We start from the raw sequence: 45,427 nt of genomic DNA, 5'->3' as shown, positions 1-45,427 counted from the left end.
AGTGCAGCAGCGACTGGTGTTGTGCCGCCGTGCGCGCTGGAGCCGTCCGCGCCGCCATCGGCTCAACGCTTTTGCGTTCCCCGGGCAGCATCAGACCCATGCAATAGTCGCGCAGCGGTCTCGTCCGCTCCACGTGACCGATCACGCTTCCAAGTCCGGCTACATACTCCGCAAACCGCGCTTCGCTATCTCCACCCTGATCGAGATTCATCTGGCCCTCCGCGCGCCAAATATTGAATCTCCACAATTACTTGATTCTCAGCCTCAATGACTGCGACCGTCTGACTCAGTACGACTAAAGTTACCTTTTGATGTCCCATCACGGCATGGTTGGCAGACTTTAGCGCTTGTCTCCTGACTATTGATTACGGCCGCGCTATTGACGCTTCTCGCTCTTTGGCATGCTGCGCAGTAGCTGCCTTATCCGGTCGTCTCGATCCCATTTGAGAAACTCGCGCTCGCGATGCTCGAATGCCGCGATTTCAATCTTGGCCGCTTTAGAAAGCGGGTCCCGTGGTGTCTCCGCCAATTGACTATTTCTTGTTATCTACGCACCCGTCTAGGCCCCGAGCCACCATAGACAATCAATGGAACCGGGGAAAATGCCGGCAGGTTTGATGGCAGCGACCGGTCTGCACTGGCGCCGAAACACGAATGCTTTCGGGCCAAGCGCAACGCCAATTGACGCCGATCAACTCTGTCATGGCGTTTCCGGTTTTGCGGTAGATGCCAGCCTGATTGCCGCTGATGCCAACAAGCAGCCTTCTGCAGATGGGTCTGATGAGGTTGACTGGAAGACCATTGCCAGGATGGATCGATCCATCCGGGAGTTTTCGGCACTCTGGATAAGGCTGGGGCGCGGCGAGCGAAACGGCACCGAAATTCATCTTGAAGTCGGATCTGGCCGCGCATTAGATCGGCGCTCACAAAGGACATGCCTTCTTTGCCTATGCCAGCAACTACCTCTCGATTTGAAAGCCGCGATCATGGTCGATGTCGAGGCGATGCGAGCTATCCGGCAGGCCGAGGTCGGTGCGGCGCGCACAATGGTTGAGCGCACTGAAGAACGCCTTGAACTCTGTCCCGAGCGCCTAGCCGTGGACAGTGCCTACGGGGCAGCCGAGATGTTGGGCTGGTTGGGCAACGAGCGCGCGACCGAGCCGCACATTCCCGTGTTCGACAAGTCGGGCCGGCCGATGGGACGTTCTCGCGGGAAGACTTCGCCTACGATCAACAAAACGACCTTTACATCAGCCCGGCTGGCAAGGCGCTGACCTCCACGAGTATCCTGGTGAATGATGAGGCAACACTGCTCTATTGTGCCGTCAAACCTAATTGCGACGCCTGCGAGCTTAAGCATCGTTGCTGCCGAAGATGCCCGCCCGCAAGGTCCCACGTTCAATCCACGAAAACGTCGGACCTTGCGCGCTAAATCGCCAAGACTGATGCCTATGTCACGTCCCGGCGCGAACGGAAGAAGATGGAGATGCTCTTTGCGCACCTCCAGCGCCTCGAGTATCTTTTAGGTTAACAGGCCCGTTGAGCGCTAGAGACGAATACATCTTTGCTGGCACCGCCCAGAACCTCCGGAAGCTCGCAAAGTTGGCCCCCATCCCCGCGCTCCAACCCGCTTAGGCGCAATTAAGCAGCCAGTGCGCCGGTCGCGTTGTCCGATCCAAATCGCCAGTTCGCGGAATTCTTCAACACAATCCGACGCAAGCGTTCACAAGCGATGCAGCATGAGATCGGTGTAACAGGGCTTCTGCAATGTGAGCGTCGCTCCTTGTTCCCGAGAAGACGCCACTTTCGCCCGCAACACAGCGGGATCGCATTCCTTTGGACGTTGCCCCGTGCTGCTTTAAGGAACATTGAAGGTTGGAATTCGTTCAGACGCGCCATAAGGATTATGCGTTTTGGTCCTTAGGACTCCAGAGCGACTTTCAAGCGAGCTTTCTCTAGACGATGCCTAAGTGCAGTGAGCCTATTAGCGAACTCACTCAGTTCGTGAAGACCGAAATCACCAAAAACAAATTCATCGAGGAGTTCCTGTTGTGCAGCGACGCTAGCGAGATGCTTGTAAGTCTTGTCCGTCAGTGACATTTGGACGACCCGGGCATCGCTCGAGGAGGTCCTACGCCGCAGGAAGCCCTTCTTCTCCAGCAGCTTTGATTGGGTCGTGACGAATGAAGGGTCGACGTGCATAAATTTCGATACCACGTTGACCGGAACACCGTTTTCTCTGTCCAACTCCGTCAAAGCCATCAAGATCATCCACTGTGGCCCAGTAATGCCAAGTACATCGGCCCGGAATTGGCGAAGTTCCTCCAGACATAAATTGATCGATCTTATTTCCCACATGAATCGCCGGACCACCTCCTGACTCTCAGCAGAGCCACTGTCGACCGCTCTTGCTAGACTGGGCATATCCTGAGTCATCATATGTCAGCAGTTCATCCTTTGGTTCGTTTCCCTAGCGCAGATTAAGAATACGGACAATGCTGTCCGCGCGAACCCACAGCGCGCTCAGATCGTTCGGGCACTCGGCGAACTTCCGGATCACCTTGGCGTCACTGCACTCGAAAACCGGGGGGCTGGGTTGCCGCGAGCAAAAGTGGACAATTCGGTGTGGTGAAATTGGTCGCAAAAAGCGCGGAACCGCAGAATTTATTCGCCGACGCCGGACGCGTTGCATTAATCAATATCGCTATCCCGTTACTATGCAGGGCCAAGCGTAACCCTGTTTCACGAGCCAGACTGTTTTGGGTGTCGGCAAATACAATCGCTCGGTCAAACCCATCTCAATCGGCGAAACGGCATAGGAGTGGGGCATGGCCAGGTGTTTCTACCGCGGCACGCCTCAGATGCGATCGCAGGGCGCATTTCCAGCCCCAGCGTCATGTCGGCGGATGGAAGCCCTGAACTGGGCGCGCTTTTCAATCGAGCGTATCGACAACCTATGCCGCTGGAGAGGGCACGAGAGGAATTCCCCGACGCATACCGAACGCTGACGACTTCGCCACGTTTCATATTTTTCTCGGGCCGGAAGATCTACGATTCGAGTGTGGCCACTTCGAGTGCTTTGGCGCCAGCGGAGAGCTGGCTGCGCGCCCAAACGCGGAGGAGCACGCTGCGCGGCCACCGAAGCGGCTCAGCACGAAGTACTTTGCCTGACCGGATTGCGGTTCAACCGACGGCGAACGATCAATTCGCTTGGCCGCCCCTTGCTGGCTGTCTTACGCTTTACGTGTAAGAACGCCGCGCTTTTGCTGAATGCATAAAAAGCCCGCGCGAACTTTACACACGGCCAAGTCAGGGAGGAAACGCCCCCATGGGCCAGAGCTCCAGGAACGCATGATCGCATAACGAATTTCTTGCGTCGCTTGGCGGAGAATCTCGCTCATGTTTCGCGTTTTTCGCGCAAAAATGACCAGCTGATCGCAGCTATCCCTCGCAAGCATCGTACGACATGGCAGTTTGCGTTACATCGGTCGCAAATTGATGTCCCGTTAATCGGAATCTAAACAACCAGATTGCGTTCGGGTAATCGCGCGTGCTCCTAGCCTGCGAGTTCAGAATTTCGAAATCAGTCTAAATTGATTTGCCGGTCGTTTATCGACCGAACGAAGCAGGTCAACTCCCGTTTAGCTCAATGGATAACTCCCCGTCGGACGCGCTAAGCACTGCGCCGGGGGCATAAACATTGGTGTGGCGTGAAGGGGTCGAATTTTTGAGTAAGCCCGTTTCGAGTTTTAGTTGAAGTCGACCTCACGTTGAAGCGACGCACAGCAGCAATCGCAAGATCAACTTAATTCTGTCACAACACGCCCACGTTGAACGCGTATCTGCGACCTGCTGCATCGCTGCGCGCGAGTGGAATGCTCTGCTGCGTTGAATACGCTGAACACGCAGACCGGTGCCTCTGCGCAAGCAACCGAGCCACCAGGCAGCAAGAGAAACTACGAGGAAAGAAATAGGAGCTGTACGATGGCGGGCGTATTTCCTGTTCAAGGGTTTGGGTTCCTCTCCAACTACAATGGTGCATTCGTCACCAGTTCCGCGCTCGCCGCCATGCAGGCGATCGCCAGCACCAATGCGAACTCAATCGAGCTTGCGCCGCGGCTCTTTATGCAGACCAGGACATCGAATGATGTCTTCGCGGATCCCAATAAGACCGAGAGCGACGCCAATATTCTTCAGGCCATGGCAAATGCCCAGGCGCTCGGTCTTTCGGTCACGCTGAAGCCCATGGTCTCCGCCCTAGATGGCGGTCTTGCGTACGTACTTAATCCGAGCGATCCCGCCTCCTTTTTCCTTTCCTATAAAACGCAAATGGTTCACATGGCGGAGCTCGCCGAACAAGCAGACGTCAGCATGCTTGTGATCGGCAATGAACTCGGCAAGATCTCCGGCCCCGAATATCGGAGCTACTGGGTCGACCTCATCGATTCCATACGCGCCGTGTTCCACGGAGAGATCACCTATGCCGCCGCGACAGACGAAGCCATCAATGTCAGCTTTTGGGACAAGGTTGACGTCATCGGCATCAACGCCTATCCGCCGCTGACGACGAGCACCGAGCCGACCGTCGAGGAGATGGTCAATGCGTGGAACAGCATGTCGACGGACGACTACTGGGCGAAGGTGATGAATCACATGTCGCCGGTCGATTTCTTCCACTCGCTTGCCCTGCAATACGACAAGCAGGTGTTCTTCACTGAAACCGGCTATCGCAGTGTCGATGGAACCAATATCAGCCCGGGCGGCTGGGCCGACAGCACGACGCAGGACGTCCAGGAGCAGTATGACGCCTTCAATGCCTTCTTTCAGGTGTGGGGATCAGAAGGCGGAAGCTGGTTCAGGGGCGCGTCGATCTGGAACTGGGACACGAACAACAAATACTCGCCGCTCGGCTATTCGCCCGAGGGCAAACCTGCCCAGCAATTGATTACCGAATGGTACGGAGGTCAGCACCAGCCGCCCGCCCAGACGCTGACGGGTTCTCCGTCTGCCGATCTGATGGATGTCGGCGGCGGCAATGACGTGCTGTCAGGCGGGGTTGGCAACGACACGATCAAGGCAGACGGCGGCGACGACACCATTGCCGGCGGGCCCGACACCATTCCGAAACTCACGGAGACTACCGTCACAGTGACGGGCTACAGCTCCGTCGTCGATGGCGTCGGCGCCAAAATGCAGCTCCTGCTCAACGGGCAGCAGGTCGGCGACACCGTCGAGTTCCACGGCGCGGCCGACGCATCGGGCTTCCAGACCTTTACATTCACCTTCGCCAACCCGGCGACCGTCTCCAGTCTCGATCTCGCTTTCATCAACGATATCGCCAACGCCAATGGCGACCGCAACCTCTATATCAAGGACATCACCGTCAACGGCGAGCATCTTTCCGTCTCCGACGCCGTCAATCCCAGTTCGCCTGGAACCTGGAATCTCTACCAGAACAAGTCCATCCACTATGACATGACCGCTCACCACGACCTGTTCTTCGGCTCGTCAACCGATGATGACAGCCTCGACGGCGGCGCGGGCAAGGATCTGATCAACGGCGGCGCCGGGACGGACATGATCCAGGGTGGCGCGGGCAACGATACCATCAACGGCGGTCCCGGCGCGGATGTGATCCACGGCGGCGCCGACGACGACTCGATCAACAGTGGCGCCAGCATCACAACAGCGACGGACCAGCTCTACGGCGACGACGGCAACGATATCGTCAAGGCCAGCACTGGCGACACTGGCGCCCTGCTCGATGGCGGAGGCGGCAAGGATCAGCTCTATGGCAGCGGCGTTGCGAACGTCATGAATGGCGGTGACGGTAACGACTATCTCTCCGGCGGCGGCCTGGACACTATGCACGGCAATGCCGGCGACGACCAGCTGAAGGGCGGCACCGCGGCAACCCAAATGTTCGGAGACGACGGCAACGACAGTCTGCAAGGCGGCACCGGCAGTGAGTTCCTGTATGGCGGCAGCGGCAACGATCGCCTGACCGGCGGCGGCGGAAACGACTATCTGGGCGGCGGCACCGGCAACGACACGTTCGTGTTCGCCCCTGGCCTCGGCAAGGATACCATTACCGACTTCCAGAATGCCGATGGCGTGCAGGACATCATTCAGCTCGACAAGACGCTGTTTGCCGACTTCAGCGCGCTTCAATCGCACATGGCCGAGGTTGGCACCAGTGTCGTGATCACCTTAGACGCTAACAACACAATTGAGATCAAGAATACGACCGTGGATCAGCTCCACGCGAGCGATTTCTGGTTCATCTGATAACTGACCCCGAAAAGATGGAAGAGACCCTTCTTAATCATGCAACGACCTTGTCTTCCTTGCCTACGCCGCGCATGACGATCTTCAGAGCGTCGTCGGGCAGGGGCCGCTGGAGCGCCCTGGCTTCATCCCACGTGGCGTGCATCCAATGTCGCGCTCTTCGTCAGTCGTCAAGATGACCGGCATTGCCTTTGGGATGGATAGAGGACGTGCTCATCAGCAAGGTATAGAAGGTGCTGATCCAGTAATGACGGTCGTCCACATCGAGCTTATTCATCTCGGCGCGAAGCGCTGCGATAACCCTGCCGTACCGAGGGGACGCCTGTTGAGGACTGCCTTCCAGAAGCGATAGAGTAACTGCAAGACGCGTACGCGCCTGCAAATGATCGATCGTGGTGAACGCCGTCTCGATTTCTGAAATGGTTGTTCGGATGAGCGCCCGAATCTTTTCGGGCGCCGCGTCTCGCGCCAATAGATGCGCAACTTCCGCGACCATCGTCTCCCCCAGCCGAAGCTCAGTTTAGCCTCGCCAGCCCTAGACAAGCAAAGGTTTTATGAAACGTACGACACATCTCCCCAAGGAACCCAATGAATCCTAGAGATCAGGCCTGGCGAGATGCAGACGGCAATACCTGCAGCTGGACTGGAATCTGTCAATTGGGCGAATGATCAGATCCACGGATCTGATGCCATGTGCGACGCCGAAGCCGTCGCATGATGAGGGGGCGGCTTACCTTTCGCCCTGCCGGCCCCTCGGCCTGAGACCGGTGAGCTTCCGCCTTCCAGTGTCTTGGAGCAGAGGAAGACCCCCAGCGGAGGGGGTCGCGATGGCGCAATGGACGCGCTCGTTAGCGCCTCGAGCGCCGCCATCGGCGCGGCCAAGCCGCCGTTGTCACCGGCGGAAGAAGCTACCTTTCAGACCTTCAAGGAGGAGCGCCGAATCCGGCACCAGGCTGATCCGGAAAAGGCGAGGCGAAGCTAGGCGGGCGAACCAACCTGGTGGATGGGCGGTTGCGACAAGACCGCGGTCCGCCGCCGCCAGACCATCGAAGGATCGAAAATTTTGATCTCCTGCGGTGTCGCCAACAATCGCCGCCGAAGCAAGGAGCGGACGATCTGCCCCTTCCAGCATCGCGGGGTCCACTCCGTTCCGCCTCCGGCCACGATCAGCATCAGCGGTGCACTCACGCGTCGACTTATCCGCAGGAGCGTCGCGGAATCCAGGTCGCTCATTTCGGCGACGCCGTCTGGATGCGAGTGCCAATCGCCGAGGTAGTCGAGATCGCCGCCGCTGGCCTCGAAGGCACGTCTGATTTCCGCCACCTGCCACTCATGATCCGGAACAAAGCAATGCCGCCCGTGAAGGGCAAGGGGGCCGGGGCCGCGTAGTTCGGCGATGATGCGATTCTCACCAGAACGCCAGCCGAGAAGGATTCCTCCGTTCTCAAGGGGGGCCAGGTCTCGCGCGTGCTCGCGCATTGACTGCATTACGCGCGAGGAAAGCCATACTATCACCGTTTGGCTCCGCAGCATTTGGGGTGAGCTGGGCAGGGATGTCCTTCCCACCGAGGAAGCGTCCTGAACCCGTCTTCGTTTTTGAGCGTCAGCACGGCCACCGTCCAGCCACCGGGATCATAGCTTCCCGACGAAAGCAGTCCGACCGCCGTGCGCACGATCTCAAGCGAGACTTCCTGCAGGTCAAAGCCTCCGCCGGTGAACGTCGGCGCATTGCAGCCGACGGGGATAACTAGGCCGGCATTGTCGACGCGTGGCTCGGGTATGCGTTCGTCTTTCCAGTGCTCTTGGAGGCAAACGAAGCAGCCTTCCCCGTCCGGCAAGAATCGCGCGACCACGCCGCCAGCGACTCCGTGGGTCGCGTAGCCGATGACGTACGGCACGCCGAGGCGCTTGGAATGATGCGCCAGTGCGAGCTGCACCTCTTCCGATGCCGAAGCGTCGACCACGACATCGGTGTCGCGCAGCAGGTCGAACACAGGCGCAAGCACGTTCGCGGACCCGTCCGGAAGTGAAGCAACGTCGGTGAATGCCGCCCCGAGACGCCCTTGAGCGAAGCTCGCCCTGGTCCACGGGTAGTTCTCGGCGATGAAGTTCGCGAGAGCCGCGGCTTTGCTTCTTCCCCAGGCGGAGCGGCCGAGCGGCCAACGCAGGCTATTGCCTGGTTGGACCGTGTCGAAATCGAGAAACGTGACTTCTCCGACACCGGCGCGGGCTAGTTCTAGGCCGGCGAAGCTTCCGATCGCGCCGGCCCCGACGACCACGGCCTTCTTAGGCAGTAGCGATTTCGCGACAGGCAGTCGCGAAAAGATATCGTCCTTGCCGGCGCGCTCCCCCAAGACCAGCTGGGGCGCGCCGCCGGTCGTTCCGTCCAGGAGCGCAGGCCGTTCCACCAGAAACACCCATCCCGCGCCGTCCTTCTCGGGGCCATACTTGACCTCCTCCGGAAACACGATGCCGGTGATGCACAAGGCGCCACGCGCCGCGTCATTGACCTTCCGCACGCTGCCCGGCTGCATCACTGCCTGACGCGCGAGTTCCTCTTCGGCAAGCCGGAGCAACTCGCGTGCATCGGTGGTCGCAGGGGGAGTGAACTTGACCCACCGACCGGTGAGAACCTGAGCGTCTTGTGACTCCGTCGGAAATCCGAATCGCTTCCCGACCGCTGCCCCGCTGCTCGTCTTCAGTTGCCGCAGGACGCCCTCGAACGCAGCACCGGTCCGACTGGAACGAGAGGAGCAGACCACTTCCATCAACCCATACGGTCCCGGCGGCAAGCCTGATTGACCGTCGAAAAGGATGACGGAATCCTCTTCCGAGGTCCCCAAGAAGTAGGGCATCAGCGGATCTGCGGCCTGTTCCTCGAGCCCGGCTGCGTCGCCCCACCGGCCATCCTTCCTGGCCTTGAGGGCACGCAGGAGATGCTCCAGTCGCTCCTGGATGAAGTCGGCGACCAGCTGGTTCGAGTCCCATTGCCCAGCTTCCTGCGTCAGCAGGCATAACTCGCGACTAAGTGGGTTTTGATGGCGCTCGAAAGTGGCGTTTGGCGCTGCCACGGCCGGCCGGAAGAAGGGGTGTAGCGGAGAATATCCGATGCGCAAAAGCATCGGTTCAGTCTGGCCTTGCACGGGCCAGTCCGCTTCCAAGATAAGCACGCCGTTCTTCTTGTGGACGATCCGCGGGGCGATCTCAAGACGCGGAAAGGCGGCGAGCTCTTTGCGGAAGAGCCCCGGCCAAAGCGCCCACCAATCCTGATCGGCGCCGGGTGCTGTGCCCTTTGCCAACTATTGACCTACGGGACGATGACCGGGCGGCGTGCTGGGGCGCGGCGGACCGTTGCCAGGCGTCTCGCTGGGCGGGCCCGGCGGCACGTCAGGATGCTCCGGGTGTTCCGGATGGGTCGGATGGGGCGGTTTAGCCATTCGTGGATTCCTTTTCAGCTTACTGTTGCCCTCGGCGCGCCCGCGTGGCGCGCCGAGTAGAGGGCCTATGCCCCCACTAGGGACATTTTATTAGGGGACACGGTTTTCCCGTGGCCGCACTCACGCCAGTCGGCAAAATCGAGACGACCCGTTTGTGGATCCGCGATTGTCACAACTCAAGCAAATGCCTCCGCAATCCACGGGAAAAATTGCGTGCCCGCGGGAAGCGCAGCCAAGGAGGTTTCGATTCTCGCTTATTGCCGGAGCCCGGAATATCACCAAGCAAAGCGAGCGCAGGGCCTATCTGTAGGCCGAGTTCAAACCCTCAATTTCTTTCGGTTCTAGTTTGCTGCCCTGGAGCAATCGACTGATGATCTCCGCCCTAACCCCCGCCGAGCCACCAAATGGCGGCTCTGAAAAGAAAACGCTCGGCGATCGTCGGGCCTTTCTTATACCGGATTGATGCGTCAGGAACCCTTTTCGTTCACCTCGGCATAGCCGCCCTTGTCGTCCCATTTATAAACGACATAGTCGATCTGCTTGATGTCGCCCTTGGCATCATATTCCAGCTTGCCGATCGCAGACTCCCAGGAGCCCGCTTTGATCGTATCCATCACCTTCTTCGGATCCGTGGTGCCGGCCTTGGCCACAGCCTGCGCCCACACCTGTACCGCAGCGTAGGTGTAGAGCGTGTAGCCTTCGGGGTCGATGTTCTTGGCCCTGAACTTTTCGACGATTGCAGCCGCCGTCGGCTTCTTGCGTGGGTCGGGTCCGAAGGTGAAGAGCGTGCCTGCGCCGGCGGCGCCGGTGATCGAGGCATATTCCTTGTCGGCCAACGCGTCACCCGACATCAGCACGGTCTTGAGGCCCTGGTCGCGCATCTGGCGCAGGATCAGGCCGGCTTCCTGATGGTAGCCGCCGACAAAGACGAGGTCGATGTTGTTGCGCTTCAGCCGCGACACGATCGAGTTAAAGTCCTTGTCGCCCTTGTTGTAGGACTCGAACATCTTCTCGGTGAAGCCGGCCTTGTTGAGCGCCTTCTTGGTCTCATCGGCAAGGCCTTTGCCATACGTCGTCTTGTCGTTAAGGATGGCGATGTTCTTGCCCTTGTAGTTCTTGACGATGTAGTCGGCGGCAACCAGGCCCTGCTGGTCGTCGCGGCCGCAGACGCGCGCCACGTTCCACAGCTTGCGCTCGGTGAACAGCGGGTTGGTCGAGGCCGGCGTAATCTGCAGCACGTTGCCGTCGGCGTAGGCTTCCGACGCCGGGATTGACGACGACGAGCAGAAGTGACCGGCAACGAATGGAATCTTGGCGCTGGCAAATTTTTCCGCCACCGAGCGCGCCTGCTTGGGATCGCAGGCATCGTCGCCGACCTGCAGCGCCAGCTTCTTGCCGAGCACGCCGCCGGCGGCGTTGATGTCGGCCACCGCCTGTTCGGCGCCGTTCTTCATCTGCCGGCCGAATGCGGATTCGCCGCCGGTTATCGGTCCCGCGACAGCGATGGTGATGTCCTCCGCGAATGCCGCTGTGGAGAACGTGAGGGATGCACCAAGTGCCAAGGCGAAGAGCCTGAGTGATTTCATGGAGTGGTCCTCACAAAGTGAAGGAAAGGCGAGCAGGCTCGAGAAGAGCAGCACGAGCCCTGTCGCGTCAGTGTTACGAAGCCGTTGGAAACAAGGTCATGATCGCGCATGAAACACCGTCGATTGCGTCCAGAAGAGAGGAGCAGTCCCGCCTTGGCTCGATGAGAAAACAATCCGCTTCTGCCGAACCACGAGCTTTTAGTCCGGGAGGTGTCTGCAGAAAGCTCGTCGCCCGAAAGCAGAATGTTAAGTATCTGCCGGCGTCGGGCCAGCAGGGCAAGCAATCGGGGCGGCATACGCAAAGGGAAATTCGTCCGAGCAAGCGATCGTAACTTACAATGCGTTCGCCCCGTCTCACCCTCGTAGAGCACTATCGATCTCATACCGCCGCGCAATGTCAACGCATGAAGTTGCCAACCTGAACATTAGCCGAATTAGGTGGGTATGAAAGCAATAGGTCTGTCCGTAACGTACAGAACGCGCCTTTAATTGTGATACTTCACTCTTGTCCGAAGCGTACCAGCTGTTTTATCTGCTTGCTCCGGCGAGCATCGGTCCGCTCCGTACAAAGTTTCCAAGCCGATAACAACGAAATCTCGAATGAGATTCGGCTAGCTTTAACAAATTGCCGGTAAAGTCCTGAGTCTCAACTGTTGGAAGGGTGCGCACCGTGAAAGCGTTAGTTCGCTTTTTACGCGATGAGTCTCGAGCTATCGCCGTAGAATATGGGCTGATAGCGACGGGTATCTCACTTGCTATCATGGCAGCGGTGAATAGGCTCGGAACTAAACTCAGCGCGACGTTCGCTTCGATCAACAGCTCTCTGACCGGTGGCGCCCGCCGGCTCGCTCGCGCCGAATCAACCTATGCGTTGTAAACTGAACCGTAAGGGGGGTCGGCCAGATTACGCGAGCGACATTCCTCGCCAGCCGGGGATGGGACGGAACGCAGCAGGGGATAGCATGAATAACAGTGCCAAGAAATTGCGGCTGCCGCCGCGTGGCGCCGCACTTTGCAACGAAGCCATTGAGGGATTTGCCGATCGAGCGGCGAAAGCCGCGATGATCGCGGAAGCGTCGCAGAAATTAGAGGAGCTATTCGACGTTCTGCGCATCGATCATGTCAACGATCATAACACCCGCGATACGCCGCGGTGGGTAGCCAAGATGTTCGTTGAGGAAGTGCTGCGCGGCCGTTACGACGCCGCGCCGAAAATCACCGAATTCGAAAACGTCGAACGCTGTGATCGTCTGATTGTCACCGGACCGATCGACGTGCGCTCGACTTGTGCGCATCACCTCATGCCGATCCACGGACAAGCCTACATCGGCGTGCTTCCATCGCCCGAGGGCAAGATCATCGGCCTGTCGAAATACGACCGCATCGTCGAGTACTTCTGCGCGCGACTGCAGATCCAGGAGGAGCTCGTCTCCCAGATCGGCAACTACATCGTCGACGAGACTGCGCCGAAGGGACTCGCCATTCGGATTAGCGCAGTTCACATGTGCAGGACCCACCGCGGGGTCCGCGCGAGCGAGCAGAGCCGGATGATCAACAGCGCCTTCTTCGGTGAGATGCTGCACAACAAGGATCTTAAGAACGAATTCCTCCACGAGGCTCTGGCGCTGGAACGGCGCGTCGGCGCATGAACGTTCGTCAAGAAAAATAAATCTCGCATGGCAACCGGCCTGCTGTCTCAACCTTCCTCGCCGCCGATTGCGCCCGCTGCGGCCGGTCCGATCTACCGTTCGACCAAGACGTACGGTCACAGCGAAGGCTTGTCATGCTGCTTTCGGCAGTGGCGCGCGACGCACTCGCATTGCAACCTGTTGCATGGTTACGCTCTGTCCTTCGCCTTTGTCTTCGGCACACGCGAGCTCGACGAATGCAACTGGTGCTTCGATTTCGGAGACCTGAAGGAGGTCAAGGCGTGGCTGCATCACATGTTCGATCACACGACGCTGGTCGCGGCGGACGATCCGCACCTGCCCGTCTTTGAATCATTGCAGCGGACGGGGCTGGCAGAGCTTCGCGTGTTGCCGGCAGTGGGGTGCGAAGCGGTTGCAAGGCACGCCTTCGATCACGTATCGGATTATGTGGCGAAGAAAACCGCGGCCAGGGTGTGGCTTGAAAGCGTGGAAGTCCGTGAACACAGCGGCAACTCCGCGATCTACTGCAATCCGGCCGAACCCTGATGTCCACCGATGCAACGTTCGGGACAGTCACGACATCCTCGCGTGACTGCGTGGACGGCGCTTCGCGCCGACTGAAGTCCCGAGAGGGCGCACGGCTACCGTCACGGGCGGACGCAGACAGCGATAAAAACGAGCGACTAACGCCGCCGCTAAAGGCAATCTTGACTGCGACGACTTCGATATAATCGTCTTTGACCATGCCGAACTGGCCTCCCGCAATTCGAATGTCGATCTGCCCTTTGGCCAACCGAACTCCAGCCGCCCGGTCCATCACAGGCGACTACTGCCCCCCTTTGGAACGGCGATCGCTGGAACATCAGAAAGCTTTGCAGGCCAAAACGTAACACGCTCGCCGGGCGCAAATAGAGCGCCGGAATTGTCGAGTTCGATGACGGGCTCTACCGAAGCTTCGTATTTTTTCAATGTCGGGCCCACAGACCGGGGTCGCTGCAAAACTCTGCCGTGGCGAATCTTCTAAATAGAAATTGATACTCCTGCCGACGCGCATAAGGCTAGGCTTGCCTCGGGAATGGCCGTGCCGAAACACAGCTTCGAGGCGTCGAATAGTTCGAGCGACGCCCTTCAGAGATTCGCGAACGGCCGTATCAAGCGTCAGCACATCAGTGCCCGCGCGACAGGCCGCGGCAACACCCGTCTTTTCTCCGTTTACACGGCAGGTACCGGGGCGTTTGTGAAGTGCATGCCTTCAAGAATAACTTCAGCGGGCGAGGCTCGAAGTGACCGTGCAACGCGGCGGGGCAAAGCGCCGCGCTGATAACTTCCCCCTAGGCCGCCGTCTCCCGGTTCGCACCGGGCGCCAGTAAATCGGCGATCTGTTTGCCCGACATGGGCCGAAAGAAGTAAAAACCCTGCGCATCGGTGCAGCCGGCGACCTGCAGGCTGTCCTTCTGTTGCACTGTTTCCACTCCCTCGCCAGTTGTCTTCATGCGGAGCGTGTGCGCGAGATCGATCACCGACTGGATGATCGACATGCAATCGGCATCGGTGGTCATCTCGCGGACGAACGTTTGGTCGATCTTGATCTTGTCGAACGGAAAGCGCCGAAGATAGCTGAGCGAGGAGTATCCTGTTCCGAAGTCATCGAGCGCGATCCCGACCCCAAGTTCGCGCATCCGATGCAACGTTGCCATGGTGGTGTCGTTGTCCTGCAGCAGTAGCGATTCGGTGATCTCGAGCTCTAGCCGTTCGGCTGGGAGGCCTGAAGCCGCCAGCGCCAGCACCACGTTGTGCGGAAGGTTGGGATTCTTGAACTGCGCCGGCGACATGTTGACCGCGATCTTGACATCGGATCGCCAGCCTGCTGCTTCATGGCAGGCCCGACGCAGCGCCCAATCACCGATCGCAGGAATGAGTCCCGCCTCTTCGGCGATGGGGATGAATTCGGACGGCGGCACAGGCCCCCGCACCGGGTGATTCCACCGAAGCAGCGCCTCGCACCCGGTTATCCGGCCCGAGGTCAGATTGACCTGCGGCTGGTACAGGAGGTGAAATTCACCTTCCGCCAGCGCAACTCGCAAGTCCAATTCGATCTGCCGCCGCGCCTGCAATTCCAGATTCATTTCCGCTTTGAAAAAGCAGAAGGTCGCCCGGCCCGCCGCTTTTGCCTGATATAGGGCGAGGTCTGCGTTCTTGAGCAGCTCATCAGGAGCATGGCCGTCCGCCAGCGCGAGCGCGACGCCTATGCTCGTTCCGATATCGATGTGGTGTCCACCGATCTCGAATGGTTCGGCGATGGCTCGCAGTATTCGGTCGGCAAACTGGGAGATGTCGTGATTGGATGCATCCATCGCCAGCACGGCGAATTCGTCTCCGCCGAGCCTTGCAACCAGATCGCCGGGCCGCAGGGTCGCGCTCAGGCGTTCTGCCACAGATTTCAGCAGCGCATCCCCGACCGGATGGCCGAGCGTATCGTTCACGGTCTTGAAGCGGTCGAGGTCAAGCAGCATGACTGCAAATCCTCCGCCATCTTCTGCACGCTCGAGCGCTGCGATCATGCGCTCATGAAACAACGTGCGGTTTGGTAGACCGGTCAACGCATCATGGTGCGCCATGTGCGCGATCCGCGCCTCGGCACGCCTCCGTTCCGTCAGATCCTCATATGTTGCCACCCAACCTCCCTCGCTGAGCGGCTGATGTGATACGCCCACGGTGCGCCCGTCGTTCAATTCCTCGAAGTAGGTCCGGGCCCGGTTCTCACGGACCAGGATCTGTTGATTGGCATAAACCTGGTACAGGCTGGCGCCCTCGTCACTGCTCGCGGAAAGGAATTCCGCAAGGTGACGCATCGGCGTGCCGGCCTTCAGCAGGTTCTTGTCGAAACCGAACATCGCCTGATAGCGCTGGTTGCAGATGACAAGTCGCTGCTGTGCGTCCACCAGGCAAAGCGCCTGCGACATATTGCCGAGAGCGGCCTCGAACCTTTCGTTTTGCGTGCGCAGGTCACGATCGCGCCGGACAAGCGTCTCGTTCTGCCGCTCCAGCTCGGCGTTGGCGAACTGCACCTCCTGATGAGCTTCCGCCAGGTTTTCGGATGTGACCCGCAGGTCATTGGTGAGCACCTTCATCTCGTTGTGGGCTCTCTGCAGCAGCCGATTGTGCCAGGCAAGCAAGACGATCAGTGCGATGCCGCATACGATCAGCCCCGCCGCCATTACCGAGAAGGTCCAGTGTAGGCGGATCAGCTGGCGCTGATCGTCTGCGACGCGGTCGCCGCCGACGCGATTGGCGGCGGCGGCGAGCTGGGCGAGACGGGCATCCACCGGCAGCAGGATCTGCAGCAATCTCGGAACATGCGCCGGCTTCAGATCCTCGAGGTACGGTTGGACGGCGTCAAGGGCTCGCGCGAGCGCGTCAATGGTCGCGGCGTATTCCGCATCTGCTTTCACGAACTCCTCGACCTCACCGGTACGCAGGAGCGAAAGTCGGTTGACAATGATGTCAAAGCGCAGGCGCACCTCGTCCGCGCTGATCTTGCTGTCCGGGAGACCGAACGCGCTTACCCGTTGCTCGAGACGCGTGTACTCTGATGTCGCCTGACCAACCAACCAGGCGACGTTGTAGCGCGAGACCCGCTCGAGCGCGCTTTGGCGCTCCATCACCAATGCGGAGATGTAAGCGGTGGCGGCAACGAACACGCCGGTGACCAGCGCGAGCAAAATTTTGATTGGGCGAAGGTTCAACATGGCGGCCATCGTCGAGCGACAACGCTGGTTTGCCCGTTACTTCACGATCAGGCGGTTCACCTGCCACGCCGAGCGACTGTAGAACTTCTGGCTTCGCAGCTCCGGGTCCGTATCGTAGGGATAGACGATGAACAGCGGCCCCTTGTCGCGGATCGGCATATATTCGCCATCGCGTTTGATTGCGAGGATGGCGTTGTATTTCGCGAAGTCCTCGACGGGAATCTCGGTGCTGTAGTCGTTCAGCGCCATGGCGACCACACGCTGACCAGTGGCGCCGACGTTCTTCATCAACTTGTCGAGCGGAACGCCTTCGAACTTGACGGGATGCTTGTACCAGGGTGTGCTGGTTTCGAAGCTCACCATTCCCATCGCTTCTAGGTCGGAACGGCGGAAGGTGAGGCCGGCTTCGGCGTCGGAGGCATTGATCCTGCCGCTGATGGTCAGGATCGGGTGTTCCTGCGCTATGCCGGTCTCAGGCAAGCAGGTGAAGGCGAACGCCAGGCAGGCCGTAACAACGAACGTTATGATTGCGACGCGGCGCGTCTGCATAGACATGCGGAATCTCCCGGAGTGGCTGATTGAATGAAGCGATGAACTAACACTGCGCCTCTGTTCGAAGTGCTAACGCTGCCGCTCGAGGGCCCGGCTGTTGCACTTGACGGTAACCATTTTGCTAACGCGAAATCGGCAAAGCCGCGTAACTGCCGCTTCGGACTAACCAGCAGGGGCTGCTGCGCAGAGCCTAAAATTCAAAGCGAGTGACAGGGGGGGGTTGTACGAACCGATCCGATCTGTCGGGACAATGCGCTAGGGTGGAAGAGCGAGATCATTCGTTCGTTTCGTACGGTACTTGCCGGCGCAAGGCCCCCAGTTTGCCATTAGTGTCTGCGTGAGAGCGCCTCGAATTCGTCATCCGCGCTCACCTGGTCGGACAAACGTTCAACATGAATCATGCCGATGGGAATCCGCGATGAAGTATTGGTATGACAGACGAACATCGAGAGCTGGAGCGGTGCAAGCAAGAAATTGCGTATCTCAAACAGCTAGTTGTGCAGCTTTCTGAAGCTGTCCTACGCAACATCGTAGAAGGCGCCGATGGCCGGAAAAATCGGAACGTACGTGAGCCTCTCGGCGGCCTGCCGAAGCGCAAGTCGGCGGAAAACTCTCCTTAATCTTCAAAGCGATATTTTGTGAGACCGCAGTCCTTCGAACGGAGCGATCGGGAGCCGCTGACCGCGCGAGCCCATGTCCTGCTTTAGGATGCCATAGAGAGCGTCGTCCATCGTGGGGAAAGTACGCACAACTGGATGAATCAGAAGCGTTGGCATATGCGTAATTCTAAGCATTAGAGCCCGTCCGAATCGGAGCGAGCGCGCATTGTGCCACGATCTCGTCGCGGCGGGTGACCTCATAGCAGCCGAAGGCCAGCCCTCGAATCGGCGGACAATCAGGTCCTTGCTTGAAGTCGGACCAACTAATGCGGGGTGCGAGTTTTCGAGGACGTGATTTTTGAGTGCTCCCGAATTTCCGACGACAATCAACGGCGCTGATTCCGGGCGCGAGAAACTCGGTTAGCCTTTGGTCAAAAATGGCGATCACCAAGACCAAGTGCCCGTGAGAGTGGATTGTCATGCATATTCAGCAAGCCGAGCCCGTCCAGACCCAGATCCGACGCAAATGACTCCAAACTCGCGCCGAACGAGCTTTGACCAGAGCTAAGAATTGCAACAGAGCACAAGTTTCTAAGGAATCTGAAGCCGAGACGACACACTCAGGTGAGAAACGAGATTCTTCGTCCGTTACGTACTGTGTTTGTCGGAGCAAAGGTGTGCCCAATTTGCCATTGCGTTCTGCGATGGCACACCCACTTGGCAGGATTTGAGCTGGCAAAGCCAGCCAACCTGCCCGGCGTGAACCTGGAGGAAAAACTCATCATCTTAGCAACGCAGATGCCCGGCGGGCTAAACGAGTCAAGCGATTGGAGAGGTTGTGAATGGTCAGCGGCCGGGTTGATAGCTGCAGGCGGGGGCACAAGCCGATCTTGAAAGCCAAAGCAGTTGAGGGTGTGAACCTATCGGTCCGACGATAGTGCATCGAGAGCCTCAGCTGGTGTTCGCAGTATTATTTGGAAAACCCATGCAGACACTTCGTACTAACGCGGACCCGCGGGTAGTTTCGCGGGAGTGTGAGATGAGCAATTTCAACCAGGAACGCGTGCTGAGCGTCCATCACTGGACCGACAATCTCGTCAGCTTCACCACCACGCGGGATCCGTCGTTCCGCTTCCGCAGCGGCGAATTTACCATGATCGGGCTCACGTTCGACGAGAGGCCGCTGCTGCGGGCCTACAGCCTCGCCAGCGCCCATTACGAGAACCGGCTGGAATTCTTCGCGATCAAAGTGCCGGATGGTCCCTTGACCTCGCGTCTGCAGCAACTGAAGGAGGGTGACGAGATCATCGTCAGCCGCAAGGCTACGGGGACGCTGGTCATCGATAATCTCGAGTACGGGCGCAATCTCTATCTGATCGGCACCGGCACCGGGCTTGCGCCGTTCCTGAGCGTGATCAAGGATCCTGCAACCTATCTGCGATTCAAGAATGTCGCGCTGCTGCATGGCTGCCGCCGTATCGAGGATCTCGCCTATGGCGAGATGATCACGGGAAAACTGCCGAGCGATGAGCTGGTCGGCGACTTTGCGCGCTACCAGTTGATCTATCATCCAACCGTGACGCGCGATCGCTTCTGGAACTGCGGCCGGATCACCGACCTGATCGCGTCAGGCAAGCTGTTTTCAGACATCGAGCTGCCGGAACTGGACCCGCAGCATGACCGCGTCATGATATGTGGCAGCCCCGCCCTGGTGCGCGATGCCCGCGAGCTATTGGTGGCGAAGGGGTTTATCGAAGGCAATCACGGCGAGCCGGCGCAATTCGTGTTCGAAAAGGAGTTCGCCGAACGAAATAATTTGAGCTCTGCTAGGCCAAGGGGTCTACATGAATCACGACGGCAAGTAGGAATCGCCATGAAGCATCTGAAATGACAGACGAACAGCGCGAGCTGGAGCGCTGCAAGCAAGGGATTCTTCGTCTCACACAGCTGGTTGCGTTTCTCAAACGGCAGGTTGTGCAGCTTTCTGAAATTATCTTCGACCGTCGTAAAGAGCGCCAGGAGTGGAAAATCGGAACGCTTGTGAGTCTCTGAGCGATGCCGAAGTGCGCGCTGTTTCCCAGCAGCATGGCTTCCAGGCTTTAGGAGGCAGGCGACCAGCCCCTCGAGTTCCGTGGGGAGGCTCTTATTTTTAGTCGGAAGCGCGGTGCTGTATATGAGGGCTAATGCTCAATCGTGACGGTGAATTCTGGTCTCAACTTGCGGCCTATCTCTACGCTGTGGTTGTCGCGTTGTCTGTGTTGTGCGGCATTGGTCAGCTTCTAACAGGGCCAATCTTGAACTATTTCTCAAACTCAGATGAGCGAGCATCGGGCATCATTTTTGGATGGACCGCACGCAGCCCAAGCGAATGACTGGCGGGAGCGGTCGAACGGAATCCGCTAGCAGTCCAACCGGGAAAATGGCATTGCAATGAAGTCATCTCCTCTTCTACGTTTTTGGCGGGACAAGGCTGGGGCGAGCTCAATTGAGTACGCCCTGATCGCGGCTGGGATTTCTGCTACGCTTGTCCTTGCGCTGAATGTTCTTGGCTCCAACCGCAATGTTGATTGCAGTTCCTCACCTTCATCAAACGTTTCGACGCGCCAGTTCGACAAGTTGAGTCGCGAACCCAGCAATGATAGGCAAGGCAAATGACCGTCAGCAAATACCAGATCAGGCGCGAGCTGTGGCAGCTGATCGAGACGCATGTCAGCTCCTCGAGCACGTTCGAAGACTACGTGCTAATCACATGGGAGAAGAGGCGAAGAACCGGCTGGAGCTGGACGCGAGAACTTCCCGGATGAGGAGGTCGACGCCTCTCAATTGTAGCGCCGGCCCGAGCGCTTCGCGCTGATGGTCAATCCTCGGGCGGAGGCTCAATTGGAATACCAAAGCCCGCCTTTAAGCGTGTCCGATCGATTTTTTTTGACTTTGAATCGGGGGCGGCGCAGAAAAGGCCGCCCTGCCTTGAGCTACTGTTGCAGAGTGGTGTTGGCATCATCGCGGTGAAGAGTTCCTGTAAGCCGCTGCTGTTTGCGCCCACGTCCATAGCGGCCTCTTGCTGACGGATCACACGCCACAAAACGCTCGCCCCGTTCGCCGGCCCTTACCCGCAATGTCTCGTTCGCGCCCTGCCGCCAAGCGGCGGCATTCCTCGCGAGGCAACAAGATCGCTCAGCCTGCCATCCTCCGCTGACGCTGCGGGCCAGAGGCTGCGGGTCGGTCGTTGCGGCGCCATCGAGGCCGCGCCGGTCGCGGTCTTGGAAACAGCAACAGGAGATCACCACCGCTCAGATTGGCACCTTCACCCGCGCCGAAGATGGCTCGTACGCCAGCATCATTAAGACGCTCTCGCTCAACTCAAAGCAGCTCCGAACCTGCGCGTCATGGCCGGCAACGTCGAGGGGGCACCGCATGGCAGCGGACCTTCGAGGAAATACCGTCTATCACTCAGTCAGGCTTGGTGAGGGCCCGTAGCCTGCCACGATCCAACCGAAGACAGCGCGCAGCGCAACCAGTGCCAGACCCAAGAAGTTTACGACTAGCAAGGCTAGAGCTGCGTAAGCAGGCCGAATACTCGGCCGCTTGCCCCAGCCGAAATTCTGTTTCCATCCACTCGCACCTTGTCGCGCCGTTGCGGGCCTGAGAAGTTCGCTGGACGATGCCCAGAACTCTCGCTAGAGCAGCCCACCTTGCCGAGATCAATAAGGCCAGCTTGGTTGATGGCCAGTTTCAGCGTCTCCTCCGATAAAGGCGCGCCGCACTCCAGCGTCGTCATCATCTTCCAGCTACTATTTTGGGCTTCTGCAAATGCAGCCCATTGCTCATAGCAAGCGTAGAGAACCGCTAGAACCGCGACGGCAACCGATAGTCGGCCGCTATCCCGCTGGTTGGGTACCGGAAATCCCCCGGCGGCGGACAGTCCTTTTTAATGGTTAGGAGTTGCTGGCTGTGGCGGAGGGATCGAACTTCCGAATAGCGCAACTGCCTCAGACTCCACTTCCGCAGTTGCAAACGCCTTCTGGCGGGCGCTGACATCAAAGGTCGAACTGTTAGATCGATGCAAGCTTTCGGGCTTGAAAGGTTGCAGCTTTTCCCGGTCTTTCGCCTGGCTCTAGCCACGGGATGGGTGCTCTCGTCATTTTGATGTCGGCTTCCGAAGCTTAGAGCGAGGTGTTTCAGTCAAGCTTGTAAGAGGCCTGGAAGAACGTGCCCCATCGTTCCATGCTGTACTTCGCAAGAGCAGGGACCTGACTTAGGGTTTTCGGGCCTTCGCAGCCGCTGCAGTTGTAGACGACATCACTGTCCTTTTTGGTCCACATTGCCCAATACCGGCCACCGACGCCAATGGTAAAATTTTTAGTGATGAAGTAGGATAGGATTGCTTCCACCTGAACGCCGCCGCCACCATCCCCGCGCTGTTCGTAGAAAGTTGTGTTGTGGCGAAGGAGATGGTTGTCGCGACCATTGAACTCGGTCCAGGGCAGGTAAGCAACGTCAGCGCTTACCCGCCAGCGCTCAAGCAACATAGTCTCGGCGCTAAGGCCGATTCGCGGGGCATTCCAGTCGGTGTCTTGGCTACCCATTATTCTTTTATCGCCCGGCGCCAGACATGAATAGTAGGGCGAGGCGGTCTGAACGCAGCCTATTGAGTCGGACTTTTGGCTGTAGTAGCTCCAGCCGATAAACCCACCGACCTTGTAGGTGCCGCCGCGCAGGAAGTCGTAGCCGGCATCGGCCGTATAGTACATGAATCTTCCGTTGGCCTGACCTGATAACGTGTTGCTATAGGCCACGCCGTGCTGGATGGGGAGGCTCGAATCTTCGTCGTTCATCTTTCCTTTGTTGAAGCGTCCGACGCCAATATTGCTCTTCAGGAATATTCCCCAGGGGCTGTCTAGACGTCCGAACAACTCGCCGGAAACTCCGTCCAGCCCCTGATAGCTGAGCCTTGAATTAGGAATGCCGGTCTCTCCAGGTATCGCAGGCGCAATGTTGTAGTCCCATTGGAAGCTTCCCCGGCTGAGCCAGAGCCGTGAGCCACCTTCGAATGACCAATCGCCCGTATATGCAACAGGCGCCTCTTTGGCCGTCGCTCTTTCCGGGTACAGCGGTGCATCGGACCTTTCCGGCGCTCTCGGATCGACGCCAAAATGGTAATTCAGGCCGATCTTTCCGACGTGATAATTGCTGGATAAGGTGCTTGTGTTGGCTGGGATGATTGCAAGTGGCGGAAGCTGCATGGTTGGAGGGGTCGCCACACGCGGCCCGCCAAAACCCATATAGTCGTATTCAAATTTGACGGTCCAAGCAGGCGTGAGCGCTTGCTCAACGCCGGCGCCGATGGTCGCACCGAAACGACCGTAATCGAACTGCGTTGTTTCCCGCGGAAAGCCGACAAAGTTCCCATGCCGAAATTCGTTGTTATTGGCGATATCACCGCGATTGTTTTGCCAGGCCACGCCTGCCTTGACGTAGGCCAGCGTGTGACCCTGCGGGCCAAAAGCGTAACCCACACGAGCGGTCCCTGTGACAAAGACATTTGGACCTGCCGTGCAGGTGTCGATCACAACAATGCCTGAGAAGGCAAGACAGGTGTTTGTGCCATTGGAGACAGCATGGCTCGCGTCTAGTTCGACGCCGAAAACCCACCCATTCGTTTGCCAATTGTAGCCGAGCTGGCCTCCGGCCAGGAACACAGGGGTACTAACGACGTCGCCATAGATTGAGGGGCCGTAAGGATCACTGAATGATGTCCGGCCGTAGCCCCCGCCGACGTGCCCACCGATATATCCTCCGGTCCAGCTCCAGAGTGCCGGTGGGACCCTTACTACCGGCCTAAGATCGGCCGAATTAACGGCACCGCTTGCAACGAGCGCAGCTGTTGCGACACCCCAAAAAAGAAGTTCCGATTGCATGTCACCTCACGAACACGTAGCGCGCGCGCCATCTTGCAAGAAGGCCAAATGGCCGACGCTGCTGGCGCCCCTTCCACGCTGCTTGTGGTGTGCAGGATCTAGGCCAGCGGACGCGATGCGCATTACGTGCGGTTTTTCGATCGCGATGTTGTCTTCGCAACAAGACCGGTGGATTTTGAAACAAGTCGCTCGTCTGAGGTCGGACACGAGAGGCATGCTGCACGCGTGGCATTTCTGGCGTATTGAATAGGTGAACGCTCCTGTGAAGAGTTCGTCTCTTGCTCCAGCTCCTCCCAAATGTGCAATTGACAACTGTGTGAGTTGTTTACTGTAGCACCTGTGGCTTCAGGTGAGAGTGATTCAATGCGCCGAAATCTGGTGCTTGCTGATAGGCTGATGCGCCCCAAATGATGATCCCGCTTCTTTTACGGCCGGCCCGCAATGTCGCGCACGACGGAAGGCAAGAAGCTTGGAAGCCCGCGGCCTTCATTCGGCTAAAAAAGCAGCGGATGTGCTGTGTTTAATCGGTGTGTGTGTAGCGAGTGGGCCCGGAGAGCTGTAAGGCGCCCCGGCGGGCAAGCGCTGCCCTTTGTTCACTCGAACTGAACGCGGAGAATTGACGCGGTAAAAACAGATGCGTTCATCGGCATCCGCTAAGCAAAAGCACGAAGTCTCCCCCTCGCTTGAACAACATTATGATGTGAAGGCGAATCCCCTTCGCCAACATGCAGACTGCCTAAAGCGCGCGCCCGGCGGGGCCGAAAAATAGATCATCGTCAGATGGATCTGCCGATCGGCAGGCTAATTCGGGTTGAGCACCTAATTCTTGAACGCGATTTTCCCCAGCAGATCGATCAGCTTTATTCGGATGACATAGCGTTCGGCTGAAGCACCAATCGCAATAGCGACGGCATTCTGAATAACCTGTGTCATGGCCCCAGCATAGTATTCTGACGGTAAAATAGGCATACGCGCAGAAACATTTAGAATCAAGACTCTGCGGGTGCGGTTGGGCCCGCTAGCGGAGCTGCGCAGCCTCATTCGGCGGGTTATTCAACAGACACACGCGCTCATTCTCGAGGAGATAGCGTGAGGCTCGCCCGTTGCTTCAGCCAGATCGTGCTCTCGGGCGACCTTATGGGGTTGCTCCCTATAAAGACCTGAAGGGCCTGCCGAAGCGCGTCAGAAGAGATGTGTCGAAATCCGATCCGCCGGTAATCGACACCTCCATTCTTATGCCTGCTCATCCACAACGGCACTCGATGCGCGGCAACTTGCTGGCGCTCCAAGAAAAGGGGTGTCGATGCCTTATATCGATTCAGGTGGAATAAGGCTGTATTTCGAGGAATATGGGCGGGGCTATCCAATCATTTTCGTTCATGAATTCGAATCCGACCTGCACAGCTGGGAAGCGCAGATCCGGTATTTTTCGCGTGGCTATAGGTGCATCGCCTACAACGCGCGTGGATATCCACCGAGCGACGTTCCTGATGATCCCGCCATATACGGCTGGCAGGTCGCCGTAGAGGACATCGGCATCGTCATGAGCGACCTCTCGATCGGGCGCGCCCACATGGTTGGATCTAGCATGGGCGCCTATGCTGCTCTGCTGTTTGGGTTGCGGTACCGCGAAAGGAGCAGCGCGATCGTCGCAGCCGGAGCAGGGGCGGGATCTCCAGCCTCGGATCGTGAAAGGTGGTTGAAGAACACGTCTGTTCTCGCGCGCGCATTGGCGGCGCGAGGTATGGATGCCATGGCAGAGAAAATGGCACGCCACTTCACGCGAATTCAACTGAAACACAAGGATCCGAAGGGCTGGCAGGAGTTTGTAAACCGGCTCAAGCAGCATTCGGCGCATGGTATGGCCAATACCTTGCTCCAGTGCCAAGCCGTGCGACCCTCCTTGCACAACTTCCGCGATGAATTTTCACGGCTGACGGTGCCGGTGCTGCTCACCGTGGGTGACGAAGACAAGCCATGTTTAGAAACCGGCCTGATGCTCAAATCCACAATTCCCGCCGCTGGCATTTGGGTGTGCCCCAATACGGGCCATGCCATCAATCTTGAAGAACCTGCAGCCTTCAACGCGCAGATTGAAGCGTTCTTCAGCGCCGTTGAGCGAGGAAGCTGGGGCCATATCGAGCGGCGGAAGCAGCCCGTCTCGGGATATGAGAATTCAACGGCCGCTCGATTGAATTCCGACGGAGCGCTTCCATGAAGTCATGGATTGCTATCTACCTTTCCGAGCCCGTCGCCGCGCGGCTCGCAGTCGCAGCGCAACGTCCCGGCGCCACCAAATCGGAGATCATTGAGGCTGCCCTCGCTGATTTCTTCGGGCCACCAGATCATGACGTCGATGACCCCTCGGTTGATCGCCGGCTGAACGCCATCAACCAGAACCTCGAACAGCTTCATCAAGAGTTGCGGATTGTGAGTGAGACTGTTGCGCTTCAGGCTCGATTTCTTCTCGCCGTCACGCCTCCGCTTGCAGCCGCCGACCAACCTGCCGCCTGTACCCTGGGACTCGCGCGCTTCGACGAATTTGCTGCACAGGTGACAAGGCGGGTTCATCTAGGAACGTCGCTCATCAAGGAAACAATTGAGCGGGTGAATTCGGCTGATCCGGCGCATCTTGCAACACAACCGGTGAGGCAAGAAGGGTCGGTCCGCTCCACACACCAGGAACCAAACAGCGTTGCGGCGCCTGTCGCCGGCAACAAACCACAATCTCCGGCTGTTGCTCGAGGCGCAGCCTTCGATCGCGAACCCGATACAAGAGCAGAACAAACAATGGCTGGCGCGATATGGCGGCCGTTTTTGGCGCCATGGCGTGCTACGGGGCCGCAGCGGTCACGAGCCTTCTCCACAGATTGGCTTTTAGTTTTGCGCGTCTTCTTACCCTTCGTCGCAGCTTACTATCTTTCTTTTCTCTTTCGCACCATAAACGCGACCATAGCTGCACCATTGACCTATGAGTTTGGACTGGGTGCCGACGACCTCGGTCTCCTGACGTCCATCTACTTCCTGACCTTCGCGGCCGCCCAGATTCCTATTGGGGTGTTAGTGGACCGATACGGTCCACGAAAAATCCAGAGTGTCGTGCTACTGGCCGCAGCCGCCGGGGCAGCGCTATTTGCCGTCTCCGACAACTTTTGGCTTCTTCTTCTCGGCCGAGCGTTAATCGGCTTTGGCGCTTCTGCAGCATTGACGGCCGGATTGAAAGCCGTCGTTCTCTGGTTCCCCGCCGAGCAGGTGCCACTGCTCAATGGCTTGATGATCATGCTAGGGTCCTTTGGCGCCGTGACGGCAACATTGCCGGCCGAATACCTGCTCGTGTCGATCGGCTGGCGGGGATTGTTTGAGCTCTTAGCCATTGCATCGGTTGGATGCGCCCTCGCAATTTTCCTTCTCGTGCCAAAAGGCACGTGCTCATTCGCCGTGAAGGGGACTACCATTGGACTACGAATGATTTATTCAGATCCTCGCTTCTGGCGTTTGGCGCCGCTCTCCGCAACCTGCATTGGTACGGCCTGGGCGTTACAGGGGCTGTGGGCTGGCCAGTGGTTCGCCGATGTCGAGGGCCTGGACCGATCGGAATTGCTTCGCAATCTCTTTGTCATGGCAATCGCATCGAGTGCGGGCGCCCTGGTTCTAGGCGTTGCGGCTCAAAAGCTTCGTCGACACGGGATAGGTCCTCGACCGCTGCTGGGCTTGGTCGCACTTCTGTTCTTCGTAGCCCAATTGGCAGTGATCCTGCGAGTACCTTTGCCATCATCTGTTCCGTGGATGATTGTCGCTGCCTGCGGGGCGGCGACCGTCCTTAGCTACGCGATTTTGGGCGATTTTTTCCCAAAAGAGCTTGCTGGACGTGCCACCGCGGCGCTCAACGTCTTTCACATCGGTTGCGCCTTTCTGGTCCAGTATTTGGTGGGTTTCTTGATTCAGTACTGGACACCTCAGCAGGGCCACTACCCGGAAATTGGTTACCAAACAGCCTTTGCGGTCAACCTTGCAGTTCAGCTCGGAGCATGGTTCTGGTTTATTATCCCCGTGCCTCTACGAGGCACTCGTGCCGGGAGCAAGCGGCCGCTCTAGAAGCTCTGCAAGATGTGGAAAGCGGCGCCACCGAGATCCGCGGTCTGTGTGGGGCGGTCTTCAACCTGACGTTCCCGGTTGCTTGCGAAGTTGCTATTGCGAGGGGGGCGACAGGCAGGGCCACTCAACCTCGGCCGACGCCTTCAAGTGGAGCTAGTCTTCTTGCGCCAGCCATGTGATAAACTGCTCAAAACACTTTTGGCTTTGCGCGCTGAGGGGTTGAATAGGCCGTAGAACCCAGAGCCAATGATGCGTGATTGAGGAAAAAGAATTCCAAGGCGCCGTTCTGCAGCTTGCGGAGCCGGAGCTGGCAAAGTCCTCCGAAGCAACGGCCAACAGATCGAGGCTCTTGCGTACTTCATGAGCGTAGGAACGTGCTGCAGGCGTCAATTCAATGCGGTTGCCAGTCTTCCGCACCAATTTGCAAGAGAAATATCCTTCCAGCAGCCGCAACTGTTGGCTCACAGCGCTGTGGCTGACATTCAGTTCAGCGGCAGCTTGCGTGAGGCTATCCATGTCGTGACAACGCCTCAAATGCACGAAGAGCGGTGAAAGGTGGAATTTTGCGCATGCTTAGCTGTTAGATTCTCTAACATTGATCCCAATAAATGATACTTTTCAGATCACGAAAACGCGGTTAACCCGCGCGACTGAAAGTTTTTCGACGAAAATGACAACAAGATTGATTGTAAGAGATTCTCCAGCTGTTGTAAGGCTGCGTTGCAGGTTCTCAGTTAGAAATAACGATTAGATGGCAATTTTAGTCTGTTGGCGGGGCTCACCATTCGCACGGCTTTTTCAACTTCGCCGAGATCCCGTCCGAACAGGCTGCATAGAATGATGCCGGTACATCCGCGGGCAGGGCCTTTACGTTCGCCTCCACCTCGGCCACCCGGTCTCGAGCCCGTGGGTGTTCTGGCGGGAGCTCGAGGGACCTGGTAAGCCGAGAAGCTTCTTCGCCAAAGGCGGGGTGGGGTCATTAGGAAGCACGTTTGACTATGTTAAAATGGTAGAGCCGGAATGAGCCCGGTCGAATGCATCTTCCAGGAATTTATTGATGCCATCCAAACCGCTACCAGCGAGGATGAATTCGAGCGTGTCGCAACGCGGCTAACACAGAGGCTTGGCTTCCAGCGATTTGCCTACCTGCGCTTGACCGGCGAGACGCCGATGTTGATCTCGTCATATCCCAAAACCTGGACCAGCCGGTACTTCCAACTTGGATATCAGCAGCTCGATCCGGTGGTGCGCCGCGCGCGTGCCGAGCGCGCGCTATTCAGCTGGGGAGGCGAGGCGTCAGCCTTGGCCGGAAATCGCGAGCAGCGCCGGTTCTTCGATGAAGCGATGACTTTCGGAATTAGATCAGGCATCACTGTGCCAATCAGGGGTGGATTTGGGCGGATGGCTGCATTTACACTGGCGACGGGCGACCGCGATCTTCACCCCGAGCGGCTCGTGGCGGACGGGAAGGATCTCATACAACTCGTCGGGTTGCACTTTCATTGTTATGTCGCCGCCAGACTTGACGTACTCTCTGCCAGTAAACTCATCGCAAGTGAGCTCAGTCAGCGCGAGCGCCAATGCCTTGCATGGACCGCGCGCGGAAAAACTATCGCCGATATCGCGGTGCTGGTCCAGATTGCACCGCGAACTGTCGTGTTTCATCTTGATAACGCGCGCCGCAAACTAGGTGCAGCATCTATTGCTCAATGCGTCGCCGAGGCGCTGCGGCGCGGTTTGTTGTCCTAATCATCCACACCCTTCCATTTCGCGAGATGCACAATAGCCTGGCGCTCGTCGCGCCGGGCATGTTGTATTGCGTTCTGTCCAAAAAGGTCTAACGTAATCAAACTGAACAAGAGGTACCTGTAAAATTTGACAGGCGATTAGCAACTCTCTTTCTGGTTTTGAGGCCTCCCGATAATTCAGGAGGTCGCTATGCATGCCATCGCAATTCACACCTCTCAGTTTGGCCGTCATCTAGAGTTGCTCGCGGCGATGTATCGGCTGCGGCGCCGTGTCTTCAAGGACAGGCTCGACTGGTCAGTGTCGGTCTCGGGTGAATTTGAGCTCGATGTGTATGACACTCTCGGGCCGACTTATCTCGTTCTGATGGCAGACGCGGGGGAGCCGGTTGGTTCGGTTCGTCTGCTTCCGACGACCGGACCAACCATGTTGGCCGATACCTTTCCCGTTCTGCTCGGCGGGACGCCAGCGCCGGCTGACGAAAGAATTCTCGAAAGCTCACGCTTTTGCGTCGACACCAGTCTTGTCGCGGAGCAGACAGCCAATCGTCTCAATCGCGCTACGTTCATCCTCTTCGCCGCCATGATGGAGGCAGCACGCGCCGCGCGCGCAGACAGCATCGTGACAGTGACTGATACGCGTATGGAGCGCATTCTCCGCCGTGCGCGCTGGCCTTTGAGACGGATCGCTGATCCGCGGCAGGTCGGATCGACCATGGCGGTTGCCGGCTTTCTCGACATGTCCGAACAAACGCTTCACAAGATGTACGAACAAGCCGACGTCAACGGCCCCGTGCTTGTGCCACCGGATCTTGTTAACGCGGCTGCCTAATGCCCTCCGAGCAGCATCCAGCAAAAGTAATTTGATACGTAAATGCTCGCAGACCCACGACATAGTCGGGTAGTTTTGATCAATATGACGCGAGGTAAGACGCCGGCTTCGGCCGGTCTTGCCCCGCAGCATGTCAGTTTCTCATTGCTGCAGACAGCCTTGGAGATGTTTGGCGTCGCGTTGACCCTCATCGGCGAATGCCAGGCGTTCGACATTATGGGTCAGAAACTCATGCACTCGACGACGCAGCTGGACGTTGATGCTCTTTCCATTTGGCACGATCCGCGATTTACGGACAATCTGGCTTCACGCGACACCGGTATCATCTTCTTTGGGGGAGGTTGGCTCGAAGAAGATATCTTCATTGCCGCACTGCACGCGGTCGAGCGTGGATATGACGTACGCCTCCTCTCGGACCTCATCGCAACGCGTGTCGACGCGGATCGATCACTCGCTTTCGATCGGATGGCGCTTCATGGCATCTTGGCAACCACGGTGCGCCAGATGCTGCTGGAATGGGCGGTATGTCTGCATGATCCGCTTTTGACGCAAAAAGTTCAGCAGCTTCTATTATGATCTGGGTGGCCATCCCCCCAAGCGGGGCACCTGTTCTTGTGGTACTGGTCTTGGGGACGCAGATGCGCAGCATGGAGAGGCGCTGGGCGTCCAAGAGCGAGACCAACTCTAGCGCTGCATTCAACATCTGCCGTTTGCCGAGATTCAGGTGAGAGAGCGCAGGTAAGACGAGCTTCATCGCACGTGCGAGGGGAACCGAGAGGGCTCGCGCTGGCAGCAATGTAGAGCAAGGACACCGCGTAGTCCGATAAGGAGGAATTTTCTTTGGATGAGCTCGACAGGATTGCGAGTCCTTTTGCGATGCATGCCGGAGATGCGATCATAATATCCGGGCCTCCGCTCAACACAAGGACGAATGTTCGCCAGTGAACAGTCGCGAACCTTGAAGCCGAACAGATCATCCTTTCGTATTTTTCGCGAACGCTTCCCGAATCATCGTTCATCACTGAAGAACCATGCGGCTCGAAGCTTATCGCAAGCGAGCGCCGCGTCGTGCTCGTCAGATCCTCTCGACGGAACCATGGAATTCGTTTAGAAGACAAGGCTGCGGCTTGCGCATCACCTCTGACCGGGCAGTCCGTGTGAACCGCACGGGACATCCCAAGCCTCGAACGGCCATCTGGATCTTGCTGCTCAGGCCATCGCTAGAACGGCCGATAGGTTGATCTTCAGACCCCGTTTTTAGCCTCGGCATCTGTTTATGGGCTCGGACGATGGTAGAATCAATGATCAGGTGTTATATTAAACTAGCAGCGCGGGCGGTAGGGACAGCGCCTCCATTTGGCCCTAAATACGCGGCGCCGAGTCGCCCGAGCTGCGTCTACTTAGTTGCACAATGTGTGGAGTCTAGACGGCGCGTGCCTCGGCCGCGATCCCCGGACTTTGATGTGGCGAGAGCCGTTCCAGCCAGCCTCATCAGCCCAAGCTTGGATGAGCCCCGTGCCTGCCGATCAGCGACGAGATTGTCGAGGCGCAACAGGCCGACCACCGTCTTTGCGCCAATCGTTTAACCAGCTCGCGCGTGTCGTCCACGACATAGACGCCGATCATAACCGTTCTCGTGCTGGGCCATCCGGCCTTGCTCCAGGTGGTCGTACAGCCTTTCTGCGAAGGCTCTTGCGATGCTGTGGTGGGACGCCAGCGGGGCAGTGGTAGTGATAGGCGACCGGCCTTCCGGAGCGTGGCGATCAATGAGCAGCAGCGACCAATGCTGCCGTCGCCATGCCCGTGAGCATCACTCACTGGCTCAACATTCGCAGAGCGCGTACGTTCGAGGCGCCGCTGCTTTCATATTCAGCAACGAAACCCCGTTCATAGGCTGCCACGTCGAATACATGTCAGTTCCCATGCGTCCTGCGCCGAAGGCCGATCCTTTGTCCCGCCACCGTAGGAGGGCGGTTGTTAGCGGAGTTTCAGTCATGGTCCTATGCGTTTCGAAAAAAGCCGTGCCTTTGCAAAATTGGCAGCAGCTCATGATGGTCATGAATGATGTAATCCGGCTGTGCAGCCTGCAAACGCGACTCGGAAACAAATCCGCCGGTAATGGATATGCTGATAAGCCCAAGGTCGCGTGCAATGTCCGTTTCAACCGGCATGTCGCCGATGATAAAGGTTGACTCGGGCTTTAGATTATTTGCTTGCATATACAGGCGAAGCCGTTCGCCTTTGCTCATGCTTTTGAATTGAGTGGCGCGGCTTTCGAAGGCTAGAACCTCGTTGACGCAATCGTCGAGTCCAAGCCTGCGGATTTGGGAACGAAGAGGGTCGACTATATAGCTGCTGAGAACGATCGTTGAGACCGCCTGTTGACGTGCCGCTTCTAGAATGCAGCGCGCGCCTTTGCGCAGATCGGCCTTGCTCGCCAGCGGTTCGTAGGTGTCGTGAAAAATGGCGCTGCCATCGCTATCCACGATTGCGGCTTCACCTTCCGACATTCCGACACTGCGGTAAAGGACAGAAAGCGGGAGCTCGCACTGTTCCCGAAAAGTTGGCATATCGATATCAGGGCGACCGAAGCGCCCTAGAATGGCATTGATCGTTTTCAGCAACGCATCGGCGTCGTCGAGCAGCGTGCCGTTCCAATCAAATACTAGAGTGGGTTTCATGATAACCTCAGGCAACGGCCGGCTCCGGGAAGGGAAGATCGGCGATTAACTTGTTCAAATTCTTATTCGCGCGCTTTTGCCCCGCTGGGGTTGGCATCTCAAACGTAAACGGCGACAAATCTATTCCATCATGCCCCTGGGGAAGCAAGGATACGAGAACTTGGAAGGGTAGATAAGTGATAGCCGCAGCATTGATGGATACGGCAATTGTGCTTTCGATGACCTTGAGCATTTGCGGTTCGATGTTATGAAAACGCAGGCTTTGCTTGCGCTGTTGGGGTGGGAGGGTCTTCCACGTTTGCCAGAACGCCAACTCATCCATGGTGTCGATACCCATGCCGTAGTAATTTGGGGCCACTATAGGCGGTGAACCGATTGCCCAATGCACAGCCTTGGCCCCGGCGGCAAGGAGCATATTCGTGACAGCCCGACTTGTATCGCCGCGAATGAGGGCTTCATCAGCCATGATTATGGTGCTGTCGGTAACGTCTTTCTCTGCGACACGATATTTTTGGGCAATAAGAGATTTGCGCTCGCCAAAGATACCTATAAGCGTCCGCTGAGAAAATTGTGTTGCGATGAGTTCGTGACGTTGGACGATGGCGCCGCCTTCGGCCAGTGATGCAAACAGACCATCAGCATACGGCCCTCCGGTTCGCGGCATAGAAGAAACTATAACAGGGGCGGACCCCACTTCTGCTGCCAGTCTTGGCGCAATAATTTTACCAAGAGCAACTCCGATATTGTAACGGGTTTCGAGATGAGATTGGCGTTTCGACGTGTTGGGGCTTCCCAGGTAAAGCGTTTCATAGGCGCACAGCCTGGTGTTATGTCCAGCATCGCACAGAGAGCGATCAAGGCATACTCCCGTTTTTCCGTTCACGTACTTGATGTGGCCTGGTAAAATTTCTTCTGCCTTGCCTTGGAGTCCGACAAAAGCACAGTTTTCCGACGCAAAAAGCAAAAAGCCGTCATCTGTTTGCATGAATTCTAGGGGGCGCAGACCATATCGGTTGCGAAAAGCAATGAGATTCCCTTCACCATCCAACAAGAGTGCGCTGACGGCGCCATCGATACGGTTATCGATCTCCCGAAACAGTCTTTCGTGATTCACCGGCAGACCATGTCGCCAATAATCACTTTCACAAGTGCGCTCAATCAGTTTGAGCAAGAGCTCGGCATCCGTTTCGCTGTCAAAGCGATGCCCTTGGGCGAGCAACTCTTCTCTAAGTTCATCAGCGTTGACCAAGGCCCCGTCTAGCGAAATAGCCAAATGGCGGAAACCGACTTTATCGTTGTTAACAGGCTGCACGTCGCTCTCGTGCTGTTCCCTCTTAGACGGACTACTAATGTGTGCAATCGCTGCGTGAGGCCTGAAATTCGCATACTGTTCATTATAGTCAAAGTTTACTAATTCGCTTGGCGACTGAGACGACCTTATATATTGAACGCGCTTTCCATGCATGTAGGCGGCAAGACCGAAACCCGCCTGCCCACGAAGTCCAAGTTTCGGAACCACATGCTTGAGCCGATCATAAAGCGTGTGCTGGGAGTGACTTGAAGGCAACAGAAAGGCGCCAGCCACACCGGACATGCTATTTATCCCTCAAAGACGACAGTTCATTCGACACTGCGTGTGTCGTGTTCAACCAAGACTCCGCGTCCCGAGTCCGACCCCTAAGGCAGATGTATTCCGCCGGCGCGGCGCGAAGCACGTCGTCCCGCTCGCGTTTTAGCAAGGCTCGTGCCAGTGTCTTAGGCGGCGTGCTCGTGCGGGCATATTCGCTGCGAGTTTTGGAATGCGAGCGTTTTGATCATTCGGCCGCGGTCCGAACTGTTGGATCTACGACACGTTAGCTGAGGCGCGACACGCTTTGCCAAATAGGTGTCACGAATTGAACGTCCGGCAGCGGCAGCAAGGCGAAAATCGTCCACGATCGCCCAGCGATGTCGCGGTGATTGGTTACAAGATCATCGGCCCGGTGCACCGTATGCGGTCCGCGTGAGTGCGGATCACGCGATCAGAAGGACATGCACCTGACCATGAAAGCTCCGCGGCTTATCCCACGATGGGTTGCTGGGTCGACCTAACGCTTTCCGGCGGGCGCAACATCCGCTCCGGTTTCGAAGCAATGGGATCGTAGGGAGGAGCAGGCGAGCTGCAGATAAATGGTGCCGTTGAGGTGCTCGGCATCGACCGCGATGTCACAACCGCCACACTGAGGAGTCGGTATTAACCGAGTGTCTTGGTACAAAACCCGCGTCTCTACCCGAAGAACAATAGTCTTTTGTAGAAGAATGCATGGATCACTCCACTAAGAAGACCGTGATACAGCTCTCATAGAATATGCGGTCGGGGCGGAGCGGGCTTACCGTCCTTGAACATCGGTTGCGACAGCCAGACGGCCCTTACCGCCGGTACCGGTGCAGGGCGCGCCGCTCAAGAATCTGAGCGGTAGCGTTCGGGAATGCTGGGAATTCGGAGGGGTGTCCACAAAGGCAAACTTCCTGGCCGCACGATGGCCCATCAGGGATCATCAGCACGCAACTGCGGGCCGTCCGGGGGCATTCTGAACTGGTCGGTCAGCTGGCCGAGCGAAGTGGGATGTCCTCCGCGGTCATTCGGCGGCTTTGAGGTGTACAACGACATTCCGCGGTGGTTCGGCGAGTTGATGGAAGTTCTCCGGAGCACGATTTCGAAATACGAGAGTCCAATTGTTGCTTCCGCCGGCGTGCTTGGATGATCTAGTGTCTTCTAGGTCCCCCGATAGGTCGGCGACCGCTTCTCAAAAAAGGCGTTCATTCCCTCTTGCTGATCAGACGTCGTGAATGCGTGCCTGACGGCTTGTCGTTCAAATTCTAGACCGGCGTCAAGTGCGGTTTGGTAGGCGGCGAGTACAGCCGCTTTAGCCAGTTCCGCGGAACGCGGCGGCTTGTGCGTGATAATTTCGGCAAGCTCGAGGGCGCGGCTCTGTGCCTTGCCCTCTGCCGTGACCTCAGCAACAAGCCCAGCCTGATGGGCTGCGCGCGCACAGATGGGTTCTCCGGTCAGGATCATGAGCATCGCGAGCGATTTGCCGGCCACTCGGGTCAATCGCTGGGTTGCTCCGTCTCCCGGCAATATCCCGATGTTGATCTCCGGCTGCCCGAAGCTGGCGCCTTCACCGGCGACCACGATGTCAGCCAGAAGCGCGAGCTCGTGACCACCGCCAAAGCAAATGCCCTCAACCGCGGCAATAAATGGCTTGGGGAAATTGGCGATATCCCGCCAAGCAGAACGTCGCGCGGAATTGTCGATGGCTTCGAACCCTCGTTGCCGCATTTCCTTGATATCGGCGCCGGCAGAAAAGAACGCATCGCTGCCACGAAGTACGACGCAGCGCACCTCATCATCCAGCGCAGCCTTGCGAAGAGCGGCCGCGAGTTCCGCGATCAGATCATTGTTCAGCGCGTTTCGTTTGGATGCCCTATTCAGCGTCAAGAGCACCACGTGCTGCAGGGGAGACGTCCAAAGAATGAGGTCGGATTTGGCGTTCAACGTAGCACCTTTGCAGGTTACGGATCAGCGCCATTTACACCGAAATCGTTTTCGCGAACAGCCGTCCTGCAGCCTAGCCAGCTTGCCAGCCTTCATCGGGGGCGCTTCGGAAGGCGGTCGGCTTTCGGTGGTGACGTGGTGGACGACCGCACTACCAGCCGGTAGGGCAACAAGACGCTCTTGGGGACGGGTCTTCCTGCGATCGCACTGATGAGATAGTCGGCTGCGCCCCGGCCGATTTCAGCAGCGGGAATACTGATCGTCGTTAGCGGCGGATCCACCTGTGCCGCCAGCTCCACATCGTCAAAACCGGTAATCGAAACCGCCCGCGGCACGCTCAAGCCCATCTTACGGGCTTCCGTCATGGCGCCGATGGCCAGCGTGTCGGTGGTGCAGATCACGGCGGTCGTGGCGGGATGGTCAGTGAGCAGTTGGCGAAGTGCCTTTCGTCCTTGCGCCAGCGAGTGGTCGGCCCTGATGACCTGAGTCGGCTGGAGTCGGATACCGGCTTCAGAGAGGGCGCGCTGGATCCCATCAAGTCGGGCGCGGGAACGGTCATTCGATGGTAGAATGTTGGCAATTGCACCGAAACGAACGTGTCCCAGGCCGAGAAGAAATTCGGTCATTTCGCGAGTGGCGCGTTCGTTGTCGATGCCAATGGCAGGAATGCCGCCGCCCGCCTTGGAGACGTAAGTCGTAATGACGGGGACGCCAGTTTGCTCGACCAGAGTTCTCAGCTCCCGACCGTGCGAGCCCCCCACCAGCACAATGCCGTCGATGCCACGCTCGATGAGGCTCTGCATCTCCTGCAACTCGCGTCGTTGATCATATTGTGAATTGGCGATGAATAACGTGTAGCCGCTTTCGCTCAGCCGGTTCTGCAGGGCCTCCACGCTTTCGGCAAAGATGCCAAGGCCCAGCGTCGGAACGATCGCGCCGATCGTCCGCATGCGTCCCGATTTCAGTGCCCGGGCCGCGCTATCGGGCGTATAGGAGAGATCGGTGATGAAGCGCATCACTTTATCGCGCAGTTCGGGCCTGACAATTCCTGGATGATTTAGAACGCGCGACACCGTCGCCGGCGAGACGTTCGCCTCTCTTGCGACGTCCTCGATCTTCACCCTGGGCCGGGACCGGCCTTTGGGATCGGCGATCGATTTCTTGTCCATCTGATCTGCTCGGATTGTCCCAAAACGGGCTGTTAACACCATTCGAGTTAAACCACCGGGAGGGCCGCTATCTCAAGCGCACTGTGGACGAGATCGTTGGTTCCGTTGAACAGTATGCGCGCGCCTAAGCCACATCAAGCAGAGCGCGCCGGCGGCCATACTCCGATAGTGCGGCGCTTAACGCGCTTGACTCCGCTGGTCAGTGGGACCGATAATCCTGAAAACGATTTCAGAGGCTCGGGATGTCGCCGACGTTTCGTGAGATAGTTAGAGAGAACCAAGAAAGAACGTATGGTCGATCTTCTCAAGGGCATTCGCGTCCTCAGCTTCAACCACTTCCTGATGGGCCCGATGGGTGTGCAATTTCTCGCCGATCTCGGCGCAGACGTGATCGCTGTGGAGCCGCCGGACGGCGCCTTCCAGCGGAAATGGGGCGGGGCGGACAAGCAGGTAGATGGTCAATCCATGCTGCTTCTGACCGGCAATCGCAATAAGCGTAGTCTAACGCTCGATCTCAAGAAGCCGGACGGGGTTGCTGTTGCGAAAAAACTGATCGCAACGTCGGATGTCCTCACCGAGAATTTCCGGCCTGGCGTGCTCAACAAGCTGGGGCTTGGCTATGAGGACGCCAGGAGCATCAAGCCAGATATCATCTATGCCGCAGCATCCGGATATGGCACAGACGGGCCGTACGTCAATCGACCCGGCCAGGACCTCTTGATTCAAGCGTTGGCGGGGCTTGCAACGATCACCGGAAGCCGCGAGCACGGCCCGCGCGCCGTAGGTGTTTCGGCAGTTGATCATCACGGGGCCGTTCTTTTTGCGGCTGGCATCCTGGCCGCACTGGTGAGGAAAGCGCGTACGGGGCAGGGGTGTCGGGTCGATGTCAGTCTGCTGTCAGCAGCCCTCGACCTGCAGATGGAGTCCTTCACCTGCTATCTCAACGGGCAGAGACCGGACGATGTGCGCCAGCCGGGTCCGATCGCAGGATGGTATTACGGCGCTCCTTACGGCATCTATGCCACCCGTGACGGACACATCGCGATCTCGCTCGGATCGCTCGACGTGCTGGCGGATGTGTTTTCGCTTCCCGCCGATCAGCGCGTTCCCGACACGGAAGCTTATCGGCGGCGCGACCAGGCATCGGCAGCAATTGCGGCCAACATCGCCAAACGCACGACATCCGAGTGCCTTGCGCTGCTTGAGGCTCGCGGAATCTGGCACGCCCGTATCAATGACTATTCAGATGTCGTCGTCGACCCGCAGGTCATTCACAACAAGAGCTTCCAGGTCGTGAAAGGGGCGACCGGGGCGCCGATTACCCTCGTCAGCCATCCCATTTGTTACGACGGCGAGGTGCCAGAGATACGTTTGCCGCCGCAGAAGCTCGGGGCGCAGACGGAAGAAATCCTGAAGGAGCTCGGCTACGATGCTCGGCAATTGAAGGATCTCTACGACAGGGGTGCCGTCGGCTCTATGACATCTCTTGATCCAAAAGTGCTTTAGCTACAGCAACATTTGAAGGCGCGCAGGCGCTTGTCTCCTCTATGTCCCCATCGCGCTAGCTTACCCGCTGGATGCAGCAGGTGACCGCGGGCGCCGACTGGTAGCTGTCGCACGTGCCGCTCGCATAGTGGCGTTCGGGATTTCGAGGACCCGCGATTCTCTGCACTAAACGGCGGTACAGCAGCTTTGCACGATGGTGTCGCGGCAATAGACCGGAGCACGAAGATGGCGTCATATCGGTACGACACTCAGCGGGCTCGGTGCATTGCTGCCATGTGTCCGATCACGAGGGTCCGCTGGTGCCGGCATTCCTTTGCCAACACGGCTGCGGTGGTCTCCTCGATCGAGCGGCGTGTCACGTCGAGCTGCGCCCAACTGAATTGCGCGCTCAGCTTGCGGGCATAGGCGACTTCATCGGCTACTGACCGACGATCGATGTAATCGTCATAGGGCGTATCGGCGCCCATGCTCAGCAGGCGGTTTTGCCGAACCTGGATCATCGGCTCGGGAGTCGCATGCAGGCTGACGGCCAGCGGCTCCTTCAAGGTCTCCAACTGTACAGAACAGTCGACCGAAAGTGTTCGTGAATGATCCGCATTTTGAAACGCGTGGTCTGACATATTCCTGGTTGAGATGGAGGCCACAGCAATCGCCAACGATGCCGGCGAATGCATATAAATCATGTTGGTAGCTTTAGCCATAATGCTGGATTTTGATCTTTCGAGCTGCCGGTCCTTTCCTCGATAATCCGCGAACCCGGAAGCAAGCTTCGGCTGCCCCGCTACGTGTGGGCTTATTTCTTCCAAACCAGTAGAAGCGATGCCTGCCTGCATTAGCACAGTATGCGAATACTTGTATTTTTCGGCATTCGTGCGCAGCGGCTCGCAGAAACGCGCCCACTTGTCAGCACAGAAGTGATTGTGCGTCGCAGCGAATGGATCACCGCGCCATCCGATTGCACGTAAGAAAGTACAAGAAATTCGGAAATGCGTCCTAACACTCTCCCGCTCCGTTCGCCAATACTTCCGCTTGGTCAGCGTCGAAAGCGACAAGGCGCTGATTAGCGTCGTCAGCCACCCCGTGTGTTACGACGGCCAGGTGCCGGAAGTAGTTTGCCGCCGCAGAAGATCGGGGCGCAGACGAACAAGAGCATAAGCTTCTGTAGAAGCGCGCTTTGCCGAACAGGAGGAATGCCATGGGACTAGAGAATAAGCTTGCGCGCGCGCTTCTTGTCGGCGGCGGCTTTTGTGCGGTTTGCTCTTCGACATCGGCGCAAGCAGAAACAGCGCTGAGCGTCTGTTACATCAATCATCCGGTGCAAGTCGCAAACGTCGCGATCTTGGAGAAATGGGCGGTCAAGCAAGGCGTTAAGCTGAATAAAACGGTGACGTCCTACACCGTCTATTTGCCGAAGATCACCCAGATGTTGACCTCAGGGGCCAACGACCAATGCGACATCATCTGGAACAATGACGACTGGGGACAGGATCTCGCCCAGTATCTTGAACCGCTTGAGGACGTTCCCAACGTGCGCAAGGTCGAGGTGGGGCAGCTTGAGCCGTTCCACGCTGCCGACGGAAAGACGACGGCGGTATCGATGACGACCACGGCCGGCATTCTGTTCTATCGCACCGATCTCATTTCCGAGGCGGAGTTGCCTAAGACATGGGACGATCTCGTCAAGATCAGTCAGCCCCTGCAGTCCGAAAAGAAGGTGAAGTGGGGTTATGTCGGCGGCATGAGTTACACCAACACTTTCTTCAGCTTCTGGTGGACGCTCTGGAACAACAGTTGCGACGTCTATGCACCCGCCTATGAGAGAGACAACAAGAAGCTTGCGGCAAACGGTTGGAAGCCAATGATCTACTCTCCTTGTCAGGTGCAGACCGCGGAGTTTTGGTGGGATGCTCTCAATAGCAAGAAGATAAGCCCGCCCGGCATGACGACCTATTCGCGCGATGAGGCAAATGCGATCTTCCAGGCCGGTGACGCCGCCTTTACTGTGGCCGATACTACTTTCCTCGACACCTTCAATAACTCCGAGAGGTCATCGGTCGCAGGAAAGGTCGGCATTGCGCCATTTCCGGTCGGCCCCATGAGCAACGGCGTCCGCACCTGGATAGACGTATGGGGCTGGTCAATCCCAAAGACTCTTCCGAATGATCGCAAGACGGCGGCCAAAAAGCTGCTTGGCGCCATGCTCGGCGATCCCGACGCTCAGATCGAGCAGTGGAACCAGACCGGAGGCCCACCGCCGAACACCGACGTTTGGCGCACACTCGAAAAGAACGACGCGACCTGGCGCAGGCTCCACACAATCCTGTTCAAGCCTGATCATGTCCATGCTGCCTACTATTTCCGCAACTGGGCGACTGTGCACAAGGTCTATTCGGACACACTGATCCGCGCGATGAAGGGCAAGCGCGAGGACATTGCTGCTACCCTTAAGGCCGGATCCGATGCCATCCATGCCGGCGCTACGGCCAACGATTGATGACCGCTCGTTCCACGAAATTTGGAGTCGATGAGAAAGAGCGCTTCATGCTTTTTCTCATCGCGCCGGCTGGGATCGTTCTCGTTTGTTTCGAGATTATTCCGATCTTGATCGGAATGAATGCAAGCTTCCGCGAATGGTCGCTTGTTAACCCGCAAAGAACCTGGGTCGGACCGAAGCAGTACATCGCCGTCTTCACCGACCCTGTATTCTTGAAGATGGTTCTACCCAATACGTTCGTCCTGATGATCCTCTCGGTCGGCGTATCCCTTGCACTCGGCTTAGCACTGGCATCATTGCTCAACCGTCCGTTCTTTGGCCGGGCAATTATGCGGACCATCATCCTACTGCCGCTGACGATTGCGCCTGTTATCACCGCGACCATGATGAGGTGGTCTTTCAACGATCAGTTTGGTGTAATTACTATTTTCCTCTCATACCTGGGCCTTCCCGATGTCGCCTGGCTCTCCGATCGCTGGCCGAGCTTTGCGCTGGTCATCATGACAGACATATGGATCTGGACGCCGTGGTTCACCATCATCCTGCTGGCCGCCATGCAGGGACTGCCGCCCGAACCCTTCGAGGCCGCGCGAATCGATGCCGCAACGCCGTGGTGCATCTTCAGGCGTGTTACGCTCCCAATGCTGCGTCCAGTGATCATCGTCTGTGTCCTGATCCGCGCAATTGACGCGTTCCGCACCTTCGACCAGGTCTGGATCCTGACTGGCGGCGGGCCCGCCCGATCAACGGAAGTGTTCAGCGTCTACGCCTATGTCCTGGCTTTCGTGGATTTGGACATCGGTCGCGCCGCGGCCGCTGCCGGGATCGGCGCGCTCATCATGCTGTTTGTTGGGGTTGGCCTCTACAGGCTCGTCAACCGGAGCATGGAGGTGTCGCGATGATTGCGCTCGCCCTTCATGCGCTGCGGCGTGCTATCTTCGCGATCAGCATCGCCGCGATATTCGTTGTGTTCGTCGGGCCGATTGCGATACTCGGCGTGACGTCGATCCGTCCAGCGTCTGGCGTATTCTACATCTGGCGCGGCACAAATTTCACGTTCAACAACTTCGTCGAGGTGCTGCATCAGTCGCAGGTGGTGGAAGCGATGTGGAACAGCTTCGTGCTTTCGACGTCGGCTACCATCCTGTCGCTGGGCATCACGGTCGGCAGCGGTTACATGCTGTCGCGCTTCGGCGGCTGGATCCAGCGCAGCTGGTTCGCCACCATCTACATCTTCCGTACCGTTCCCTACATCTCTTGGGTGCTGCCGCTTTATCTGGTCAATACCCGCCTTGGGATCTACGACACGTATGTCGGTCTGTTGCTGCCGCACATCGCGGTGCACGTCTGCTTCTTCTCATGGCTGATGAAGGGTTTTTTCGATGGCATCAACCCGTCGATGGAATATGCGGCGCTGATCGACGGCTGCACCCGATGGGGGGCGTTCTACCGCGTCGCGCTTCCCGCCGCGATGCCGGGGATAGCTGCGCTTGCGATCCTTTGCTGGCTCTCGACGTGGAATGAGTTTTTGTTCGCCCTGATCCTGTCGGGCAAGCGTACGCCCCTGATCACGTCGACTATGGCGCAATTCGTCACCGAGACCGGAACGGAATGGAATTTGATGAGCGCGACAGCCGTGCTTGCGATGATGCCAGCGCTGCTGGTGACCATCTTTGGTCAGAAATACGTCATTCGCGGGCTGCGCATGTAACCGGCGCGACTCAAGAGGAAGGTTTATGGCAGAGGTCACTCTACAGGACGTCGTAAAGAAGTACGGCACGTTTAAGGTTGTGCACGAGGTCAACCTCAATATCGCAGCCGGTGAATTCGTGGTGCTAGTCGGTCCATCTGGATGTGGCAAGTCGACGACGCTTCGCATGATCGCGGGTCTCGAGAACATCAGCGCCGGGACTATCCGGATCGGAGACAAAGTCGTCAATGATGTGCCGCCAAAGGATCGCGACATCGCGATGGTATTTCAGAACTATGCGCTCTATCAGCACATGACGGTGTTCGACAATCTGGCATTCGGGTTGCGAAACCGGAAAGTCCCGGAAACGGAAATTACGAGCGCAGTCACCCGCGCGACGCAAATGCTCGGTCTGGAGCCGCTCCTGGCACGCAAGCCGTTTCAACTCTCCGGCGGCCAGCAGCAGCGTGTGGCTCTTGGACGGTGTATCGTACGGCGGCCACAAGTCTTCCTGTTCGACGAACCCCTCTCGAACCTCGATGCCAAGCTGCGTGCGCAGATGCGGATCGAGATCAAGGCGCTGCGCGAGCGCGTGCCTACCACATCGGTCTATGTCACCCATGATCAGGTTGAGGCGATGACGCTTGGTGATCGGGTTGTGGTCATGAAGGACGGCTGGATTCAGCAGATCGGCACGCCGCTGCAGATCTACAATCGACCGGCCAACCGGTTCGTCGCGAGCTTCATCGGGGCGCCTGCAATGAACTTTATGAAAGTCGAGCTTGTCGAAGAACTCGGCGTCATGTCGGCGCAGGCGGAGGATTTCAAGGTCGAGTTGCCGCTCGAACAGGCGGCAGTCCTGCGCAAGCATGGCGCCAAGATGGTGATTCTAGGTATCCGGCCCGAGCATATACGTTTTGGCATTCCTTCAGACAATTCGGGCTCATCCTTCAGCGGCGTCGTCACCGTCACCGAGCAACTTGGTTCGGAACAGGTGATCGCTCTCAACGTTGCGGACAGCACGATGATGGCATCGCGTATTTCGCCAGAGACGGAGGTCAGCCCTCATGCCAGCGTGCAGATGTGGGTTGATGCCAAGACGCTGCAATTCTTCGATGATAAAACGGAAATGGCGATTAGATAGTCGTCTGTACGCGTCATCACTTTGAATATCGAACAGCGGAAAGGCAAGAACAATGACTGTGATGCAGGCGAACGTCGGCGATAGCGTTCGATTTTCGAAGACGGTCGGTGAGTCCGATATCTATCTCTTTGCGGGTCTGACCGGTGATCTTTCGCAGAATCACGTCGACGACGAATTCATGAGCCATTCGATTTACGGCAAGCGCATTGCCCATGGCGCGCTGATGGTCGGATTCATTTCAACGGCCTCGACCCGAATGATTGAAGAAAGCGTGCGAAAGGGCATTGATACAACACCCGTATCGCTCGGCTACGATGGCGTGCGGTTTCTGAAGCCCGTCTACATCAACGACACGGTGACAGTGACCTATACCATCAGCGAAATCGACGAGGAGCGCCGCCGTACGCTTGCCAATGTGGACGTCACCAACCAGCGTGGCGAACTCGTCGCCGTGGGCAAGCATCACCTCAAATGGACGCCCAACGTGACGAAGCGGCCTACGTCCTAGGCGATTCGCGAAGGCGATCGCACGTGTATGTGGAGAGAAGAGGTGGCCGGAAAAGGCAACTGGAGGAAATGGTGAGCACAGCCAAGCCGCGATGGGAACAGGCAATCGAACGGATGCGCTGCCGAGTCGATCAGACGCTCGAGAGCCTGCAATCGGAGTTCCCGCACTGGGCCGAGGCCGCGACGGGAAAATGGACGACGACTGTCGACGGCGACTGGACCGGCGGCGCGTGGCCGGGCATGTTGTG

34 protein-coding genes and 4 pseudogenes (1 of these 38 running past the window's edge) are annotated in these 45,427 nt (G+C 57.8%); 21 read left to right on the top strand and 17 right to left on the bottom strand.

Going from position 1 to position 45,427, the window contains the following annotated elements; translation table 11 throughout:
- A partial coding sequence (locus HCN58_RS16260) for a transposase (RefSeq protein WP_171577955.1) occupies window positions 1-211 on the bottom strand: 211 nt, incomplete at its 3' end.
- Window positions 212-704: 493 nt separating this feature from the next.
- Between HCN58_RS16260 and HCN58_RS35825 the strand changes: the two are divergent.
- Window positions 705-1,635: pseudogene (locus tag HCN58_RS35825) on the top strand (transposase); the annotation flags it as partial.
- Between the two features lie 285 nt (window positions 1,636-1,920).
- On the opposite strand, the gene HCN58_RS16250 reads toward HCN58_RS35825, so the two are convergent.
- Complete coding sequence (locus tag HCN58_RS16250) at window positions 1,921-2,424, bottom strand: MarR family winged helix-turn-helix transcriptional regulator (RefSeq protein ID WP_171580411.1); 504 nt, start codon at window positions 2,422-2,424, stop codon at window positions 1,921-1,923.
- A 1,560-nt stretch (window positions 2,425-3,984) separates the two neighbouring features.
- On the opposite strand from HCN58_RS16250, the gene HCN58_RS16245 reads away from it, so the two are divergent.
- A complete protein-coding gene (locus HCN58_RS16245; protein ID WP_171580338.1) occupies window positions 3,985-6,288 on the top strand; it encodes a glycoside hydrolase family 113 in 2,304 nt (767 codons plus the stop codon).
- 163 nt (window positions 6,289-6,451) lie between these two features.
- Here HCN58_RS16245 and HCN58_RS16240 read toward each other — a convergent pair whose 3' ends face one another.
- Window positions 6,452-6,784 (bottom strand): hypothetical protein, encoded by a 333-nt coding sequence (locus HCN58_RS16240; RefSeq protein WP_210266007.1) that lies wholly within the window; start codon window positions 6,782-6,784, stop codon window positions 6,452-6,454.
- A 339-nt stretch (window positions 6,785-7,123) separates the two neighbouring features.
- On the opposite strand from HCN58_RS16240, the gene HCN58_RS16235 reads away from it, so the two are divergent.
- On the top strand, window positions 7,124-7,270 hold the full coding sequence (locus tag HCN58_RS16235) for a hypothetical protein (protein WP_171580337.1): 147 nt from the start codon (window positions 7,124-7,126) through the stop codon (window positions 7,268-7,270).
- Here HCN58_RS16235 and HCN58_RS16230 read toward each other — a convergent pair.
- The 3 genes from HCN58_RS16230 to HCN58_RS16220 all read right to left on the bottom strand — a co-directional run bounded on the left by HCN58_RS16230 (window position 7,267) and on the right by HCN58_RS16220 (window position 11,311).
- On the bottom strand, window positions 7,267-7,776 hold the full coding sequence (locus tag HCN58_RS16230) for a Mov34/MPN/PAD-1 family protein (protein ID WP_283814584.1): 510 nt from the start codon (window positions 7,774-7,776) through the stop codon (window positions 7,267-7,269). The two genes, HCN58_RS16235 and HCN58_RS16230, sit on opposite strands and share 4 nt — an antisense overlap.
- 23 nt (window positions 7,777-7,799) lie before the next feature.
- The gene (locus HCN58_RS16225; protein ID WP_171580335.1) at window positions 7,800-9,587 is read right to left on the bottom strand and encodes a HesA/MoeB/ThiF family protein; all 1,788 of its coding nucleotides are present in this window, start codon (window positions 9,585-9,587) and stop codon (window positions 7,800-7,802) included.
- 605 nt (window positions 9,588-10,192) lie between these two features.
- Window positions 10,193-11,311, bottom strand: a complete 1,119-nt coding sequence (locus tag HCN58_RS16220) for a branched-chain amino acid ABC transporter substrate-binding protein (RefSeq protein ID WP_171580334.1) — start codon at window positions 11,309-11,311, stop codon at window positions 10,193-10,195.
- Window positions 11,312-11,981: 670 nt separating this feature from the next.
- On the opposite strand from HCN58_RS16220, the pseudogene HCN58_RS16215 reads away from it, so the two are divergent.
- From HCN58_RS16215 to HCN58_RS16205, 3 genes and pseudogenes are all read left to right on the top strand, one after another.
- Window positions 11,982-12,137: pseudogene (locus HCN58_RS16215) on the top strand (Flp family type IVb pilin); the annotation flags it as partial.
- Window positions 12,138-12,141: 4 nt separating this feature from the next.
- Window positions 12,142-12,960, top strand: coding sequence for a GTP cyclohydrolase I (gene folE / locus HCN58_RS16210; RefSeq protein WP_311966819.1), 819 nt, complete (start codon window positions 12,142-12,144; stop codon window positions 12,958-12,960).
- Window positions 12,961-12,987: 27 nt separating this feature from the next.
- Window positions 12,988-13,506 carry a 6-pyruvoyl trahydropterin synthase family protein gene (locus tag HCN58_RS16205; RefSeq protein WP_171580331.1) on the top strand — a complete coding sequence of 173 codons (519 nt, stop codon included), beginning with the start codon at window positions 12,988-12,990 and terminating at the stop codon, window positions 13,504-13,506.
- Between the two features lie 785 nt (window positions 13,507-14,291).
- Here the strand turns inward: HCN58_RS16205 and HCN58_RS16200 are convergent.
- Both HCN58_RS16200 and HCN58_RS16195 read right to left on the bottom strand, forming a co-directional pair.
- Entirely contained in the window at window positions 14,292-16,709 is a 2,418-nt protein-coding gene (locus HCN58_RS16200) for a putative bifunctional diguanylate cyclase/phosphodiesterase (RefSeq protein WP_171580330.1), read from the bottom strand.
- 36 nt (window positions 16,710-16,745) lie between these two features.
- Complete coding sequence (locus HCN58_RS16195) at window positions 16,746-17,264, bottom strand: putative pterin-binding protein (protein WP_376701179.1); 519 nt, start codon at window positions 17,262-17,264, stop codon at window positions 16,746-16,748.
- 428 nt (window positions 17,265-17,692) lie between these two features.
- Here HCN58_RS16195 and HCN58_RS16190 point away from each other — a divergent pair, with 428 nt between their 5' ends.
- From HCN58_RS16190 to HCN58_RS16180, 3 genes and pseudogenes are all read left to right on the top strand, one after another.
- Window positions 17,693-17,881, top strand: coding sequence for a hypothetical protein (locus HCN58_RS16190; RefSeq protein WP_171580329.1), 189 nt, complete (start codon window positions 17,693-17,695; stop codon window positions 17,879-17,881).
- 1,018 nt (window positions 17,882-18,899) lie between these two features.
- Window positions 18,900-19,670: pseudogene (locus tag HCN58_RS16185) on the top strand (ferredoxin--NADP reductase); the annotation flags it as partial.
- Between the two features lie 77 nt (window positions 19,671-19,747).
- A complete protein-coding gene (locus tag HCN58_RS16180; protein WP_171580327.1) occupies window positions 19,748-19,912 on the top strand; it encodes a hypothetical protein in 165 nt (54 codons plus the stop codon).
- Between the two features lie 347 nt (window positions 19,913-20,259).
- Here HCN58_RS16180 and HCN58_RS37800 read toward each other — a convergent pair whose 3' ends face one another.
- Together HCN58_RS37800 and HCN58_RS16170 are read right to left on the bottom strand one after the other, a co-directional pair.
- On the bottom strand, window positions 20,260-20,568 hold the full coding sequence (locus HCN58_RS37800) for a hypothetical protein (protein ID WP_446471647.1): 309 nt from the start codon (window positions 20,566-20,568) through the stop codon (window positions 20,260-20,262).
- Window positions 20,569-22,038: 1,470 nt separating this feature from the next.
- A complete protein-coding gene (locus tag HCN58_RS16170) occupies window positions 22,039-23,778 on the bottom strand; it encodes an outer membrane beta-barrel protein (protein WP_171580325.1) in 1,740 nt (579 codons plus the stop codon).
- A 1,303-nt stretch (window positions 23,779-25,081) separates the two neighbouring features.
- Here HCN58_RS16170 and HCN58_RS16165 point away from each other — a divergent pair.
- Window positions 25,082-25,996, top strand: a complete 915-nt coding sequence (locus tag HCN58_RS16165; RefSeq protein WP_171580324.1) for an alpha/beta fold hydrolase — start codon at window positions 25,082-25,084, stop codon at window positions 25,994-25,996.
- Window positions 25,993-27,873: an MFS transporter gene (locus HCN58_RS16160; protein WP_235983636.1), complete on the top strand. Its 1,881-nt coding sequence runs from the start codon at window positions 25,993-25,995 to the stop codon at window positions 27,871-27,873. The genes HCN58_RS16165 and HCN58_RS16160 overlap by 4 nt, the downstream gene beginning before the upstream one ends.
- Window positions 27,874-28,026: 153 nt before the next feature.
- Here the strand turns inward: HCN58_RS16160 and HCN58_RS36755 are convergent, their stop codons facing one another.
- Window positions 28,027-28,389, bottom strand: a complete 363-nt coding sequence (locus HCN58_RS36755) for a LysR family transcriptional regulator (protein WP_171580323.1) — start codon at window positions 28,387-28,389, stop codon at window positions 28,027-28,029.
- Window positions 28,390-28,893: 504 nt separating this feature from the next.
- Here HCN58_RS36755 and HCN58_RS16150 point away from each other — a divergent pair.
- From HCN58_RS16150 to HCN58_RS16140, 3 genes are all read left to right on the top strand, one after another.
- The gene (locus tag HCN58_RS16150; protein WP_171580322.1) at window positions 28,894-29,622 is read left to right on the top strand and encodes an autoinducer binding domain-containing protein; all 729 of its coding nucleotides are present in this window, start codon (window positions 28,894-28,896) and stop codon (window positions 29,620-29,622) included.
- Between the two features lie 189 nt (window positions 29,623-29,811).
- On the top strand, window positions 29,812-30,450 hold the full coding sequence (locus tag HCN58_RS16145) for an acyl-homoserine-lactone synthase (RefSeq protein ID WP_171580321.1): 639 nt from the start codon (window positions 29,812-29,814) through the stop codon (window positions 30,448-30,450).
- Window positions 30,451-30,492: 42 nt separating this feature from the next.
- Complete coding sequence (locus HCN58_RS16140) at window positions 30,493-31,026, top strand: cysteine hydrolase family protein (protein WP_171580320.1); 534 nt, start codon at window positions 30,493-30,495, stop codon at window positions 31,024-31,026.
- 571 nt (window positions 31,027-31,597) lie between these two features.
- Here the strand turns inward: HCN58_RS16140 and HCN58_RS16135 are convergent.
- The 5 genes and pseudogenes from HCN58_RS16135 to HCN58_RS16115 all read right to left on the bottom strand — a co-directional run.
- A pseudogene (locus HCN58_RS16135) lies at window positions 31,598-31,762 on the bottom strand (IS5/IS1182 family transposase); the annotation flags it as partial.
- A gap of 688 nt (window positions 31,763-32,450) precedes the next feature.
- Complete coding sequence (locus tag HCN58_RS16130) at window positions 32,451-33,131, bottom strand: HAD family hydrolase (RefSeq protein WP_171580319.1); 681 nt, start codon at window positions 33,129-33,131, stop codon at window positions 32,451-32,453.
- A 7-nt stretch (window positions 33,132-33,138) separates the two neighbouring features.
- A complete protein-coding gene (locus HCN58_RS16125; protein ID WP_235983634.1) occupies window positions 33,139-34,725 on the bottom strand; it encodes an amidophosphoribosyltransferase in 1,587 nt (528 codons plus the stop codon).
- Between the two features lie 1,161 nt (window positions 34,726-35,886).
- Entirely contained in the window at window positions 35,887-36,669 is a 783-nt protein-coding gene (locus HCN58_RS16120; protein ID WP_171580318.1) for an enoyl-CoA hydratase-related protein, read from the bottom strand.
- 92 nt (window positions 36,670-36,761) lie between these two features.
- Window positions 36,762-37,838 (bottom strand): LacI family DNA-binding transcriptional regulator, encoded by a 1,077-nt coding sequence (locus HCN58_RS16115; RefSeq protein ID WP_171580317.1) that lies wholly within the window; start codon window positions 37,836-37,838, stop codon window positions 36,762-36,764.
- A gap of 291 nt (window positions 37,839-38,129) precedes the next feature.
- Between HCN58_RS16115 and HCN58_RS16110 the strand changes: the two genes are divergently transcribed.
- On the top strand, window positions 38,130-39,344 hold the full coding sequence (locus tag HCN58_RS16110; protein ID WP_171580316.1) for a CaiB/BaiF CoA transferase family protein: 1,215 nt from the start codon (window positions 38,130-38,132) through the stop codon (window positions 39,342-39,344).
- A 248-nt stretch (window positions 39,345-39,592) separates the two neighbouring features.
- Here the strand turns inward: HCN58_RS16110 and HCN58_RS35810 are convergent, their stop codons facing one another.
- The gene (locus HCN58_RS35810) at window positions 39,593-39,964 is read right to left on the bottom strand and encodes a kinase/pyrophosphorylase (RefSeq protein ID WP_376701181.1); all 372 of its coding nucleotides are present in this window, start codon (window positions 39,962-39,964) and stop codon (window positions 39,593-39,595) included.
- A 575-nt stretch (window positions 39,965-40,539) separates the two neighbouring features.
- On the opposite strand from HCN58_RS35810, the gene HCN58_RS16100 reads away from it, so the two are divergent.
- The 6 genes from HCN58_RS16100 to HCN58_RS16075 form a co-directional block, all read left to right on the top strand.
- A complete protein-coding gene (locus tag HCN58_RS16100) occupies window positions 40,540-41,838 on the top strand; it encodes an extracellular solute-binding protein (RefSeq protein WP_171580314.1) in 1,299 nt (432 codons plus the stop codon).
- 47 nt (window positions 41,839-41,885) lie between these two features.
- On the top strand, window positions 41,886-42,740 hold the full coding sequence (locus HCN58_RS16095) for a carbohydrate ABC transporter permease (RefSeq protein ID WP_235983633.1): 855 nt from the start codon (window positions 41,886-41,888) through the stop codon (window positions 42,738-42,740).
- Window positions 42,737-43,549 carry a carbohydrate ABC transporter permease gene (locus HCN58_RS16090; RefSeq protein ID WP_171580312.1) on the top strand — a complete coding sequence of 271 codons (813 nt, stop codon included), beginning with the start codon at window positions 42,737-42,739 and terminating at the stop codon, window positions 43,547-43,549. Before HCN58_RS16095 ends, HCN58_RS16090 begins: the two co-directional genes overlap by 4 nt.
- 25 nt (window positions 43,550-43,574) lie before the next feature.
- Complete coding sequence (locus tag HCN58_RS16085; RefSeq protein ID WP_171580311.1) at window positions 43,575-44,672, top strand: ABC transporter ATP-binding protein; 1,098 nt, start codon at window positions 43,575-43,577, stop codon at window positions 44,670-44,672.
- 52 nt (window positions 44,673-44,724) lie between these two features.
- The gene (locus tag HCN58_RS16080) at window positions 44,725-45,180 is read left to right on the top strand and encodes a MaoC family dehydratase (protein ID WP_171580310.1); all 456 of its coding nucleotides are present in this window, start codon (window positions 44,725-44,727) and stop codon (window positions 45,178-45,180) included.
- 71 nt (window positions 45,181-45,251) lie between these two features.
- Window positions 45,252-45,427, top strand: partial view of a glycoside hydrolase family 88 protein gene (locus HCN58_RS16075; protein ID WP_171580309.1) — the beginning only. It continues 985 nt past the right edge of the window; the window shows 176 of its 1,161 coding nt (coding positions 1-176); its start codon is at window positions 45,252-45,254; its stop codon lies off the right edge, out of view.

The sequence above is a fragment of the Bradyrhizobium australiense genome, assembly GCF_013114825.1.
In the GTDB taxonomy this organism is placed as follows: Bacteria; Pseudomonadota; Alphaproteobacteria; order Rhizobiales; family Xanthobacteraceae; genus Bradyrhizobium; species Bradyrhizobium australiense.
The sequence above is the reverse complement of the archived record's forward strand: the minus strand, read 5'-3'. Positions and strand labels throughout refer to the sequence as shown.

Bases quoted from the DNA above. Each gene is read 5' to 3' on its own strand.
- HCN58_RS16080 (WP_171580310.1), top strand. From the start codon at position 44,725: ATGACTGTGATGCAGGCGAACGTCGGCGATAGCGTTCGATTTTCGAAG.
- HCN58_RS16205 (WP_171580331.1), top strand. From the start codon at position 12,988: ATGGCAACCGGCCTGCTGTCTCAACCTTCCTCGCCGCCGATTGCGCCC.
- HCN58_RS16245 (WP_171580338.1), top strand. From the start codon at position 3,985: ATGGCGGGCGTATTTCCTGTTCAAGGGTTTGGGTTCCTCTCCAACTAC.
- HCN58_RS36755 (WP_171580323.1), bottom strand. From the start codon at position 28,389: ATGGATAGCCTCACGCAAGCTGCCGCTGAACTGAATGTCAGCCACAGC.
- HCN58_RS16220 (WP_171580334.1), bottom strand. From the start codon at position 11,311: ATGAAATCACTCAGGCTCTTCGCCTTGGCACTTGGTGCATCCCTCACG.
- HCN58_RS16090 (WP_171580312.1), top strand. From the start codon at position 42,737: ATGATTGCGCTCGCCCTTCATGCGCTGCGGCGTGCTATCTTCGCGATC.
- HCN58_RS16130 (WP_171580319.1), bottom strand. From the start codon at position 33,131: ATGAAACCCACTCTAGTATTTGATTGGAACGGCACGCTGCTCGACGAC.
- HCN58_RS16180 (WP_171580327.1), top strand. From the start codon at position 19,748: ATGACAGACGAACAGCGCGAGCTGGAGCGCTGCAAGCAAGGGATTCTT.
- HCN58_RS35810 (WP_376701181.1), bottom strand. From the start codon at position 39,964: ATGTCAGACCACGCGTTTCAAAATGCGGATCATTCACGAACACTTTCG.
- HCN58_RS16110 (WP_171580316.1), top strand. From the start codon at position 38,130: ATGGTCGATCTTCTCAAGGGCATTCGCGTCCTCAGCTTCAACCACTTC.
- HCN58_RS16145 (WP_171580321.1), top strand. From the start codon at position 29,812: ATGCATGCCATCGCAATTCACACCTCTCAGTTTGGCCGTCATCTAGAG.
- HCN58_RS16115 (WP_171580317.1), bottom strand. From the start codon at position 37,838: ATGGACAAGAAATCGATCGCCGATCCCAAAGGCCGGTCCCGGCCCAGG.
- HCN58_RS16170 (WP_171580325.1), bottom strand. From the start codon at position 23,778: ATGCAATCGGAACTTCTTTTTTGGGGTGTCGCAACAGCTGCGCTCGTT.
- HCN58_RS16195 (WP_376701179.1), bottom strand. From the start codon at position 17,264: ATGTCTATGCAGACGCGCCGCGTCGCAATCATAACGTTCGTTGTTACG.
- HCN58_RS16140 (WP_171580320.1), top strand. From the start codon at position 30,493: ATGCTCGCAGACCCACGACATAGTCGGGTAGTTTTGATCAATATGACG.
- HCN58_RS16085 (WP_171580311.1), top strand. From the start codon at position 43,575: ATGGCAGAGGTCACTCTACAGGACGTCGTAAAGAAGTACGGCACGTTT.
- HCN58_RS16100 (WP_171580314.1), top strand. From the start codon at position 40,540: ATGGGACTAGAGAATAAGCTTGCGCGCGCGCTTCTTGTCGGCGGCGGC.
- HCN58_RS16165 (WP_171580324.1), top strand. From the start codon at position 25,082: ATGCCTTATATCGATTCAGGTGGAATAAGGCTGTATTTCGAGGAATAT.
- HCN58_RS16200 (WP_171580330.1), bottom strand. From the start codon at position 16,709: ATGTTGAACCTTCGCCCAATCAAAATTTTGCTCGCGCTGGTCACCGGC.
- HCN58_RS16250 (WP_171580411.1), bottom strand. From the start codon at position 2,424: ATGCCCAGTCTAGCAAGAGCGGTCGACAGTGGCTCTGCTGAGAGTCAG.
- HCN58_RS16150 (WP_171580322.1), top strand. From the start codon at position 28,894: ATGAGCCCGGTCGAATGCATCTTCCAGGAATTTATTGATGCCATCCAA.
- HCN58_RS16125 (WP_235983634.1), bottom strand. From the start codon at position 34,725: ATGTCCGGTGTGGCTGGCGCCTTTCTGTTGCCTTCAAGTCACTCCCAG.
- HCN58_RS16230 (WP_283814584.1), bottom strand. From the start codon at position 7,776: ATGCAGTCAATGCGCGAGCACGCGCGAGACCTGGCCCCCCTTGAGAAC.
- HCN58_RS16190 (WP_171580329.1), top strand. From the start codon at position 17,693: ATGACAGACGAACATCGAGAGCTGGAGCGGTGCAAGCAAGAAATTGCG.
- HCN58_RS16235 (WP_171580337.1), top strand. From the start codon at position 7,124: ATGGACGCGCTCGTTAGCGCCTCGAGCGCCGCCATCGGCGCGGCCAAG.
- HCN58_RS16240 (WP_210266007.1), bottom strand. From the start codon at position 6,784: ATGGTCGCGGAAGTTGCGCATCTATTGGCGCGAGACGCGGCGCCCGAA.
- HCN58_RS37800 (WP_446471647.1), bottom strand. From the start codon at position 20,568: ATGCGTCTCGATCAGCTGCCACAGCTCGCGCCTGATCTGGTATTTGCT.
- HCN58_RS16095 (WP_235983633.1), top strand. From the start codon at position 41,886: ATGCTTTTTCTCATCGCGCCGGCTGGGATCGTTCTCGTTTGTTTCGAG.
- HCN58_RS16160 (WP_235983636.1), top strand. From the start codon at position 25,993: ATGAAGTCATGGATTGCTATCTACCTTTCCGAGCCCGTCGCCGCGCGG.